This is a genomic window from Pseudomonas sp. PA-5-4B, from assembly GCF_021606215.1.
Taxonomy (GTDB): domain Bacteria; phylum Pseudomonadota; class Gammaproteobacteria; order Pseudomonadales; family Pseudomonadaceae; genus Aquipseudomonas; species Aquipseudomonas edaphica.
Window position 1 is genome coordinate 1 of the sequence record NZ_WKDB01000019.1, and the last position, 57,671, is coordinate 57,671.

Consider the following 57,671-nt stretch of genomic DNA (forward strand, 5'->3'; position numbering starts at 1 on the left):
ATACTGCCCAACAAACACAACAGAACCCTGTGGGAGCCGGGCTTGCCCGCGATAGCGGTTTGTCAGCCACCTGATGAGTTGGCTGGCAAACCGCTAGCGCGTGCAAGCCCGGCTCCCACATTTGAGTTCTGTTGAGCGATATAAAGTGTTCGGCTTCAGCTTGCGGCCGTTGCCCAAGTCAACTGACCGTCTTCGTCCACATCAACCAGACATTCAAGTTGCAGCGTCGCTGCATCGTCGGCGTCGGAGGCGGTCTTGAAGGTCTGGCCATCCAGGATCTTGTGAAACTTCGGGGCGCCCATGCCATCGAGTGCCTTGACAGCGACGGCGGCGCTGTAGCCACCCTCTTCTTCACGCACTAATGCAGAAACGGCTTCGTGATGGGCAAATTGTTTACGTGCCATGTTGCAGGTCCTGGCCAATGGAAAGTCGGCCATTCTAACCGCTAACCGGCCAGTTGCAGGTACTCACCGTAAGCATGGGCGGCGGATGCGTCGGTGAAGGTCTGGAAGTCCATGCTGCGCACTACCATGTCGTTCAACAGCTCAGTAAAAATCATCAAGGCAGGGGAACTGAAGTAGGCACTCATCGCCTGCTCGCTGCTCCAGAAGCCCGAGACCAGCCATACATCGGGATCGACCTGGGAATGCTGCAACGAGAATTGCAGGCAACCCTGAGCCTGACGGCCCGGTTCGATCAAACTGCTCAAGCGTGCACCGAGTTCGGTGCTGCACCCGGTACGGGCACGGATAAAGGCCATATGGCTCGCGGGAATGGGGGTGGACATGTTCGACTCTCCCGTTGAGAAGTGATGCTCGGCAAGCACTGTGAGGGCGTGTTGCCACAGGATCAAAGATAGCGGCGCGAAGATGGGCGCAGTTAGTCGATTCCTGCAGGCTTATTGCACAATCCTGCGAGAAGCGTAGATAAGACGTCTGGCCCCAGGGATTTATTCCAACCGCACACTCAGTGTTTCAGGCACATGACAGGCCCTGCACTTGCCTGATTCACGCCTTATCGCAGGATCAGGCAAGGATTGTGCAGAATCGAAGTAACACCTTTTGAAAAGCCGCCGCTAAGCTGAGCCCATCAAAGCAGTCAGTAGAGGACGCTCCATGTCGTCGCCCGAAACCAAGCCAATGCCCCTCGATGCCGAGATGGAAAAACAACGCGCCGAGCTGGCCAGCATTGTTCACCGTCATACCTGGGAAGATGGCTCCTACGGCACGGCAATTACCTCGCTGTATCTGAACCGCCACAACACCCCGCGCGATTTCATGCCGGTGCTGGTCGAACCCGCCCTGTGCATTCTGGCCAGCGGCAGCAAGGAAGTGCGCCTGGCCGACGAGATCTTTGCCTACGACCCGCTCAATTATCTGGTGTTTTCGGTGGCGATGCCCGTCGCCGGGCGGATCATCGACGCCACACCGCAAGACCCCAACCTGTCGGTGCGCATCAATATCGACCCGGCCCAGCTCACCGCATTGATCGCCGAGGCGGGACCAATGGGCGTGCCCTCCAGGCCGACATCGCGTGGCATGTACGTTGACCGCATCGACAACCAACTGCTCGACGCCGTGTTGCGCCTGGCGCGCCTGCTGGACACACCGAAAGACATCGCCATGCTCGCGCCACTCATCAACCGCGAGATTCTCTATCGGTTGTTACGTGGCCCGCAGGGTTATCGACTGTATGAAATCGCCGTGGCCAACAGTCAGAGCCATCGCGTGAGCCAGGCCATCAAATGGTTGAACGGTAACTTCGAACAACCGCTGCGCATTGATGACCTGGCCAGGGAAGTGAACCTCAGTGTTTCGACCTTGCACCATCGCTTCAAGGCGATTACGGCGATGAGTCCGCTGCAATACCAGAAGCAGTTACGGTTGCAGGAAGCGCGGCGATTGATGATTGCCGAAGGGCTGGAGGCGTCGGCAGCGGGGTATCGGGTAGGGTATGAGAGCCCGTCGCAGTTCAGCCGGGAATACAGCCGGTTGTTCGGGGCACCGCCGCTGCGGGATTTGGCCCGGCTGCGCCAAAGTATCTGACCCAACCGGGATCAAAATGTGGGAGCGGGCTTGTGTGGGAGCGGGCTTGCCTGCGATAGCATCACCGCGGTCTGACTGAAAGAACAGGGTGCCTGCATCGCAGGCAAGCCAGCTCCCACATTAGTCCAGGGTTCGCGGCAGTTGTAAGGTCACCCGCAACCCGCCTTCGCGCAAATTCTGCAAACTCACTTCCCCACCATGGCTGTGGGCAATGTTGCGCGCGATGCCCAGGCCCAAGCCATACCCCTGCTGCTGGCCGGCCAGGCGAAAGTGCGGTTCGAAGACCTGTTCCAAACGCTGCTCCGGCACGCCCGGGCCTTCGTCATCCACATGCAGGATGAACTCCACGCCATCGTCCTCGATATGCAAATGCGCGTTCTGCCCGTACTTCAAGGCATTGTCGATCAGGTTGCCGATGCAGCGCTTGAGCGCCAGCGGTTTGCCCGGATAAGGGGTCAGCGCCCGTCCGTGCTGGGTGATACGGCCGTTACCGTTCGGCGCCAGGTACGGTTCCACCAGGCAATCAAGCACGTGGTTAAGGTCGACCGGCTCGATGTTCTCGTGGATGTCGGTGTCTTTGACGCATTGCAGTGCCCCCTTGACCAGCAACTCCAACTCATCCAGGTCGCGACCGAATTTGGCTTGCAGGTTTTCGTCTTCCAGCAACTCCACGCGCAAGCGCAGACGCGTGATCGGCGTGCGCAAATCGTGGGAAATCGCGCTGAACAGTTGGCTGCGCTCGGTGAGGTAACGGCTGATGCGCTCGCGCATGGCGTTAAACGCACGGCCCACTTCCACCACTTCGCTGCCACCGCCTTCGGCCACCGGTTCCACATCGGCGCCCAGGGACATGTCCCGCGCTGCACGGGCCAGGCGCTTGAGCGGCCGGCTTTGCCAGTGCACCAGCAGGCCGATAAACAGCAACAGGAAACCGCTGGTCAGCACGATAAACCACACTTGCTGCGACGGCAGGCCTTGTTCTTCCAAACTGGTGTAGGGCTCGGGCAGCAGCGAGGCGATGTACAGCCATTCGCCGGGTGCCAGCTGGATTTGCGTGACCAGCACCGGCGGGTTCACCGGCTCCAGGGTCAGCGCGTAATGCGCCCAGGAACGCGGCAGTTCATCGAGTTTGAGGCCCGCATTGAAAATACGCAGGTCCTCGGCGCTGACGAACTCCACCGAGATATGCACGTCGCTGCCCAGGGTCTGGCGCAGCACCTCGTCCACGGCTTGCAGCACCGCCTGCTTGCGCGGGGTCTGCGGCAGAATCTGCATGTCCAATGGGCGGTCGTTGAGGGTCACCACAAACCGCGTGCCGCCCATGCTGCGCAGTTGGTCGAGCACCAACGGGCGGTAGGCAACCGGCAGCGAGCGGAAGTAACTCACGCTGGCCGTCATCGAATGCGCCAGGCTGCGCGCGCTGGTCACCAGGCCTTCGAGCTGGGTGGCGCGCAGTTGCGAAACCCAGATCACGCTGGACAGCGCCTGGGCAAACAGCACCACAAGCAAGGTCAGCAGCAACATGCGCCCAAGCAGCGAACGCGGCACCGGAAAACGCCGGCGGCGCTCGGTCAGCGGCTCAGTGGGCATTGCCGGCAACCACGCTGGCTGCCAGTTGATAACCGCTGCCACGCACGGTGCGGATCAGCCTTGGAGGTTTTTCGGTATCGCGCAGGCGTTGGCGCAGGCGGCTGACGGCCATGTCGACGATACGGTCCAACGGCATCAGGTCGCGGCCACGGGTGGCGTTGCCAATGGTGTCGCGGTCGAGAATCTGTTGGGGGTGATCAAGAAACAACTTGAGCAAGGCAAAGTCGGCGCCGGAGAGGATTACCTCTTCGCCGTCCACGTGAAACAGGCGATGGCTGATCATGTCCAGGCGCCACTCATCGAACACCAGAACGTCGCCGCCACCCGTGCGCTCCTGGCCAAACTGGGCGCGACGCAACAAGGCTTTGATCCGCGCTTGCAGCTCGCGCGGGCTGAAGGGTTTGCCGATGTAGTCGTCGGCGCCCAGCTCCAGGCCGATCACACGGTCGGCTTCGTCGGAACTGGCGGTCAGCATGATGATCGGCACCTGCGCCTGGCGCGGGTGCTGGCGAATCCAGCGGCAAAGGCTGAAACCGTCTTCGTCCGGCAACATCACATCGAGGATGACCAGGTCGCACGGCGCCTCGTTCATCGCCTGGCGGAACCCCGCGCCATCCGGTACGCCACGTACCTGGAAGCCGGCGCGACTGAGGTAGGTCTGCAGCAATTCGCGGATTTCCTGATCGTCGTCGACGAGGAGAATCGATTTACTGATTACGCTCACGGGGTCCTCCTTGTTGTTATGGCCAAGCTTAAATCATTTGTTGCGTTTGAGGCCCTATCGCAGGCAAGCCAGCTCCCACAGTTGACTGCATTCCAAGGTTGGAACCCGGTCAACTGTGGGAGCTGGCTTGCCTGCGATGAGGCCATCAGCCCCTACGCAAAAGCCTGTTCAAGCGCAACACCGGCCCCGGTCAACCCGGAATACGGCGCCGTCACCAACCACACCGGAATGCCTTTGAAGTAGTCGCTCATGCAGCCCTTGTCGCTGAAACTCTTGGCAAAACCGCTGTTGATAAAGAAGTCGGCAAACCTCGGAATCACCCCACCCACGATGTACACACCACCACGCCCACCGGTGGTCAGCACGTTGTTACCGGCCACACGGCCCAGCCAGATGCTGAACTGGTTCAACACTTCCATGGCCACCGGGTCGCCGGCCAGGCCCGCTGCCGTGATGGCTTCGGGCGTGTCCAGCACCGGCGTGTGCCCGTCGACCGCACAAATGGCGCGGTACACACGGGGCAGGCCGCCGCCGCTCAGCGCGGTCTCGGCGCTCACATGCCCGATCTCGCTGTGAATGTGCTGCCACAACTGGGTTTCGCGCGGGCTGCTCAGCGGCAGGTCGACATGGCCGCCCTCCCCCGGCAGCGCCGCATAACGGCCTTCGCCCAAGTCCAGCAAGGTGCCCACACCCAGGCCAGTGCCCGGGCCGATCACCACGGCTGGGCGCAAGGGTTCCGGCGTGCCTTGGCACACCACGCGAAACTCATCGGGTTTGAGCCGCGTCATGCCCAGGGCCATGGCCGTGAAGTCATTGACCAGCAGCAGCTCATCGACCTGCAGGGTTTTGCAAAACGCAGTTTTGCTCAGCCGCCAGTGATTGTTGGTGAATTTAAATTCATCGCCACTCACCGGCCCCGCGACTGACAGGCACACCGCGCCGATGTCCCCGATTTCCAGGCCTTCCTCCTTGAGGTAAACCTTGATGGCTTCCTCAGGGCTGTGGTGGTCCGCCGTGGCATGCACGCGGATCGAATGCAGTTCCTGATCCCGCCACAACGCAAAACGGGCGTTGGTACCACCAATGTCACCGACCAGCGCAAGCTTCACTTAAGCGTCTCCAAGGCAGAGGTAAAGGCGCTGGCGCCCTGCTCTGCGGAGCTTGCGGCCAAGCGCATAAATGCAAACAGCTCGCGACCGGCCCCCACGTTGTTGCCCAACAGGCCCGTGGCAGGCGTGCGCGCTGCAAATTCTTCGGCGTTCACCTTAAGCTCCAGGGTGCCCTTTACGCCATCGACGCGAATGATATCGCCATCCTTGACCCGCGCCAGCGGCCCGCCGCTCTGGGCTTCGGGGTTGACGTGAATCGCGGCGGGGATCTTACCCGACGCGCCAGACATACGCCCGTCTGTTACCAACGCAACTTTGAAGCCACGGTCCTGCAACACACCGAGGAACGGTGTCATCTTGTGCAGTTCCGGCATACCGTTGGAGCGCGGCCCCTGGAAGCGCATCACCGCGACAAAGTCTTTTTCCAGCTGGCCGGCCTTGAATGCATCGGCCAGATCCTGCTGATCCTGGAACACCACGGCCGGTGCTTCGACTATCTGATGCTCCGGCGCCACGGCCGAAACCTTCATCACACCACGCCCGAGGTTGCCTTCCATCACGCGCAAGCCGCCTTCCGGCGAGAACGCACGGGCTACGGGGCGCAGGATGGTTTCGTCGAGGCTTTCGATCGGGCCGTCGCGCCAGATCAGCTCGCCGTCGACCAGGAACGGTTCCTGGGTGTAACGGCTCAAGCCCTTGCCCGCCACGGTGTTCACATCCTCATGGAGCAAGCCGGCTTCGAGCAGTTCGCGGATCAGGAACGACATGCCGCCCGCTGCCTGGAAGTGGTTGATGTCGGCCTTGCCGTTTGGATAAACGTGGGACAGGGTCGGCACCACTTCGGAGAGGTCGGCCATGTCCTGCCAGGTGAGGATGATGCCCGCCGACATGGCGATAGCCGGCATGTGCAGGGTGTGGTTGGTGGAACCACCGGTCGCATTGAGGGCGACGATGGAGTTGACGATGGATTTTTCGTCGACGATCTCGCCAATCGGCGTGAAGTCGCCGCTGGCCTTGGTCAGGCGCGTGACCTGGTGCGCGGCTTCGCGGGTCAGCGCGTCACGCAGCGGCGTGTACGGGTTGACGAACGAAGCGCCCGGCAGGTGCAGGCCCATCACTTCCATCAGCAACTGGTTGGTGTTGGCGGTGCCGTAAAAGGTGCAGGTGCCGGGGCTGTGGTAGGACTTCATCTCCGATTCCAGCAGCTCTTCGCGGGTGGCCTTGCCTTCGGCGTAACGCTGGCGCACGTCGGCTTTCTGCTTGTTGGAGATGCCCGACGGCATAGGGCCGCCCGGTACGAAGATCATCGGCAGATGGCCATAGCGCAGGGCGCCCATCATCAGGCCAGGGACGATCTTGTCGCAGATGCCCAGCATCAGCGCGGCATCGAACATGTTGTGGGACAGCGCTACCGCCGTCGACATGGCGATGACTTCGCGGCTGAGCAAGCTTAGCTCCATGCCAGGCTCGCCTTGGGTCACGCCGTCGCACATGGCGGGCGTGCCACCGGCGAACTGGCCGACCGAGCCGACTTCGCGCAGGGCTTTCTTGATCTGTTCCGGGAAATGTTCGTACGGCTGGTGCGCCGAGAGCATGTCGTTATATGACGAAACAATTGCCACGTTGGCGGCATTCATCATGCGCAGACTATTTTTATCTTCAGTGCCGCAACCCGCCACGCCGTGGGCAAAGTTGGCGCATTGCAGCTTGCCGCGCATCGGGCCGTCGCTGGCCGCGCCACGAATGAGCGCAAGGTAAGCCTCGCGGGTTGCACGACTGCGGGCGATAAGCCGTTCGGTGACCTCAAGAACGCGGGGATGCATGTATAGAACTCCAGGCTAACGGATGTGGCGACCTGAGAGTCTATGCTGATCAAACGCCCGCAGCTCATGGGATGGCAGGGTGTCGTTTGAATCATCGGACCAGTTGATTCAGGTCACTCGTTGTAGATTGAACAAAATATTGCCACTAAAAAGGCTTGTTTTCTATTTTTATGCGAATAATCTTGTAATTCTTACAACAAATCGACGACAGGCACTTTCCAATGACTCTTCGTATCGCAATCAATGGTTTTGGCCGTATCGGCCGTAATGTCCTGCGCGCACTGTATACCCAAGGCTACCGCCAGGATTTGCAGATCGTCGCCATCAATGATCTGGGCGACAGCTCGATCAATGCCCACCTGCTCAAATACGACACCGTGCATGGCACTTTCGACGCAGAGGTCGCCCACGATCAGGAAAGCCTGACCGTCAATGGTGACCGGATTGCCGTCAGTGCCATTCGCAACCCGGCCGACCTGCCGTGGGCTGCGCACAAGATCGACGTGGTATTCGAATGCACCGGTCTGTTCACCGACCGCGACAAGGCTGCCGCCCATATTACCGCCGGTGCGCGCAAGGTAATCATCTCGGCCCCGGCCAAAGGCGCTGACGCCACCGTGGTTTACGGGGTAAACCATGACATTTTGCGTCAATCGCACCAGATCATCTCCAACGCGTCGTGCACCACCAACTGCCTGGCACCTGTGGCTCAGGTGCTGCATCGCGAGCTGGGCATCGAAAGCGGCCTGATGACCACCATTCACGCTTACACCAATGACCAGAACCTCACCGACGTGTACCACACCGACCCGTACCGCGCGCGTTCGGCCACCCAGAACATGATCCCGAGCAAGACCGGCGCCGCTGAAGCGGTCGGCCTGGTACTGCCGGAACTGGCAGGCAAGCTGACCGGCATGGCCGTGCGTGTGCCGGTGATCAACGTGTCGCTGGTGGACCTCACAGTGACGCTGAAAAAAGAAGCCAGCGCCGAGCAAGTCAACGCACTGCTGAAAGAAGCCAGCCAGCATTCGAAGATCCTCGGCTACAACACCCTGCCACTGGTTTCGAGCGACTTTAACCATAACCCGCTGTCGTCGATTTTCGATGCCAATCACACCAAGGTCAGTGGCAAGTTGCTCAAAGTGCTGGCGTGGTATGACAACGAATGGGGCTTCTCCAACCGTATGCTGGATAACTGCCTGGCACTGTGCAACGCCGAGTAAACCGACCCGGTTGTTCCATTGTGTGGACTGGCTTGTGTGGGAGCTGGCTTGCCTGCGATAGCATCACCGCGGTCTGTCTGAAAGACCAGGGCGCCTGCATCGCAGGCAAGCCAGCTCCCACACAAACCAGCTCCCACAGGAGTCGACGCAGCATCTCAAAGTGCCACTTGCCATTTGAGTTGATGATAAGCATTATCATTAACTGCAAACCGGTCTGGTATCACTGTGAGCCAATCTCGCTTCAACCAAGTCTTTCTCACCCAACGGGTGATTCTGCTACGCACTCTGCAGCGGATGGTGAATAACCACAGCACCGCCGAAGACCTGTTGCAGGAAACCTACCTGCGCGTCACGCGGGCGCTCAGCGAGCGGCCGATCGATCACCTTGAACCCTTCGTCTATCAAACCGCGCGCAACCTGGCGCTGGACCATCTGCGCTCGCGCCGCATCCAGGCCCGCACACTGCAAGAAGATGTGCCGCTGGACGTACTGCAGAGCGTCGCCGCGCCGATCAGCACGCCCGAGGACGCCACCCAGGCCGAGCAATTGCTCGAACACCTGAGCGTCAGCCTCGGCCAGTTGAGCGCGCGCCAGCAGCAGATTTTCATCCTCAGCCGCCTGCACGGTTGCAGCTACCAGGAGATTGCCGATCAGTTGCAAGTGTCCTTGAGCACGGTGCAAAAGGAACTGAAATTGATCATGGCTATCTGTGTAGGAGTGGCCGAACGGCTGGATCAGCCTTAAGCTTCACCCGACAGAGGTGTCGACCCAGGCTGTAGGAACGATGAGTAGAACGTGGCGAAGACCCGAGGAACACCGTGACTGACCCGAATAAGCTGCGCCCCCATGAGCTGGCTCATGAGGTGCTGCAAGACACGGCCATGGACCAAGCCCTCGATTGGCTGATTGCCTTGCAATGCCCGCAACCCGGGCAGCAAGCCGAGTTTGATGCCTGGCTTGCCAGCGACCCGGCGCACCTGCTCGCCTTCAGCAAGGCCCAGGCCGCCTGGGGCGGCGCGCCGGTTCACAGCGCCGCCGTGGCCCTGGCAGTGCCGCGCAAACCCAGCGCGTGGCGGCGTATCAAGCCGCATTGGAAACCCCTGGCCACCGCCGCTGTGCTGCTGATCGGTCTGTTCAGCTTCAGCAACCTGCCCGTGCGCCTGCAGGCCGACCACCTCACCGTCGTCGGTGAACGCCAGCGCCTGCAATTGGATGACGGCTCCAAAGTGTTGCTCAACACCAACTCGGCGTTTTCCAGCAGCATCAAGGACCACCAGCGCGTCGCCCGACTGTTCCAGGGCGAAGCTTTCTTTGAGGTGGCGCCCAGCCGTGGCCTGCCGCTGGAGATTGACGCCGGCCCCGTGCGCGCCAGCGTGCGCGACACCGACTTCGCCGTGCGCTACCTCAATGGCGAGGCCCAGGTGCAGGTGCAGCGCGGCGATGTGGATTTGAGCAACACCTTTGACGATGCCCGCGTGCGTCTGAGCGCCGGAGAGAGTATCCGCATCGGCCCCAAAGGCTTCGGCCAACCGGCCAAACTGGATGCCAGTAAAGACCTGGCGTGGGTCCAGGGCCGCCTGGTATTCGAAAACTGCCCGATGAGCGAAGTGCTCGCCGAGTTGCGCCGTTATTACCCCGGCTGGATCGTCAACACCAACAACCAGCTCGCAAGCGTGGCCGTTACCGGCAATTACCGCCTCGACCAACCGCTGGATGTGGTGCGCTCCCTGGCGCACATCACCTCGGCCAAGCTCTCGGAGTACCCGGCGCTGGTCATCTTGAACTAAATGAGAATTATTTTTACTCGATAGTAACCGGTGGTTCGTCTCGTTATAGCCAATGCAACTGATTCCTATTTGATCAGCTCGCAACTATAAGATTCGTATCCCCGGAGCGCTCTCGATGTCCTCTCGTTTCAACCGCCGGTCCTCTTCGCCCGTCCTGTCCTTGCTCACCGCCGCCATCCTGCTGGCCGGCGCGCCGGTGATGGCCGCCACTGCCGCCGAACCGGCCGCGCGCAGCCACGGCAATTACAGTTTCAGTATCGAACAGCAGCCCTTGGTGTCGGCGTTGAATGCCTTTACCAGCGTGACCGGCTGGCAAGTCGGCCTGCCGGCAGAGCTTGGCCAGGGTGTGTCGTCCCCCGGCGTGCGCGGCGCACTCTCGCCGGAAAAAGCCCTGGACCGGCTGTTGCTGGGCACCAACCTGAGCTACCGCAAACTGGGCAATAACAACATCGTGCTGGAAAAGCGCCCAGCGGGCAGCACGCTCAATCTGCATCAGGTGACCATCAGCGCCACCCGCAGTGAGCAAGACGTCAACAGCGTGCCAAGCACCGTTACTGTGCATGCGCGTGAGGAGCTGGACCGCCAGAACGTGAACACCATCCGTGAACTGGTGCGTTACGAGCCCAACGTGTCGGTCGGCGGCGCAGGCACCCGCGCCAGCAACGCCGGCTACAACATTCGCGGCATCGACGGCGACCGCATCCTCACTCAAGTGGACGGCGTGGAAGTGCCGGACAACTTCTTCAACGGCCCGTACGCCAAGACCCGTCGTAACTACGTCGACCCGGAAATCGTCAAGCGCGTCGAGATCCTGCGCGGCCCAGCCTCGGCCCTGTACGGCAGCAGCGCCATCGGCGGCGCGGTGAGCTACTTCACCCTCGACCCGGACGACATCATCAAGCCCGGCCAGGACGTCGGCGCCCGCCTCAAAACCGGCTACAGCTCCGCCGACGACAGCTGGCTGACCTCCGGCACCGTCGCCGGCCGCGTGCAGGACTTCGACGGTTTGCTGCACCTGAGCCAGCGCAATGGCCATGAAATGGAGTCCTACGACGGCAACAACGCCACCGGCCTGGCCCGTACCGGCGCTAACCCGGAAGATGCGCGCACCACCAATATCCTGGCGAAAATGGGTTGGAATTATGGCGATGACAATCGGCTGGGATTGACCTATGAGAAGTTCAAGGATGATCGCGATGTCAATCTGAAGAACGCCGTGGGCGGCCCCTTCGTCGGCGGGCGTGGCTTCAATTTCTACCGTGGGCGTTCGGGTAACGACACCATCACCCGTGAACGCTTCGGCATCGAAAACCGCTTTGCCCTCGACTCGCCGATAGCCGATCAGATCAAGACCAGCCTCAACTACCAGATCGCCAAGACTGACCAGAGCACCGCTGAAATCTACCAGCCATCGCGCCGCGTCATGCGCACCCGCGACACCCTGTACGAAGAGAAACAGTGGGTCTTCGACGCACAGCTGGACAAGGCGTTCAGCCTCGGTGAAACCGATCACCAAGTGACTTACGGCACCACCCTCAAGCAGCAGAAAGTCAGCGGCTCGCGCGAAGGCTCGGCCTACTGCCTCGCCGTCGGCTCAGGTTGCACGGCGATCGGCGCGCCCAGCCCGTCTGCCGGCGACAGCGTGAAAAAGTCCAGCGACTTCCCGGACCCGACCATCAACACTTACTCGCTGTTCGCCCAGGACCAGATCAGCTGGGACAAATGGACCTTCCTGCCCGCCGTACGTTACGACTACACCCGGCTCAAGCCCAAGCTGACCCAGGAATTCCTCAACACCGTAAACCCGACCGGCGCCTACCCGGTCAGCGACAAAGAAAAAACCTGGCACCGCGTCACGCCAAAATTCGGCCTGACCTACGCGCTGACCGATCAGTACACCTGGTTCGGCCAGTACGCCGAGGGCTTCCGCACCCCGTCGGCCAAGGCGCTGTATGGCCGCTTTGAAAACCTCAACCTGGGCTACACCGTCGAGCCAAACCCGAACCTCAAGCCGGAAACCAGCAAGGGTATCGAGACCGGAATTCGCGGCCAGTTCGATGAGGGCTCCTTCGACATCGCGGTGTTCTACAACAAGTACCGCGACTTTATCGACGAAGACGCCTCGGTCGCCGGCGGCGACATCCAAACGTTCGAAGCCAACAACATCAAGCACGCCACCATCAAGGGGGTTGAGGCCAAAGGCCGCCTGAACCTCGATGCGTTCGGAGCGCCACAAGGCCTCTACACCCAAGGTTCGGTGGGCTACACCTACGGCCGCAACGACGACAACGGCGAGCCGCTCAACAGCGTCAACCCGCTTAAAGGCGTATTCGGCCTGGGCTACGAGCAAGAGCAATACGGCGCGCTGGTCAGCTGGACGCTGGTGAAAAAACAGAACCGTGTCGACAGCACCACCTTCCACGCGCCGGATGGCAGCACCAGCGCTCCGTTCAAGACCCCAGGCTTTGGCATCGTCGACCTCACCGGTTTCTACAAAGTCACCAACGACGTGACCATCAACGGCGGCCTCTACAACCTCACCGACAAGAAGTACTGGAACTGGGATGACGTGCGCAGCTACGACGGCGTCGGCGAAGCCGGCGTGACCGCACCGGCCAACCTCGACCGCCTGACCCAGCCGGGTCGCAACTTCGCGATCAACCTGATCTGGGACATCTGACAGCCGCCCTCACCTCGCCGCCCTTTATCAGCAGCGAGGTGAGGTTTTTTTACTGTGCCGCGTCTTCTTGTTCGTCTAGTTGATAACAGCTCTCTTTAGAGCACCCAGGCGCGCCCCTTCTCAAGGATTTTTTCGATGACCGCTTCTCCTACCGCAGAACGCCCAAACCTGCGCTCCCAGCGCCTGAACCAGATCACCCACGCGCCACACACCAAGCTCGACGCGCTGGTCAAAGCCCACGCGCCGTTTGAAACCCCAGCCAACTTCGCCCGTTTTGTGGTGGCGCAGTACCTGTTCCAGTCAGAACTGGTGGCGCTGTACAACGACCCCGAGCTGATCAAGATCGTCCCGGACCTGGCTGAGCGCTGCCGCGCCGACGCCGCCAAACTCGACCTGGCCGACCTGGAAACCGACGTGCCAGCACCGGTTGCCGGCGCCGTGAAAAACCCGAGCAAAGCCGAAGCCCTGGGCTGGTTGTTCGTGTCCGAAGGCTCCAAGCTGGGCGCTGCATTCTTGATCAAGCGCGCCGTGGGCCTGGGCCTGAGCGAAACCTTCGGTGCCCGTCACTTGGGCGAGCCGGCCGGTGGCCGCGCTGAAGGCTGGAAGCGCTTCACCCGCACCCTCGACGGCCTGGCGTTCAGCGCCGAAGAAGAAGCGGCGGCAGAAAAAGGTGCCATCGACGCGTTTGTGCGCTTCACCGTGCTGCTGGAACAGGCGTACGCTAGCGCCCCTGAACTGGCGTAACAGGCCACGATGGGCGCTGGCTTGTGTGGGAGCTGGCTTGTTGTGGGAGCTGGCTTGCCTGCGATGCGCTCACCTCGGCCTACCTGTCAGACCGAGTCGATGCTATCGCAGGCAAGCCAGCTCCCACACAAGCCAGCTCCCACATTTGAGCGGATTTCAGTTCGAATAATGTGTAACCCCTCAACAGATAAACTTCAGCATGACCGGCAAAACCCAATCCACCTCAAAAATCGCCCAGCTGCTCTTCGGCCTGCTGGCCTACGTCAGCCTGGGCATTGGGTTGGTGGCGATTGTCATACCGGGTTTGCCCACCACCGAATTCATCCTGCTGGCCGCCTGGGCGGCGACTAAAAGCTCGCCGCGCCTGAGCGCCTGGCTGGAAAACCACCGGCTGTTCGGACCGATTCTGTTCAACTGGCGCAATGGCAAGATCATCGCGCGCCGCGCCAAAGTCAGCGCCACCGTGAGCATGCTGCTGTGCGCCGTGTTGATGTTGGTGATGCTCGATCACGGCTGGCCGATCTACCTGGCGATTGCCGGCATGAGCCTGGGCAACCTGTGGATCTGGTCACGCCCGGAACGGCTTGCAGCCCCCGTATAACGCGGCGCGTAGTGCTTTTCCTACCGCTCATCGCCTTTCCCTCATGAAACATCCCGTTACGCCGATGTTCCGGACATAGCGCCGAATGGACTTGGCTCGCCCTGCTTGCCTTTCAACGAGTCCAATCGCGAGTGAACCTATGTTCGACACCCTCTCCATCCGCTTGAAAATCGTGCTGTTGTCCGGCCTTTGTCTGCTGGGGGTGATAGCGCTGATCATCAGTATCAACCTGTACGAGACCGGTCAGAATGACCATTTGATCAGCGATTCAAGCTCGCGAATGCTCACCCAAAGCGTTCAACACCTGCTGCAAGCCAAGGCCGCCGAACAAGCAGTGCAGTTACAGAAAACCTTTGGCGAAAACCTCGTGGTGGTCACCGCGCTGGCCGATCACGTCAAAGACCTGCGTGCCCTCGCCAACAAACGAGCGCTGGAGCCCGGCGCATTGCGAGAAGAGCTCAACCAGAGTGTCAAAACCGCCTTTGAGCGCAACAGCAAGGTACTGGGCATCTGGCTGTCATTCGAACCCAATGGCCTGGATGGCAAAGACAGCGACTTCGTCAACGACAAAACCCGCGTCTCCAATGAAAAAGGCCGTTTCTCCAGCTACTGGAGCCGCGCTGGCGGCGAAGGCCTGAACACCGTGATGGTCGAGGATGACCTGACCAAAACGACCCTCAACCTCAGCGGCACGCCCTACAACATCTGGTACACCTGCCCACGAGACACGCGTACGGTGTGCCTGCTCGACCCGTATTCCGATGAAGTGGCCGGCAAGCAGGTGCTGATGACCACTATTTCGCTGCCGCTGATCGTAGACGGCAAAGTCATTGGTGTGGTCGGTATCGACCTGGCGCTCAATACGCTGCAGGCGATGACGGACGCGGCGCAAAAAGAACTGTTCGACGGCGCGGCGCACCTGGAGATTCTGTCCAGCACCGGTTTGATTGCGGCCTACAGCGGCCAGCCGGACAAAGTCGGCAAAAACCTGATCGACACCATCGGCGCGGAAGGCAAGGAAATCGTGCAACTGCTGGCCAACGATACACGCACGATCCGTGAGCAAGATGACACGATCCGCGCCGTGTACCCGGTCAAGCCGATTGCCGACGCCAAGGCCTGGGGCGTTGTGATCAAACTGCCCAAGAACGTGATGCTGGCCGACACCTTGAAACTGCAAGACGTGCTCGACAAAGCCCAAGCCTCGGGCACGCTCAAAGCCTTGCTGGTCGGCGCCGCCGCGGCCCTGCTCGGCCTGCTGCTGATCTGGCTGACCGCCACCGGCGTGACCCGCCCGATCAACACCGTTGCGGCGATGCTCAAGAACATCGCCAGCGGCGAAGGCGACCTCACGCAGCGCCTGGCCTACGCCAAGAAGGACGAACTGGGCGAGTTGGCAAACTGGTTCAACCGCTTCCTCGACAAGCTGCAACCGACCATTGCACAGATCAAGCAGAGCATCACTGAAGCGCGTGGCACGGCGGACCAGTCCTCAGCCATTGCCCGCCAGACCAGCGAAGGCATGCAAGTGCAGTTCCGCGAAATCGATCAGGTGGCCACTGCCTCCAATGAAATGAGCGCCACCGCCCATGATGTGGCCAACAGCGCCTCCAACGCTGCCAGCGCCGCCCGTGGCGCGGACCAATCGGCGCGCGACGGCATGTCGATCATCGAGCAGAGCACCCGCGACATCACTACCCTGGCCGAAGAGGTCAGCAAGGCCGTGACCGAAGTGGAAGCGTTGGCGGTCAACAGCGAGCAGATTGGTTCGGTGCTCGAAGTGATCCGCAGCATTGCCGAGCAAACCAACCTGCTGGCCCTGAACGCCGCCATCGAAGCGGCACGCGCCGGAGAAAGCGGGCGCGGGTTTGCGGTGGTGGCCGACGAGGTGCGCAACCTGGCCAAGCGCACCCAGGACTCGGTAGAAGAAATTCGCCTGGTGATCGAGCGCATCCAGAGCGGCACCCGTGGCGTGGTGGCGACCATGCATTCCAGCCAGCACCAGGCCCAGAGCAATGCCGGGCAGATCCATCAAGCGGTGCAGGCGCTGGGCAAGATCAGTGACGCGGTAACAGTGATCAGCGACATGAACCTGCAGATCGCCAGCGCCGCCGAACAACAGAGCGCCGTGGCCGAAGAGGTCAACCGCAACGTTTCGGCGATCCGCACCGTGACCGAAACCCTCACCGGCCAGGCCACCGAGTCAGCGGCCATCAGCAGCCAACTGAATGCGCTGGCAACCCAGCAGATGAAGTTGATGGATCAGTTCAAGGTATAAACCCGATCTTCAAAACAATGAAGATCCCCTGTGGGAGCTGGCTTGCCTGCGATGGCGGTGGGTCAGTCAGTACATCCATGACTGACAGGCCATTATCGCAGGCAAGCCAGCTCCCACAATTAGACGCCAGTCCAGGCCTGAACAAACGCCGCTAAATCTTCTTTAGCCGCTGTACGCGGCGGGTTCTGCGGCGTGCCCAAATAGAGGAAGCCAATCACTTCCTCATCCGCCGTCAGCCCCAAGCCTTTGGCCACATGGGCCGAGTACGACAACTCACCGGTGCGCCACACCGCCCCGATCCCCTGCGCATAAGCCGCCAGCAAAATACCGTGTGCCGCACACGCAGCCGCCAGCAGTTGCTCGGATTTAGGCACCTTAAAGTGCTCTTGCAGACGCGCAATCACCACCACCACCAACGGCGCACGCAGCGGGCCGTTCTGGGCCTTGTCGATAGCGGCTTGCGGTGCGTCGGCGTCCTGCAGGCGTGCGGCTTCGGCCAGCAGCGTGCCCATCTGCTCACGGGCGGCACCTTCTACGGTGAGAAAGCGCCATGGGCGCAGTTGACCATGGTCGGGCGCGCGCATGGCGGCGGCGAACAGCACATCGCGCTGCTCCTGGGTCGGCGCCGGCTCCAGCAAACGCGGCACGGAAACACGGTTGAGCAAAGCGTCGAGAGCCTGCATTGGCCACCTCCAGAAAAAATGTGCGGTCATTCTAGCGGGAATGAATCAAATACCACCAAACGATAATTGCTCTTATTCAATCCGCCCTGCCCTGTTAGACTTTGCGACCCTCTTTTTCGCCTTAGTCGCAGGAAACCCGATGGTCCGTTCGCCTCTTCGTCTGTGCGCAGCATTGATGGCCTTGAGCCTGACCGCCTGCGACGACGCCCCCAGGTTTACCAAGGCAGAGCCGGGTGAATCACGAGCGGGCGGCGCGACGACGGTGAACAAGCGCGACCAGAACGCGTTTTCCCTGCCTTCGGCCAACCTGGCGCCCACCCGTCGCCTGGATTTCAGCGTCGGCAACAGCTTCTTTCGCAGCCCCTGGGTGATTGCGCCGTCCACCACCACCGCGCGTGACGGTCTAGGCCCGTTGTTCAACACCAATGCTTGCCAGAACTGCCATATCAAGGACGGCCGTGGCCATCCGCCGCTGCCCGACGCACCGAATGCGGTGTCGATGCTGGTGCGCCTGTCGATCCCGCCTGCGCCCGCCGATGCCCGGCTCATCGAGCAGATCGGCGTGGTGCCCGAGCCGGTCTACGGTGGGCAACTGCAGGACATGGCCGTGCCAGGCGTGGCGCCTGAAGGCAAAGTGCGGGTCGACTACACGCCCGTCAACGTGACCTTCAAGGACGGCAGCGTGGTCGAGTTGCGCAAGCCAAATCTGCAAATCACCCAGCTGGGCTACGGCCCGATGCACGCCGAAACACTTTTCTCGGCGCGGATTGCGCCACCGATGATCGGACTGGGCCTGCTCGAAGCCATCAGCGATGCCGACATCTTGCGCAACACCGACGCAAAAACCGCCGACAAGGAAGCCCTCATTGGTCGCGCCAATTGGGTCTGGGATGACGCGCAGCACCAAACCGTACTCGGGCGCTTTGGCTGGAAAGCCGGGCAACCCAACCTCAATCAACAAAATGTTCACGCGTTTTCTGGTGATATGGGCCTCACCACGTCCCTGAGACCCTTTGATGACTGCACCGCCGCCCAAGTCGCCTGCAAACAGGCGCCCAATGGCAATGGCCCCGAGGGCGAGCCGGAAGTCAGCGATAACATCCTGCGCCTGGTGCTGTTCTACACCCGCAACCTCGCCGTACCGGCGCGCCGTGGCGTCAACACGCCGCAGGTGCTCGCCGGCAAAAACCTGTTCTACCAGGCCGGTTGCCAGGGTTGCCATAAGCCGACGTTCACCACGGCGGCCACGGCCGTCGAGCCTGAATTGGCCAACCAGGTGATTCGCCCTTACAGCGACCTGTTGTTACACGACATGGGCGAAGGCCTGGCCGACCACCGCAGCGAGTTCAAGGCCGGCGGCCGCGACTGGCGCACGCCGCCGTTGTGGGGCATTGGCCTGACGCAGGCCGTAAGTGGTCATACCCAGTTTTTGCATGACGGCCGCGCCCGTAACCTGCTCGAAGCCGTGCTTTGGCATGGCGGCGAAGCGCAAGCGGCGCAGCAACATGTGTTGTCCTTTAATGCCGAGCAGCGTGCTGCGTTGCTGGCGTTCCTGAACTCTTTATAAGCATTGCCACAATTACAGTAGGGAGCTCGACATGTTCCGTCCCAAGTTGCTATTCACCAGCCTTGCCGCCCTCGCCCTCGGCGCCTGCTCGCCCCAGGACCCGCAGGCGGTGACCTCGGCGGCCATCGCCAAGCAAGTGATCCTGCCCACCTACAGCCGCTGGGTTGAAGCCGACCGCCAACTGGCCGTCAGCGCCCTCGCCTACTGCCAGGGCAAGGAAAGCCTGGAGACCGCCCGCGCCGACTTCCTGCATGCGCAAAAAGCCTGGGCTGAGCTGCAGCCGCTGCTGATCGGCCCGCTGGCCGAGGGCAACCGTTCGTGGCAAGTGCAGTTCTGGCCGGACAAGAAAAACCTTGTGGGCCGACAAGTCGAACAACTGGTCAGCGCCCAGCCGCAGATCGACGGCGCCGCCCTGGCCAAGTCCAGCGTGGTGGTGCAAGGCCTGTCGGCCTACGAATACATCCTCTACGACGCCAAGACCGACGTCGCCGACGAAGCCCAGAAAGCCCGTTACTGCCCACTGCTGGTGGCCATTGGTGAGCGTCAGAAAACCCTGGCCGAAGAGATCCTGGCAAGCTGGAACAGCACCGATGGCATGCTCGCGCAGATGACCAAGTTCCCGAACCAGCGCTACGCCGATTCCCACGAAGCCATCGCTGACCTGCTGCGCGTGCAAGTCACCGCACTGGATACCTTGAAGAAAAAACTCGGCACGCCGATGGGCCGCCAGACCAAGGGCATCCCGCAACCCTTCCAGGCCGATGCCTGGCGCAGCCAGTCGTCCCTGCAAAGCCTGCAAGCCAGCCTGGCGGCGGCGCAGACCGTGTGGGTCGGCGTCGACAACAAGGGCCTGCGCGGCCTGCTGCCGTCCGAGCAGAAGCCATTGGCCGACAAGATCGACGCCGCTTATGCAGCCTCGCTCAAGCTGTTCGCCAGCAACCAGCGCACGCTCAACGAATTGCTGGCCGACGATGCCGGGCGCCAACAGCTCAATGACATCTATGACAGCCTCAACGTGGTCCACCGCCTGCACGAAGGTGATTTGGCCAAGGCGCTGGGCATTCAACTGGGCTTTAACGCCAACGACGGTGACTGATGATGCTCAGGCGACAGGCTTTGGCGGTTGGCAGTGTGCTGCTCAGTGCACTCACTTTGGGTGGCTGGACGCTGTTCAAACAAAAGAAGCAGGCACCGCTGCTGCTGTCGGCACGCGATGATGCGGACGGCAAGCACTATGCCGTGGGTTTTCGCCTGGACGGCACGCAAGTGTTTGCCACCCAGGTCGGCCAGCGCTGCCATGACATCATCAACCACCCGATACTGCCGATTGCGCTGTTCGTCGCCCGTCGCCCGGGCACCGAGAGTTACCTGATCGACCTGCGTACTGGCACGCTGCTGCAAACCATCACCTCCAATGCCAATCGCCATTTCTATGGCCACGCGGTGATCCACAACAGCGGCGACTGGCTGTACGCCACCGAGAACGACACCTCCGACCCCGGCCGTGGCCTGCTCGGTGTGTACAGGTTCGAGGGCGAGCGGCTGGTGCACAGTGGCGAAATCTCCACCCATGGCATCGGCCCGCATCAAGTGTCATGGATGCCCGACGGCGAAACCCTGGTGGTGGCCAACGGCGGCATTCGCACCGAAGCCGAAAGTCGTGTGGAGATGAACCTCAACGCCATGGAACCGAGCCTGGTGCTGATGCACCGCGACGGCAGCCTGATCAGCAAGGAAACCCTGGACCAACAGATGAACAGCGTGCGGCATATGGGGATTGCCAGCGATGGCACAATCCTCACCGGGCAGCAGTTCATGGGGCCGTCCCAGGAGCGCTCCGAGTTGCTCGCGATCAAGCGCCCAGGGCAGCCGTTCGTGGCGTTCCCGGTGGCCGATGAGCAACTGCAAGCCATGGGGCATTACACCGCCAGCGTCGCCGTGCACAGCGAACTGCGTCTGGTCGCACTCACAGCGCCGCGGGGTAACAGGTTTTTTATCTGGGACATGGACAGCGGTGCGCTGCGCCTGGACGGGCCGTTGCCCGACTGTGCCGGTGTAGGTGCGGTGACGGATGGCTTTGTCGTCACCTCAGGCCAGGGCCGTTGTCGCTTCTACGATTGCCGCCAGCCGCAGTTGGTGGCCAAGCCGCTGGAGCTGCCCTCGGGGCTTTGGGACAACCACTTGCACCTGATAATTTGAGAAAAAAAAAGGGCCTCGCATCGCAAGGCCCTTTTGTCGGGGGTGTGGAATCTTTCAACTCTGCGGCCTCATCCCTTGGGACATCCCGAACATGAACAACAGCAAGTCATGATCCGGCTTGGCCGCCACACTCGTCTTGGCAACACGTGGCAGCAGGCATTGCCCGCTACCCTGCGCCGCACTGAGCACCTGTGTGCGAGGTTGTTCCCACACAGCCAGCGCCAGGGCTGCAATGCCCAACGCGCCGACCAGGAACACACCTCGTGCTATTTCTAGCTTCATCTAGTTAAGCCCTTGATAGCGCTGCCAAACGCCGTCTCGTAAAAGTAGCTGAGTTTTTCCCAGTCGGTACTGTTCCACGACGAATGGCGACGCAGTTGCAGCATGTCATGGGAAGCGGCCCGATAAGCAGTCAACCGCTGGCGGCACTTTTCAAAATCCAGCAGCGCCACTTCCACGTTGGCCGAGTCGCCTTCGCCGGTCACTCGTACAAAAATGTGCTTGATGTACAGGCAACCATGTTGCCAGCGGCCCTTGTGCATGCGCGCCAGGGTGCCCGCCAATTCCTTGAGCATGCGCTCATGGAGCAACTCGCCGTACTGCTCACGGCCGCCGGCGGCGTACCAGTTTTCGATCTCGTCGAAACCGTCCAGGGACGCCGTGACCAACAAGGCTTTCCATTGGTGCTCGGGGTCACGGCGTGCGCCGCAAAACACCAGTTCCGGTACGCGGACATCCAGCGAACGCAGGCCTTTGAGGGCGTCACGTTCGCGCAACACGGTCGGGCGTCCGAACGGGTGAAGCCAACTGCGGTAGATATGACCGGTCTGACGCTTGCTGTAGAGCAAGCGGCCATTTGGGCTGACCACCCGCTGCACACCGCTTTCACCACCGCGTCGGCGGTTGGGTTCCTCGACCCACTCGCCCTGCTGACGCCAGAAAAAATCAAATCGTTCTTCGGGAGCTACGTGACTGCCTGATACGCACTCAACTGCCATCCTGTTACCTCTTACGCAATACATAGACTCGCCACATGGCGTAGAGCGGCATGAAGTCCAGGGATTCCTGGACCCGGAAACCGGCCTGCTCAAATTCTGCCTCGACAGTAGCAGCCGGTAACACAAACCGGTTTTGGTAACCTTCCTGCTCACCTTTCTTGCGACGCTTGGCTTCGGCGCGCTTGCGTTTCCACGCCTTGAAATTGCCATCCACCCACAACGAAATAATCACGCTGTCGCGGGTAACCCGCTGAAATTCTTTCAGTATTGCCAGCCTGTGCGCCGGATCACCAATGTGGTGCATCAAGCGCATGCAAAAAATACTGTCGACCGAGTTATCGGGCAAATCGATATCAAAGGCAGACGTTTGCAAAGGCCGTACCCGCTTCACCACCTCCGCCGGCTGGGCGACGGTGGCAACTTTCAACATCGACTCCGAATTGTCAGCGCCGATAATCACACGGTTGGGCTTCTCCGCCAACAATGGCCAGAACCGCCCGGCACCGCAAGGCAGGTCCAGCACCAGGCCCGGCTCACCCGCCAGGGCCAACGCACCGCGCGCCAATTGCTCGTCGCGTTTGTGGGACAGCCGGCGAGCCAGATTGTCCTGATGCTTGAGCAAATAATTCTGCGCGTGCTGATCGTCGTACTTTTCGGAAAAATCGAGCTTGATTGGGGTAGACATCAACGGATCTCCAGTAGCTGATGCTTACAACCTTAAGCAGCAAACTGTGATCAACAGGTCAACCCGTTGTGAAAAACTTGTCCTGTCCAACCCCATACATTTCAAGACTTTACAGATACAAGCAGTGGCATGGGGCCATCTTCGCCGAAAAGCGGGGTATCTGCCGCAGGATAGCGGCAGGGAAAGTACTCAGGGTTTGACCTGGCTCAACTCGACATGGAAACGGCAGCCATTGGGCTCCATAGTACTCAGGCTGACGCTCCAGCCCTGGCTCTCGCAGATGCGTTGCACCAGCGACAAGCCCAGGCCGAGGCCTTCTCCGCGCTTCTCGCTGCCGCGCACAAAGGGCTCGAACATCGCTTCACGCTTGTCCTCGGGAATGCCCACCCCAGAGTCTTCGACGATAAAGCCGCTCGGTTCCAGCGTGAGGCGGATAAAGCCCTGCTCGGTGTAGTGCAACGCGTTGCGCAGCAAGTTGCCCATCACGGCGTGCAAGAAGGTGGTGTTGTAGCGGGTATCCAGGGGATTGCCCGGGTTATAGATCAACTCAAGGCCCTTTTGCTCGATAGGCCCTCGCCAGATGCCGAGTAAGTCCTCCGCCACCTGCGTGACGTTGACCTGCGGCGACATGGCGGCATCATCGTGTTTGGCACGCGCCAGCATGAGGAAGGTTTGCACCAGCTCGCGCATTTCTTCGCACGCACGGGCGATTCGCAGCACTTGGTTGCGGCCACGCGGGTCAATAGCCGGGTTTTCCAACAGCAACTCGCAGGAACTGGCCAGTACCATCAACGGCGTGCGCAGTTCGTGGCTGACATCGCTGGTGAACAGCTGCTCACGGGACAAGGCCGCGCGCAGGCGGCCCAGGGTGGCGTCGAAAGCCACGGCCAACTCGCCGACTTCATCGGCGGCGTAGTCCGGCGCCAGCGGCGGCGCCAAGCCAAGCAATTGGTCACGATGGCGCACCTGGCGGGCCAGACGCACCACCGGCGCCATCACCTTGCGGGCCAGCACCCAACCAAGGAAAACCGCCAGTGCGAGGCTGAGCACAAAGCCCACCAGCACCACGGCAAACAGCACGCGCTCGCGCTCTTCGAAATCGCTTTGGTCTTGCAGCAACACATACCGTCGGCCATCCACCACTTCAACCATGGCGTGGTACGACAGCGATTCGCGGAATACTTCGTGAAAGCCCGGCTCCAGGTGCCGAAGGTCTTTGGGCAGCTCGAAATCCCCAGGGCCGCCGCTGAAGTAAAACAGCTGGTCGGGCTCGGGCCGGTGGCTCCAGTCCTCGACACTGTCCATCAGCAACAGGCGCTGCAGGTCGCCGCCCAGGCCGGCCGAAATCAGTTTTTCTTCCACCAGGTGCACGGTCGCAATGATGCCCATGGCGAAGGCCCCCGCCACCAACGCACTCATCAAGGCAAAGGCGATGATGATCCGCTGGGCAAGGCTTTGCTTAAACTCCATCACGGCCCTCGGCCAGGCGATAACCCACACCGTGTACCGTTTGCAGCAACGGCTTGGCGAACGGCTTATCGATCACCTGACGCAATTGGTGAACGTGGCTGCGCAGACTGTCGCTGTCCGGGCAATCATCGCCCCACAGGGCTTCTTCGAGGATTTCGCGGCGCAGTACGTGCGGGCTTTTTTGCATCAACACGGCGAGCAGTTTCAGGCCCACCGGGTTGAGCTTGAGCAGGCGCCCTTCGCGGGTGACTTCCAGGGTATCAAGGTCGTAGCTCAAGTCACCGACTTGCAGGGCACGGCGCCCGCCGCCCTGGGCACGGCGCAAAACGGCTTCGATGCGCGCGGCCAGCTCGGACAAGGCAAAGGGTTTGAGCAGGTAGTCATCGGCGCCGGACTTGAAGCCCTGCAGCCGGTCATCCAATTGGTCGCGGGCGGTGAGCATGATCACCGGCGTGTCGCGGCGGGCGTCTTCACGCAGACGTTTGCACAGCGTGTAGCCATCGATACCGGGCAACATGATGTCGAGCACGATCAGGTCGTAATGCTCGGTGGCGGCCAGGTGCAGGCCCGACAAACCGTCCTGCGCGCAGTCCACGGTGTAGCCTTTTAGCCCCAGGTAATCGGCCAGGTTGGCCAGAATATCGCGGTTGTCTTCAACCAATAGAATTCGCATGGGCGGTGTCTCCGTACGCGGTAACGGCCTTGTTGGCTCGCGCAGCTTAAGGCCAAGTGTGGCTCAGGGATAGACCTTGAGGTCACGTCGATAAAGGTTTTCAACCAATTACATATTCCAACAAGTTTTTCACTATAGCTTCACAAACTGATTACAGTGTCAGGTCGAACATCGCGCCCATCGATATAAGGAATATGGACATGGGGTTTTTCAAAACAGCGCCTATGCGCTTTCTGCTGCTCGTCACCGCCACCTGGCTGGTGATTTTCCTGCTGACCCGCAGCGTGCTGCTGATCACCCATCTGGATGAAGTCGGTGGCAATTTGCTGCCGGTGTTTGGCGTGGGTTTGCTCTATGACCTGAGCTTCCTGGTGTATGCCGCCTTGCCGCTGGGCCTGTACCTGCTGCTGTGCCCGCCCGCGTTGTGGCGCCGCCGCGGCCATCGCTGGTTCCTGCAAGCGGTGCTCACCGCAAGCGTGTTCGCCATGCTGTTCACTGCGGTCGCTGAATGGTTGTTCTGGGATGAATTCGGTGTGCGCTTCAATTTTATTGCCGTCGACTACCTGGTGTATTCCAAGGAGGTATTGAACAACCTGCTGGAGTCCTACCCGATCGGCAAGCTGCTCAGTTTGTTGGCGATGCTGGCGATAGTCGTGAGCCTTGCCCTGCGCAAGCCGTTCAATGCGGCGATGAACGCCCCGCTCCCAGCCATGCGCGGCCGCTTGCTGAATGCCCTGTGCCTGTTGGTAGCTGCCGGTCTGAGTGTGCAATTGATCAGCCAGAACAGTCCGCGTGCCCAAGGCGGCAATGCCTACATGAACGAATTGGCGAGCAACGGCCCCTACCAATTTTTTGCCGCCTTTCGCAATAACGAACTCGATTACACGCAGTTCTACAAAAGCCTGCCAACCGAAGTTGTCGCCAAACAGTTGCGCGCAGAACTCAGTGAACCCAATGCGCACTTTATCGGCACAGACCCGCTGGATATCCGCCGCACTATCGACAACCCAGGCACATTGCGTAAACCCAACATCGTGCTGGTGACCATCGAAAGCTTCAGCGCCAAATACATGGGCAGCAATGGCGATGAGAACAACCTGACGCCCAACCTCGATGCGCTGCGTAAACAAAGCCTGTACTTCAATAACTTCTATGCCACCGGCACCCGCACTGACCGTGGGCTGGAAGCGATCACCTTGGCGATTCCACCCACGCCCGGCCGCTCGATCGTCAAGCGCATTGGCCGTGAAAGCGGTTTCGCAAGCCTTGGCCAACAACTCGGTGCCGTCGGTTACGACAGCGTGTTCGTCTACGGCGGGCGCGGTTACTTCGACAATATGAACGCGTTTTTCAGCGGCAACGGTTATCGGGTCGTCGACCAGAGCAGTGTGCCGGAAGCGGAAATTTCGTTTAAGAACGCGTGGGGCATGGCTGATGAAGACCTCTACCGGCAAACCCTGAAACTCGCGGATGCCGACTACGCCAAGCAGCAGCCTTTCCTGCTGCAACTGATGACCACGTCCAACCACCGTCCCTACACCTACCCGGACGGGCGCATTGATATCAAGTCCGGTAAAGGCCGTGACGGCGCCGTCAAATACACCGACCACGCTATTGGCGAGTTCCTCGACGCGGCACGCCAGAAACCCTGGTTCGATAACACGATTTTCGTGTTCGTCGCCGACCACACCGCCGGCAGTGCAGGCAAGGAAGACTTGCCGATCACCAACTACCAGATCCCGCTGTTCATCTATGCCCCCAAACTGATCGAAGCCCGGGAAAGCGCACAACTGGCCAGCCAGATCGACCTTGCGCCGACCTTGCTGGGCCTGATCAACCTGAGCTACGAGTCGACCTTTTTCGGCCGCAACCTGTTGCAGGACAACCCGTTGCCACCGCGCGTGGTGGTCGGCAACTACCAGTATCTGGGGCTGTTTGACGGCAAGGACCTGGCCATTCTAAGCCCACGCCAGGGCCTGCGTCGCCACGATCAAGCCCTGGGTGAAAGCCAGGAGCTGCGTGTAGGCAGTGATGATCCGTTGATCCAACGCGCAATCACCTACTACCAAGCGGCCAGCTATGGCTACACCCAACAATTGCTGAGCTGGAAGGGGCCGAAGGAAGTGCCCCCCACAATCAGCGTACGCTGACAGCTGCGCTCTGGCCCTTGCCTACCACAGGGCAAGGGCGTGACACTTGCGCCATCCTCCGGCGATGGCGCCTTTGCATGTCCGACTCCCTGTTGCTGATTGAAGATGACCGCCCATTGGCCGCGCTGACGGCCGAGTTCCTGCGCGCGGAGGGTTTTACCGTCGCCGTGGAGCACCGTGGTGATCGCGCCGCACAGCGCATTCTTGATGAAAAACCGGCACTGTTGATCCTCGATGTCATGTTGCCGGGCATCGACGGTTTTACCCTGTGCCGCCAGATTCGCGACAGCTACCCCGGGCTGATCCTGATGATGACCGCGCTGGATGAAAACGCCGAGCAATTAACCGGATTCGACGTGGGCGCCGACGACTACGTGGTCAAACCCGTCGACCCGCTGCTGTTGCTGGCCAGGGTGCGCTCGTTGCTGCGTCGTCACCGCCAGGCGCCCAATGCGTCTTATCAGTGGGGTGCGTTTCGGTTGGACCTTAATAGCCATTTCGCCTGGCTCGACGGTACGCCATTGCAATTCTCGGTGGCCGAGTTCGAACTGCTGGCGATTTTCGCCCGCCATAGCGGCGTGTTACTGACCCGCGAGAAACTCCTGCAAAGCTTACGCGGCCTGGAATACGACGGGCTTAACCGCTCCATTGATATGCGTGTGTCGCGCCTGCGCAAAAAGCTGATGACCCTGGCCTGCCCGGTGACCATCCAGACCATCACGGCCCAAGGCTACCTGTTTGTCGAAATCCCCCAGGCGGCCCAGCATGTTTAAACTGCGCCCCTGGATGGTGGCCGTGGCGGGCGCGGGCTGGACGAGCTTGACCCTTTATCTGTTGTGGCTGTGCACCAACGCCTCGGTGTTTGTCGGCGAGGACAGTTTTTTGCGTTTGATGGCCGGCCCAGGCTATTTGGTGGCCGAGCAGCTCAAAGGCTTGCCTGCCGAGAAACGTGAAGCGCGCATGGACATCCTGCGCGCGCACTTCCAGTACCCGGTAGAGCTGATCCCCTATGACGACGTCGAATTGCCGCCCGAAGCCATGGTCATGCTCGAACACCAGCAGCCAGCACTGAACAGCGACGAAGACATCAGCTACTTCCCGCTGGACGACGAAACCGTGATCCGATTCGGCCCTATGTGGGGCAGTGCCGAGGTCAAGGACCTGCTGAAATTTCCGATTTTCTGGATGACCGCCTGCGTCGCCGGCTTGCCGGTTTTGCTGTTGCTCGGCCTCGGTTTGCGTGCGTACCGACGGCATAACAAAGACCTGGCCACACTCAACACGTGCCTGGGCACGCTGGCACGCACGCCAAACGTGATGCTGCCCGCCCTGGGCAAGGAATGGACGCCGTTGCTGCTGACTTTGCAACAGCATGCGCGGGACATCAGCGCCATGAGCGAACGCCATCGCGAAGTCTCTCAAGCCGTCTCCCACGAACTGCGCACACCGCTGGCGCGCATGCGTTTCGCCCTTACGTTGCTGAGCAAGAGCGAAGACCCGCCGACCCGCGCACGCCTTCAGGAGCGCTTGCAAACCGATGTCGAAGAACTCGAAGCCCTGGTTCGCGCCAGCTTGGCCTTTGCGCGAATGGCCGGCGCGCCGACCGATTTGCAGCACGAACCCATCAACCTGCGTGATTGGCTGCACCAGGAGTTCGCCTTACTGGATGGGCACCACCGTCAATTAAGCCTGGAAACCGAGCCTGCACAGCTTGAACTGATCGGCGACCGTGCCCTGCTGCACTTGATCGTGCGCAACCTCTTGAGCAACGCCATCACCTATGCACGTGATCGAGTGTGCGTGAGCGCCACCTATCAGGGTGAGCAGCACTTGGTGCTGCATGTCGACGATGATGGCCCCGGTATATTGGCGGAGAACCGTGAAAAGATTTTCGAGCCTTTTGTGCGGCTTGCCATGGGCGGCGACGAACCCAGTGGCTTCGGCCTCGGCCTGGCGCTGGCCAAGCGCGCAACCCAGTGGCATCACGGTGAGTTGTCGGTAACCCGCAGCCCGCTGGGCGGCGCACGCATGAGCCTGATACTGCCGTTGCGCCCTCTTTAAAGCGCTGTTACAGCCTGTGACAGCCAAGCCATCCCATCGCCCGTAACCTCGCCAACTGAATCCCGGTTGGAGAGCCCTGTCATGCATCCCCGTAAGAAGCATTTGCCCACCTTGATGCTGTCGCTGTGCATCGTTGCCGGCGTGTTCGTGCCCGGTAATGCGTCGGCCTCGCGCCTGGCGGTTACGGACAAGCCATCACCACGGATGGAAGACAAACACGCTGGCGATCACACCGCCAATACGGCACGTCGGCCAACGGCGCAGGATGCGCTCCTCACCCCGCCACCTCGGAGGTGGCCCCGAGCCGCCGGCGTTGAGAAACTCACGCACCTGCCTGTCCCTGGCCCACTCAACCAAGCTGCTGCACCGCAACCCGTGGCACTTATGCCGGCTGCCCAAGTAACCCTGGCAAGGGGCATGACCTTCAGGAAGCTGTTGCGACGTCGTACATTGGGTTGAGATCAACACAGGCAGCCATGTGGGAGCCGGGCTTGCCCGCGATGCAGGCGACTCGGTATGTCTGGTGCACCGAGGTGATGCCATCGCAGGCAAGCCAGCTCCCACATGGGAGCTCCTGCATTTTGAATACTGTACAAAAAAGCCCCGCCTGCATCACTGCAGGCGGGGCTTTTTAATAGCTGGGTAAGGCTGGCTTACATCATGCCGCCCATGCCACCCATGCCGCCCATGTCTGGCATACCGCCGCCAGCTGCGCCTTCAGCCTTTGGCTTGTCAGCGATTGCAGCTTCGGTAGTCAGGATCAGGCTACCGATGGAGGCTGCTGCTTGCAGCGCGGAACGAGTCACCTTGGTAGGGTCCAGGATGCCCATTTCGATCATGTCGCCGTATTCGCCAGTCGCAGCGTTGTAACCGTAGTTACCTTTGCCGTTCTTGACTTCGTTGACCACAACGCTTGGCTCGTCGCCGGAGTTGGCAGCGATCTGACGCAGCGGCGCTTCAACGGCGCGACGCAGAACAGCGATACCGACGTTCTGGTCAGCGTTGTCGCCGGTCAGATCAGCCAGTGCTTCCAGAGCGCGGATCAGCGCAACGCCACCGCCAGGTACCACGCCTTCTTCAACGGCTGCACGGGTTGCGTGCAGGGCGTCTTCAACGCGGGCTTTCTTCTCTTTCATTTCAACTTCGGAACCGGCGCCAACCTTGATCACTGCAACGCCGCCGGACAGCTTGGCCAGACGCTCTTGCAGTTTTTCACGGTCGTAGTCGGACGAAGTCTCGGCAACCTGGGCACGGATCTGAGTGATGCGAGCCTGGATGTCCTGCTCAACGCCAGCACCGTCAACGATGATGGTGTTTTCTTTGGAGATGGTCACGCGCTTGGCGCTACCCAGGTTTTCCAGGGTGGCGCTTTCCAGGCTCAGGCCGATCTCTTCGGAGATAACGGTACCGCCGGTCAGAACGGCGATGTCCTGCAGCATGGCCTTGCGACGGTCGCCGAAGCCTGGCGCCTTGACGGCGGCGACTTTAACGATGCCACGCATGTTGTTCACAACCAGAGTCGCCAGGGCTTCGCCTTCAACGTCTTCGGAAACGATCAGCAGTGGGCGGCCGGCTTTGGCAACGGCTTCCAGCACTGGCAGCATTTCGCGGATGTTCGAGATCTTTTTGTCGACCAGCAGGATCAGCGGGCTGTCCAGCTCGGCAACCATGGTCTCAGGCTTGTTGACGAAGTACGGGGACAGGTAGCCACGGTCGAACTGCATGCCTTCTACAACCGACAGTTCGTTTTCCAGGCCAGTGCCTTCTTCAACGGTGATCACGCCTTCTTTACCGACTTTTTCCATGGCTTCGGCAATGATGTCGCCGATGGAGTTGTCGGAGTTGGCGGAGATGGTGCCTACCTGAGCGATAGCCTTGGTGTCGGCGCATGGCTTGGACAGCTTTTTCAGCTCAGCAACGATGGCGATGGTCGCCTTGTCGATGCCGCGCTTGAGGTCCATCGGGTTCATGCCGGCAGCGACGGCCTTGTAGCCTTCGTTGACGATGGCCTGAGCCAGTACGGTAGCGGTGGTGGTGCCGTCGCCTGCGTCATCGTTGGCACGGGAGGCAACGTCTTTGACCAGCTGCGCGCCCATGTTTTCGAAACGGTCTTCCAGTTCGATTTCTTTGGCTACCGAAACGCCGTCCTTGGTGATGGTCGGAGCGCCGAAGCTCTTCTCGATAACCACGTTACGGCCTTTAGGACCCAGGGTCGCTTTTACCGCGTCAGCCAGGATGTTGATACCGGTGAGCATTTTCTTGCGGGCGGAATCGCCGAATTTAACTTCTTTAGCAGCCATGATCGATATTCCTTAAATACTTTGTAGTAACGGGAAAATGAGCGGGGAATCAGTCTTCCAGAACGGCGAGAATCTCGTTCTCAGCCATGACCAGCAGGTCTTCGCCGTCGACTTTCACAGTGTTGCTGCCGGAGTAAGGGCCGAAAACAACCTTGTCACCCACTTTTACGGCCAGCTCACGTACTTGACCGTTTTCCAGCGTCTTGCCCGGGCCTGCAGCGAGAATCACACCGTGGTTGGCTTTTTCAGCAGCCGAACCTGGCAGAACGATACCGCCAGCGGTTTTCTTTTCTTCTTCGCTGCGACGGATTACGACGCGGTCGTGCAGAGGACGAAGCTTGCTCATTGTCGATCTCTCCTAATTGTGTTTTTCATCGGCCGGTATCGATACCGGCAAGTTGTATTCCGGCGGTGCCGGTCGCGCCTCGCCAAGCAAGACGCGGAAGTCTGTCTGGTGTCGCCACCAGAAACCTTGCGGTGACCGTTACATAAGGGCGCATAAGCTTATTACAAGAGGCCGCGACGGAAATTTTTTACGAATGCCGGGCGGCAAAAGCAACACGGCACCCAAAGGCGCCGTGCAGGTCATGCGGTTATTTGCTGTCGCGGTGTTCGAACTCGCCTTCGATCACATCCCCTTCACGCCCCAACGGCTGGCGTGGCGCCGGGCCGCCACGGGGTTGCAGGTCATCGGCGAAGGCGCGCTGGCGGATCGCCGCTTCTTCAGCTCGCTGGCGCATCTTGCCGGCCAGCAGCTTGCGGGTGAACGGCAGCAGCATGACCATGCCGACCACGTCGCTGATAAAGCCTGGCAGGATCAACAGGCCACCGGCCAAGGCCATCATCAGGCCTTCAAGCATGGTCTGAGCAGGCAGTTCGCCGCGGTTCAGGCTTTCACGCGCACGCAGCGCCGTGGCCAGGCCGGCGACGCGCAGCACCAGGACGCCGAGCATCGAGCCGAGAATAATCAGCAACAGTGCCGGGAAAAACCCGATGGCACTGCTGACTTGAACAAATACGAACAGCTCCAACACCGGGAACAGCAGAAAGAGCAATAAAAAAGGGCGCATCAAATGGTTCCTCAACGCAAGAATGCCTTGCCAGTCCACCTTAAATGACGTCGCCGTTTCGTGAATTCAAGCGCTGACGGCTTCTTTTTTCGGCCAGACCTCAGCGTGAGCCAATGAAACCAGGGCTTCGCGCACTTGTGTCGGCGTGTTGCAAGGCTCGGCAAACGGCAGCCAATACAAGGACTGGCCGATGCGCAGGTGCATGCCCTCGCCGTCGATACCGGCCAATTGCGCAGGTTCGGTGGTCGGCAGGCCGGTCAGCTCCACATAGTGGGCGATGGCCTTGGTGTGATCGCTGTTCATGTGCTCGATCATGCTGCGCTCGGCTTTGCCCGCAAACGGGTTGGCCAGGGTGAGCTGGTCGACCCAGTGAATCGCGCCAAAGCCGCCGATGTAACGGTGACGCACCGGCTTGAGCACCCAGAAGTCAAAATCGTGGGCCTTGTGGTAGTTGGCCGAATCCGGGAAGTAGCGGTAATAGCGCTCGGCGGCGGCTTCAATCGCAGCCTCATCCTCAAGCTTTTCGGCTTCGGCCAGGTAGGTCAGGCGCCCTACCGCTTGCACGTCATCGGCTTCGCGCTCACCCACCAGCAGCGAGCACTTGGGGTCTTTCTGCAGGTTGTGGGTGTGCTGGGCGATGCGGCTGATCAGGATGATCGGCTGGCCCTGCGCGTCGAGGCAGTACGGCACCACTGAGCCGAAGGGAAAACCCGGCATGGCTTTGGACAATGTGGAGAGCGCTCCACGGTATTCCTTGAGCAACAGCTCTCGGGCGTTCTTGGCAACCTGCGTGCTCACGGTATGACTCCTCGGGTGTTCAGCCGCCCACAGCCTATGGCGTCTATGGGAATGAATCTCAACACAAGGTAATCAATATCGGCGCGGGTTGCCAGAGTGTCCGTTGCTGGTTTTACCGGGTTGCTTTACCAGGCGACGCCGAAGCCTGCGGTGTAACGGGTCTTGTCCAAGCTGCTTTGCGATTCGCCATTAATGATGTCGCGCTCGGCCTTGAGGTTGAGCGACGCCCACTCGGTGACTTTGTAGCGCAGGCCCATTTCCGCATCCAGGGAGTAATCGGACGGCCCGGCCAGCGGCTTGCCCACTTCACCGTTAGTGAAGAATTCCACGGTCTTGCCCACCAGGTAGCGGTTGTAGCTCCACTTCATGGCCAGGGAATAGAAGTTGCTCTTGCGATCGTCCGAATACTGGTAATCGGTGCGGTTGACCAGCGAGCCGAGGGAGAACGCGCCCAGCTCATCGTCCCAGAACTGGTAGCCAGGGCCAGTACCCACGGTGCGCTGGCGGGACAGGTCTTCAACCTTGTCACGCTTGTAGGTCAGGCGGCCCTGCCAGTACCAATGCTCGGTGATGAAGCGGTCCAGGTCATATTCGAGCGACCAGTTATCAGTGGTGGTCACGTCATCCTGGAACTCGCGGTTGTATTCGCCCTGGGCGGTATGCCGCCACTGGCCGTGACGCGCGGTGGTCTTGAAGTCGATGTCGTAGTCGTTGGTGTCCTTGTCGGCGCGTTTGTAGTCCAGCGCCAGGTCGACATTGCCCTTCCACACCAGGTCTTCGATCACAGGCTTTGGCTTGATGATCTGCTGGATGCTGGCCAAGTCCACGGTTTTCGGCGCTTCGCCATTGGTCAGGGTGACCTTGCCATCCTCCGCCGCTTTCAGGGATTTGGCCTTTTCACCGGTGTAAGCGTCCTGCTTGACCAGCAGTTCCTGGTCGCTTTCCAGGGTCTTGACCTGCTTCCAATCCACCGGGATGGCCCCTGCGTAGTTGGTCTGAATCAGCAATTTGCCACCGTCGAAGACTTTGATCTTGCCGGTCAGGCGGTCACCGTTCTTCAACCAGATGGTGTCGGCGAGCAGGGGCGTGGAGGCGCTGAGAACAGCAAGGCAGAGCAGGGTTCTGGACAACATAAGCGAATTCGAGGCTCGAAAATGGCGAAAAAGGGGCGTTATCGTGTTAGATAGCTTGGACTGACTCAAGGATTTATATTGAGTTCAATTCTCAACGGCATGATTACAGACGTTTCTTACAAAAACACCTCTTTATAAAGACGCGGCGATGCCCACACCTCACTCACCCGAAGACGCCCCCCAAAGCCCCGCAGACATGCGCCGAACGGCCCTGTACCTGACCCTGGCGCAAGTGCCCGAAGGTTGCGTGGTGAGTTACGGCGAGTTGGCGCACCTGGCCGGCCTGGGCCGTGCTGCCCGCTGGGTCGGGCGCACGCTCAGCCAACTGCCGGAGGACACCCGTCTGCCCTGGCATCGGGTATTGGGTGCCGGTGGTCGGATAAGTCTGCCGGTGGGCAGCGCTTCAGGCGACGAACAACGTGCGCGTTTGCGCAGTGAAGGCGTCAGTATCCTGAACAATCGCGTTGATATTCAGCGTCATGGCTGGCGCCCGGTAGAGCACAGCGGTTAGAGTGCGCGCTTTGTTTCCGCAAATCTGAGGCAGACTCCAGCCCATGCCCCGTAAAACCTGGCGCGCCGCGCTCGCCGCCTATGCCAGCCCTTCGACGTTAGTCCTGTTGTTGCTCGGCTTCGCCGCCGGCTTGCCTTACATGTTGGTGTTTTCGACGCTATCTGTGTGGTTGCGCGAGGCCGGTGTGGCCCGCGAGACCATCGGCTATGCGAGCCTGATCGGCCTGGCCTATGCGTTTAAATGGGTCTGGTCGCCGCTGCTCGACCAATGGCGCCTGCCGCTGCTCGGCAAACTGGGACGACGTCGCTCCTGGCTGGTACTTGCCCAGACGCTGGTGATCCTCGGGTTGATCGGCATGGGTTTCTGCGACCCGCAAAAGCACTTGTCCTGGCTGATCGCCATTGCCGTTATCGTAGCCTTTGCCTCCGCCACCCAAGACATTGCGGTAGACGCCTATCGCCTGGAAATAGCCGACGACAGCCGCCAGGCCGCGCTGGCTGCCAGCTATATGTCCGGCTATCGCATCGCCGCACTGCTGGCCACCGCCGGCGCGCTGTTCTTTGCCGAAGGTTTCGGTTCCACCGGCTTCAACTATAAACACTCGGCCTGGACCGGTACTTACGTGCTGTTCGGCGTGCTGATGATCCCGGCACTGCTGACCACCTTCTTCATGCGTGAACCCGATGTGCCACTGCGCACCCAATTGCAGGCCGGGCGCTACAGCTTTGCGCATCAGCTTGTCTCGGTCTTTGTGCTGATCGTGCTGTTGGTGTCGGTCCCGGCGATGTTCACCCAGTTGTACAACACCGATTTCGCCAGCGTGCTGTTCCACGGCGTGAGCCTGTGGGAGCTGCTGATGGAAGATCGCGCGTTCCTGCGCGCCATCCTGTACATCATCCTCACCACCCTGTGCCTCTCGGCCATGGGCCGCCGGGGTTTGGCGCCGGTGCTGACGCCGGTCAACGACTTTATCCTGCGGTATCGCTGGCAGGCGCTGCTGCTGCTCGGGCTGATTGCGACCTATCGCATGTCCGACACGGTAATGGGCGTGATGGCCAACGTGTTCTACATCGACCAGGGCTTTACCAAGGACCAGATCGCCGGGGTCAGCAAGATCTTCGGCCTGATCATGACCCTACTCGGCGCCGGTATGGGCGGCCTGTTGATTGTGCGCTTCGGCATCTTGCCGATCCTGTTTATCGGCGGCATTGCCTCGGCGGCCACCAACCTGCTGTTCGTGATGCTTGCCGACATGGGCCCGGACCTGCAGATGCTGATCTTCACCATCTCCCTGGATAACTTCAGTTCGGGGCTGGCCACTTCGGCGTTTGTCGCCTACCTGTCGAGCCTGACCAACCTCAAGTTCTCCGCCACCCAATACGCGCTGCTCAGCTCGATCATGCTGTTGCTGCCGCGCCTGATTGGTGGCTACTCGGGCGTGATGGTAGAGAAGTTCGGTTATCACAACTTCTTCATCATCACTTGCCTGCTGGGTGTGCCGACGCTGTTCCTGATTGCGCTGCACTGGTTTCAGGAAAGCCGACGGGCGCGGTTGAATCCTCCCGCAGAAGACTGACCCACCTCAGCCAATGTGGGAGCTGGCTTGTTGTGGCGAGCAAGCTTGCTTGCGCTGGGGTGCGAAGCGCCCCCAAAATGCCGGTGACTGCTGCGCAGTCAAACGGGAGCAAGCTCCCTCGCCACAGCAAGCGCCCTCTCCATAGCAAGCCAGCTCCCACACACGCTCTACTCCACCAGAAACACCGCCACGACCTCACGCCTGTACTCCAGCGACAACCGCCCGTACAATCCCAAGTCATTTCAAGTCCAAGCAACCGACAACGGCCTACCATGCGTACCAGTCAATATTTGCTCGCCACACAGAAAGAAACGCCTTCCGACGCGGTTGTGATCAGCCATCAGCTGATGCTGCGCGCCGGCATGATCCGCAAACTGGCCTCCGGCCTGTACACCTGGCTGCCCATGGGCTTGAAGGTGATGCGCAAGGTCGAAGCCATCGTTCGCGAAGAAATGAACGCCGCCGGCTCTCTGGAAGTGTTGATGCCGAGCACGCAACCGGCTGAGCTGTGGCAGGAATCCGGGCGCTGGGAAGAGTACGGCCCTGAGTTGCTGCGCTTCAAGGATCGTCATGGCCGCGATTTCTGCGCCGGCCCGACCCATGAAGAAGTGATCACTGACCTGATGCGCAACGAGTTGAGCAGCTACAAGCAGCTGCCGTTGAACCTGTATCAGATCCAGACCAAGTTCCGTGACGAAATTCGCCCACGCTTCGGTTTGATGCGCGGCCGCGAATTCATCATGAAGGATGCCTACTCGTTCCACGCCGACCAGGCGTCCCTGCAGGCCACCTACGACCGCATGCACACCGCCTACTGCAACGTGTTCACGCGCCTGGGCCTGAAGTTCCGTCCGGTTGAAGCGGACAACGGCTCCATCGGCGGCGCCGGCTCCCACGAGTTCCACGTGCTGGCCGAGTCCGGCGAAGACGATATCGTGTTCAGCAACGGTTCCGACTACGCGGCGAACATCGAGAAAGCCGAAGCCGTGCCACGGGAAACGTCCCGCGCCGCACCGGCTGAAGAACTGCGCCTGGTGGACACGCCAGAGACCAAGACCATCGCGGCCCTGGTGGAAAAATTCAATCTGCCGATTGAAAAGACCATCAAGACCCTGATCGTGCGCGCCGAAGAAGAAGGCAAGCTGATCGCCCTGGTGATCCGTGGCGACCACGAACTCAACGAAATCAAGGCTGCCCAGCAACCTGGCGTGGCCAGCCCGCTGGTCATGGCCACCGATGCCGAACTGCGCGACGCCATTGGCGCAGGTGCTGGTTCGCTGGGCCCGCTGAACCTGCCGTTGCCGATCATCATCGACCGTTCGGTCGAGCTGATGAGCGACTTCGGTATCGGCGCCAACATCGATGACAAGCACTACTTCGGCGTGAACTGGGAGCGTGACTTGCCGGTTCCGACCGTGGCCGACCTGCGTAACGTGGTGGCCGGTGACCCAAGCCCGGATGGCAAGGGCACCCTGGAAATCAAGCGCGGCATCGAAGTCGGGCACATCTTCCAGCTGGGCAACAAGTACAGCAAGGCGATGAAGTGCGAAGTGCTGGGCGAGAACGGCAAGCCGATCACCCTGGACATGGGCTGCTACGGCATTGGCGTATCACGCGTGGTTGCCGCTGCCATCGAGCAGAACAACGACGAGAAAGGCATCATCTGGAGCGACGCCCTGGCACCGTTCCAGATCGCCCTGGTACCGCTGCGCTACGACAACGAGCAAGTACGCGAAGCCACCGACAAACTGTATGCCGAACTGACGGCTGCCGGTTTTGAAGTGCTGCTCGATGACCGGGACAAGAAAACCAGCCCGGGCATCAAGTTCGCCGACATGGAACTGATTGGCATCCCGCACCGTATCGTGGTCAGTGACCGCGGCCTGGCGGATGGCAATCTGGAATACAAGAGCCGGACCGAAGCCGAAGCCCAACCGTTGCCGGTGGCTGACGTGCTGTCTTTCCTTCAGGCGCGTATTCGTCGCTGAAAACCAGATCAAGAGAAGTCATGTTCAAGCGAAACACCAGAGCCCTGGGGGGCGCCGCCTTGTGCGGCGCCCTGCTGGTCAGCGGCTGCGCCAATCAAATGTCGCAACGCAGCGAGCACGAGGAGCGGGTCGAGCGAAAGTTGCTCGATCACAGCCTGCAAATCGATGTAGGCGAACCCAAAGTGCTGGAACTGCCGCAACGCCGGGTTCGCATTCACGAGCAGAAGACCTTTGAGGTCACCGAGTTCGAAGTCACCCGCCGTTACGATCGCTACACCCCCTACCAGCCCTGGCGCAAACTCTATGAGATGCCTTTGGGTGCTGTTGCACTGGTAGCGGGCGCGGGCGCCAACGTGGTGAATGTCTTCGCCCTCGGCAACCTGCCCACCAGCATGACGCGCGACTGGCTGAGCTACGGCGTGGACGGCATCAACCCGTTCATGAACGTGCAATCCCACGGCCGTGCGCAACAGAACCTGGCGGGTATCGATGAAGTGCAGCGCGACAAGCGCACGGAGTATTCGAGCCTTCCCTGGAGCGAGCGCCCGGTGCAAGTTACCGCCGGCAAGCAGACCCATGAGCTGACCACCGACCGCGATGGCGTACTGCGCCTGAACCTGTTGGACAGCCCATTTGCCGAGCAGGACCTGAACCGCGTCAGCACCTTGAAGATCAGCGTGGAAGATGGCCAGGACGATGTGCATTCCGACTCGACCCTGGCGATCAGCAACACCCTGCGCGGCAAGTTGCTCGAAGCCCATGGCCTGATCTACGACGACTTGGAAGATGACGAAGTGAACCAATGGGTGCACCGGGTCAAGCGCCTGTCGGAGCTGGGCCTGGAGGAAGAAGCCAGCGAGCTGGAACAAAGCCTGATCGAATTGACGCGCAATGATCCGGAGTTGCAGCAGGAGTTTCTGCAGGCGCTGACCAAGGATGCGGGAAGACTCGTCGCAGATCCTGGGGCACGCTGAGACTTCAGGCTGGATAAAAATCAAAATGTGGGAGCTGGCTTGCCTGCGATAGCGGTGTATTAGTCACAACATCAGTGACTGACACTGCGCTATCGCAGGCAAGCCAGCTCCCACATTTTTTTGATCCGGTTTCTACCAGGGAAATTGAAGCTGCTCGTTACCGCTGCTCAGGTCCAGCAACCGCACCCCAATCCCCAACAACCGCACCGGCTTCCCGCCCCGGTTAAACGCCTGGGTCAACAGCTGTTGATAACTCTCCAGATCCCGCCCTGCCCCGGCCTGCTCCAGCGTCGTCTGGGTAAAGTCATGAAACTTCACCTTAACGAACGGCTTGCCCGCGCGGTAGCTACTGTCTATACGCGCCATGCGCCCTGCCAGGGTTTCCATCAGCTCAGGCAGTTTCGCCAGGCAACTTGAGAGATCCGGCAGGTCCACGTCGTAGGTATTTTCCACGCTGATCGATTGTCGGCGGCTGTCGTTCTGCACCACACGGTCATCAATCCCACGAGCCAGGCCCCAGAGCCGCTCGCCAAAACTGCCGAATTCACGCACCAGCGCCAGCTTGTTCCACTCGCGCAGTTGCAGGCAGTCTTCGATGCCCAGGCGCGCCAGCTTGTCGGCGGTGACCTTGCCGACACCGTGCAGCTTTTTCACTGGCAACTGCGACACAAAGTCTTCGACCTGATCCGGGGTGATCACAAACAGGCCGTTGGGTTTTTTCCAGTCGCTGGCGATCTTGGCCAGAAACTTGTTCGGCGCCACGCCCGCAGACACGGTGATGTGCAACTGGTTGGAGACTCGGCGGCGGATGTCCTGGGCGATGCGCGTGGCACTGCCGCCAAAATGCGGGCAGTCGGAGACATCCAGGTAAGCTTCGTCCAGCGACAACGGCTCGATCAGGTCGGTGTAGTCGCGAAAGATCGTCTGGATTTCCTTCGACGCTTCTTTATAAGCATCCATGCGCGGTTTGACGATGGTCAGGTCCGGGCACAGCTTCAAGGCGTGACGCGATGACATGGCCGAGCGCACGCCGTATGCCCGCGCCTCATAGTTGCAGGTTGCAATCACCCCGCGCCTGTCTGCCGAGCCGCCGACCGCCAGGGGCTTTTGCGCCAGGCTCGGGTCGTCGCGCATCTCGATGGCGGCGTAGAAGCAATCACAGTCGACGTGGATGATTTTGCGCTGCGTCATATAAACAGAGGGTGTAATCCAACGGGCGGCCAGTATCGCACTCACTCCTGTATATAGCACCAGTAGTTTGAATCTGCCGTTTGAGCGGTAGTAAATTTCCCAGATGAATTTATTTTCTCAATCGAAATCTACCCACCAATAGAGCCCAAACCCTTGGCCAGACTGGCCCCGAGGCCGTTTGAAGCCCACCTTGGAGAGCTAACCGATTGAACCACAAGCGCTTTTCTTCAATTCACAGGTTGACACACCTGCGTTCCTCTGTAGAATGCCGACACACAGACGCGGGATGGAGCAGTCTGGTAGCTCGTCGGGCTCATAACCCGAAGGTCGTCGGTTCAAATCCGGCTCCCGCAACCAAACATCAAAAAAGGCTACTCGAAAGAGTGGCCTTTTTTGTGCGTGCCTGTTTTAGCCCTGTATGAAAATTGTAAGACAGAAAAAACGTTGCCCACCCTGCACTTACCGCACAAGGTGGCTGTGGAGTGACTAATTTCCACTTATTTGACCCATCAGACTATTAACGGTTGACACCTCGCCGTTGGGCTGTAGAATGCCGCCCACAGACGCGGGATGGAGCAGTCTGGTAGCTCGTCGGGCTCATAACCCGAAGGTCGTCGGTTCAAATCCGGCTCCCGCAACCAAACATCAAAAAAGGCTACTCGAAAGAGTGGCCTTTTTTGTATCCGGTGAAAAAGTTCTTCTGAAACAATGGTATGGCATCTTTCATGAAACCGTATTCGGTTTGCAGAGTCCATGTCATTGCAAGCTATGCTCAGTGCTCAAGCTCGACCCTCTACGACCAATGGCCGCTGTCGCCGCCCCCGACGATAAGCGTTAATATTTGTAATTATTTTGTCCATAGGGATTGGTAACTTGGCTGGATACCTCCATCCTGTCGCGCACAATCCACGAGGTGATTGATGCGCGCCAACTCGTCTGAACCACAAGACACCGTCACAGCGGAACAACCGATCACTCCCACCCGTTTGCGATGGCTGGATCTGTTGAGCAAATACCGTCAACCCATTGGGCTGGCCGTCACCCTGTTGCTGTTCGCTATCGCCCTGATCGCCTGCCGACACTTGCTGCTGGAACTGGACCTTTACGCGCTCCACGACTCGATCCTGGAAGTGCCCAAGCCTGCCTTGCTCGGCGCATTTGCCGCCGCGGTCGCAGGTTTCATCATTCTATTGGGCTACGAATTCTCCGGCGCACGTTATGCCGGCGTGAAGCTGCCGGCCAAGACCCTGGCCATGGGTGGCTTCACCGCCTTTGCCATCGGCAATGCCATTGGGTTGTCGATGCTTTCGGGCGGTTCAGTACGCTACCGTTTATATGCACGCCATGGCATCGGTGCCTCGGAAGTGGCGCACATGACCGTGTTTGCCAGCCTGGCCTTGGGCACCGCCCTGCCGCCGTTGGCCGCACTGGCCACCTTGAGCAACTTGCCCGCGGCCTCGACCTACCTGCATTTGTCCCAAGGTTTGCTCGGTGGCATCGCCGGCGCGGTATTGCTGCTGTCAGTCGCACTGTGCATCGGTATTTATCGCCGGCGCCTGCCGGAACAACCTTACCCGGACAACCTGCTGGTCAAGGCCGGGCGTCGCACGCTGCGCCTGCCGGGCCGCCGCCTGACCTTCCTGCAACTGATCATCACCGCGCTGGATGTGGCCGCTGCCGCCACCGTCCTTTATATGTTGCTGCCGGAAGCGCCGCCGTTCGGCCCGTTCCTGCTGGTGTATTTGCTGGCCCTGGCTGCCGGTGTACTCAGCCATGTGCCGGGTGGCGTGGGCGTGTTCGAGGCAATTCTGCTGGCCGCGTTTGCCGACAAACTCGGCGCCGCGCCATTGGCCGCCGCCCTGCTGTTGTACCGGATGATCTACGTGGTTCTGCCGCTGCTGATCGCCTGTATCTTCCTGTTGGTCAACGAAGCCCAGCGCCTGTTCCAGACCCAGCAAAGCCTGCGGGTTGCTTCGGGCCTGGCGGCGCCGGTGCTGGCCGTACTGGTTTTTTTGTCCGGCGTGGTCCTGCTGTTTTCCGGCGCCACGCCGGAAATCGACTCACGCCTGGAAAACATCGGCTTCCTGATTCCCCACCGCCTGATTGATGCCTCGCACTTCGGTGCCAGCCTGATCGGCGTGTTGTGCCTGCTGCTCGCCCAAGGCCTGCGTCGACGTTTGTCGGCGGCCTGGATGCTGACCATGGTGCTGCTGCTGACCGGCGCCCTGCTCTCGCTGCTCAAAGGCTTCGACTGGGAAGAAGCCAGCCTGATGATCATGACGGCTGTGCTGCTGGCGATCTTCCGTCGCTCGTTTTACCGCGCCAGCCGCCTGACTGAGCTGCCGTTCTCGCCGCTGTACCTGGTGGCCAGTGTCTGTGTGCTGGGCGCCTCGATCTGGCTGCTGCTGTTTGCCTATCAAGACGTGCCGTACAGCCATCAGCTATGGTGGCAGTTCACCCTGGACGCCAACGCCCCACGGGGCCTGCGTTCATTGCTGGGTGCGGCGGTGTTGCTGGTGATCGTGTCGTTGACCTGGCTGTTGCGCACTGCGCGCCCGGTCATTCACTTGCCGACACCGGATGAGCTGGAGCGCGCCACCAAGATCCTGATGGCCTCCTCGCAACCCGACGGCGGCCTGGCGCTGACCGGCGACAAGGCGTTGCTGTTCCACCCCAACGATGAAGCCTTCCTGATGTACGCCCGTCGCGGGCGCAGCCTGGTGGCCCTGTACGACCCGATCGGCCCGACTCAGCCCCGCGCGGAGATGATCTGGCAGTTCCGCGACCTGTGCGATATCCATCACGCGCGCCCAGTGTTCTATCAAGTACGCGCCGAGAACCTGCCGTACTACATGGACATTGGCCTCACCGCGATCAAGCTGGGCGAAGAAGCCCGCGTCGACCTCAAACGCTTTGACCTGGAAGCCAAGGGCAAAGAGATGAAAGACCTGCGCTACACCTGGAACCGTGGCACCCGGGACGGCCTGTCCCTGGAGATCTGCGACCCGGGCCAGGCGCCGATGGATGAGCTCAAAGTCATTTCCGATGCGTGGCTGACCGGCAAGAACGTGCGGGAAAAGGGCTTCTCCCTCGGACGTTTCAGTGACGACTACCTCAAGCACTTTCGCATCGCGATCATTCGCTTCGAAGGGCGCCCGGTAGCCTTCGCCAACCTGCTCGAGACCTACAACCATGACCTGGCCAGTCTCGACCTGATGCGTGCGCACCCGGACGCGCCGAAGCTGACCATGGAATTCATGATGGTTGGCCTGATTCAACATTATAAGAACCATGACTACGCCCGCTTCAGCCTCGGCATGGTGCCGTTGTCGGGCCTGCAACCGCGCCGTGGTGCGCCGCTGACCCAACGCCTGGGCTCGATGGTGTTCCGCCGCGGCGAGCAACTGTATAACTTCCAAGGTTTGCGCCGCTTCAAAGACAAGTTCCAGCCTGACTGGGAACCCCGTTATATGGCCGTGCCCGCAGGACTTGATCCGCTGGTGGCACTGGCCGATACCGCCGCCCTGATTGCGGGCGGCTTGACTGGATTGGTGAAACGCTGATGATTCGACGCTCCTGGCGGTATGTATTGGCCTTAGTAGTGCTGCTCGCGCTGATCGCGGCGGGTGGCTTTTGGTACTGGAACCGCCCTGCCCCGCAACCGATCCTGGAACAACTGCCCCAGGCCGACGGTTCGGTGATGACCCGTGTGACGCCTAACGGCTCGGCCAAGGCCCGCGTGGCCGTGGCTGTAATGGCCGATGAGACCTTGAGCGACAGCCAACTGATTGCCCTGAGCCAGGGCGGCTCGGCGCAAATCGTTCAAGTGATCCTGCCAAAAGATGACTGCAAGTTGCAGGAACAAGCCCTGCAAAGCGCCCTGGCCCAGCTTAAAGGCCCGGCGACGCTGGTCAGCGGCATCGGCCCTGGCGCCGCGCTCGCCTGGCGCTGGCTGGCCACACAGAACGACGACAAGGCCAACGCCATCTCCGTCGGCTTCGCCCTGGTTCAGAAAGGTTGCAAGGACCCACTGCCGAAGACCTCTGCCCATGGCAATTGGCTGGTGGCGTGGAACGATAACCCTGACGATGAAAGCGCCAGTTTCGTACGCGATACACCGCGCGCGACTACCAGCATCAGCGACTACGACATTCACTACCCACAAGTACTGAACAACGAACTGCGCAAGCAATTGGTCGGTTCGGACAACGGCGGCTTGGCGATTCCGGTGGTCGAAGTACCGGCTGGCCAAGCCAAGGACACCGTTACCTTGTTCCTCTCCGGTGATGGCGGCTGGCGTGACCTGGACCGCGATGTGGCCGGTGAAATGGCCAAGATCGGCTACCCGGTGGTCGGCATCGACACCCTGCGCTACTACTGGCAGCACAAGACCCCGGAACAAAGCGCCAAAGACCTCACCGAGCTGATGCAGCACTACCGCCAGAAGTGGGGCACCAAGCGCTTCGTACTGACCGGCTATTCGTTCGGCGCCGACGTACTGCCAGCGATCTACAACCGCATGCCGGAAAGCGAACAGCAGCGTGTCGACGCCATTATCCTGCTCGCATTCGCACGCACTGGCAGCTTTGAAATCGAAGTGGAAGGCTGGCTGGGCAATGCCGGCAAAGAGGCCGCCACTGGCCCGGAAATGGCCAAGCTGCCAGCCGATAAAGTGGTGTGCATCTACGGTGCTGAAGAAGTCAACGAGAGTGGTTGCACCGACACCACTGCCGTAGGCGAGGCTGTGAAGCTGCCGGGCGGGCATCACTTTGATGAGAACTACCCGGCGCTGGCTCAGCGTTTGGTGGATATCATTGTGAAGCATCAGGCCAAAGACAAAACTGAGTAATCCAAGGCTGCCCACAAAGCTGAACGTGGGCACCTCTGTGGGAGCTGGCTTGCCTGCGATAGCATCACCTCGGTCTGTCTGATAGACCGAGGCGTCCGCATCGCAGGCAAGCCAGCTCCCACACAAGCCCGCTCCCGCAGTTGTTTTGTGGTGTGGCTCAGACTCAGCGCGGTTCGATATGCGCAATCATCAGTTGCACAGTTTCATTGCCACGAAACTCGTTCACATCCAGCTTGTAGGCCAATTCCACCCAACGCACCGTCGGGTTCGGCCACACCTCACGGTCCACACCAAATGCAATGCCGTCGAGCTTCACTGACCCGCATTCGCTCTTGAGCACCACTTTAAGGTGCCGCTCGCCAACCACACGCTGTTCAACCAACTGAAACACACCGTGAAACAACGGCTCGGGAAAGTGCTGGCCCCATGGCCCGGCATGGCGCAGTGCGCGCGCCAACTCGAGGTGAAACTCTTCCACCGCTAACGTGCCGTCCGTCAGCAGGCGACCGGTGAGGTCTTCTTCACGCAGCTGCCGGCGCACTTCGGCATCAAAGGCTTCGGCAAACAGCGGGAAGTTTTCCTCGGGCAAGGTCAGGCCGGCGGCCATGGCATGGCCGCCGTATTTGGCGATCAGGTTAGGATGCTGGCTGGCGACCACCGCGAGGGCATCACGGATGTGAAAACCCTGCACAGAGCGCCCCGAGCCCTTGAGCAGGCCGTCACCGGCATCGGCGAAGGCGATGGTCGGGCGGAAATACCGCTCTTTCATACGCGAGGCCAGAATACCGATCACACCTTGGTGCCATTCAGGGTCGAACAGGCACAAGCCGTAAGGCATCGACTCCACCGGCAAGTCCTTGAGCTGGGCCAGGGCCTCGCGCTGCATGCCTTGTTCGATGGATTTGCGGTCCTGGTTCATGCCGTCCAACTGCGCGGCCATTTCCCGCGCCGCCGCCACGTCGCTGGTGAGCAGGCATTCGATGCCCAGGCTCATATCATCCAGGCGCCCGGCTGCATTGAGGCGTGGCCCGAGGATAAAACCGAGGTCGGTGGAGGTGATACGCGCCGCATCGCGCTTGGCCACTTCGAGAATCGCCTTGATCCCCGGCCGCGCACGCCCGGCACGAATACGCTCCAGGCCCTGATGCACCAGAATGCGGTTGTTGGCATCCAGCGGCACCACGTCAGCGACGCTGCCCAAGGCGACCAGATCAAGCAGTTCGCCAATATTTGGCTGGGGTTTGTTGTCGTACCAGCCCAGGCTGCGCAACCGCGCGCGCAGGGCCATCAGCACGTAAAAGATCACACCCACGCCGGCCAACGCCTTGCTGGGGAACTCGCAGCCGGGCTGGTTCGGGTTGACAATGGCATCCGCCGCCGGCAATTCATCACCCGGCAAGTGGTGGTCAGTGACCAATACCTGCAACCCGGCGGCCTTCGCCGCCGCCACGCCTTCAACGCTGGAGATGCCGTTATCCACGGTGATCAGCAGCTGCGGCTCGCGCTGCAGCGCCACAGCGACGATTTCCGGGGTAAGCCCGTAGCCGTATTCGAAGCGGTTGGGCACCAGGTAATCGACATGCGCCGCGCCGAGCAAACGCAGGCCCAGCGTGCCCACGGTACTGGCCGTGGCGCCATCGGCGTCGAAGTCACCGACGATGAGGATACGCTGGCGCTGCTCCAGAGCCGTCACCAGCAGGTCTACCGCCGCGTCGATGCCCTTGAGTTGCTGGTAGGGAATCAACCGCGCCAGGCTCTTGTCCAGCTCAGCCTCCGACTGCACCCCGCGTGCGGCGTAGAGACGGGTCAACAGCGGTGGCAATTCACCGAGAAACGGCAGGACAGCGGGCAACGGGCGAGGATCGATACGCATGGGGTAACGGAAGCTTCTCTTCAGATACAACGGTTAAACGACAATTGAGCAATCAACACAGATCAACGCTGGAACCTGTTTGTGTAGCCAGCTCCCACAGAAGCCAGCTTTTCACAGTTTTACTTTTTAGCCGCGTTCGCCGACCAGCCACTCCAGCTGCACTTCATGCTGGCCACGGTCGTCAGTCACGAAAATAGTGCCTTCGCTGATCATCACGTCCCACTTGATCACGCGCGGCATGTCCTTGGCCAGGGTCTCGAGGACTTCCTGCGGCACGGCGGCGATGTGGACGTTCTTGAGGTTCTTGGCCACCGGCACCACTTTGCCTTCCCATACGCGCAGGCTGCCATAGGCCAGCAGGCTGGTGCACTCGGTACGGCGTGAGCACCAGGTCAAGCGGTCGGCGTCGGGCTGGCCGACTTCAATCCAGTGCAGAACCCGATCATCCAGGCTTTTTTCCCACAGGGCTGGCTCGTCTACATCTGACAGGCCACGCCCGAACGCCAACTGCTCGTTGTACCAAAGGGCGTAGGCCAGCAGCCGCACGGTCATACGTTCTTCGGTTTCCGAAGGGTGGCGGGCGATGGTCTGCTTGACGCTCTCGTACACCGAGCGATCGAGGTCGGTGAGGTTCAGTTCAAATTTGTAGGTCGTGGACGGCTGGGCCATGAACGGGCTTCTAAAGACAGGGAAAGGTCGCCAGTCTAACCGATGGGGCAGCCATTGAACGAATACTGCGCTGCATCATGCTTATCCCTGGGCCGCTCGCCTATGTTAAAAGGCATGACACCACCGCCCCTGCTTGCTAAGGATCCTCATGTCGTTTAATGCCAAACCGCTCTCCGGCCTGAAAGTCATCGAACTGGGCACCCTGATCGCCGGACCGTTTGCCTCACGTATCTGCGCCGAATTCGGTGCCGAGGTGATCAAGGTCGAATCCCCCGATGGCGGCGACCCGCTGCGCAAGTGGCGCAAGCTGTACGAAGGCACGTCGCTGTGGTGGTTTGTGCAGGCGCGCAATAAAAAGTCGCTGACCCTGAACCTCAAGCACCCGGATGGCCTGGCGATTCTTAAACAGCTGCTGGCGGACGCCGACATCCTGATCGAAAACTTCCGCCCCGGTGTGCTGGAAAAACTCGGTTTGAGCTGGGAAACCCTGCACGCGCTGAACCCCAAGCTGGTGATGGTGCGCCTCTCCGGTTTCGGCCAGACCGGCCCGATGAAAGACCAGCCGGGCTTTGGCGCGGTGGGCGAGTCCATGGGCGGTCTGCGCTACATCACAGGCTTTGAAGATCGCCCGCCGGTGCGCACCGGGATTTCCATCGGCGACTCCATCGCGGCTCTGTGGGCGGTGATCGGCGCGCTGATGGCGTTGCGTCACCGTGAGGTCAACGGCGGGCTCGGCCAAGTGGTGGATGTAGCGCTGTACGAAGCCATCTTCGCGATGATGGAAAGCATGATCCCGGAGTTCGACGTGTTCGGGTTTATCCGCGAGCGCACCGGCAACATCATGCCCGGCATCACGCCTTCCTCGATTCATACCAGTGCTGACGGCAAGCATGTGCAGATCGGCGCCAATGGCGATGCCATCTTCAAGCGCTTCATGAGCGCCATCGGCCGCGACGATTTGGCCAATGACCCGGCCCTGGCCAGCAATGACGGGCGCGACAGCCGCCGTGACGAGCTTTACGGGGTGATTGATCGGTGGGTCAACTCGCTGCCGCTGGAGCAAGTGGTCGAGCAACTGAACAAGGCCGAAGTACCCGCCAGCCGTATCTACAGCGCCGAAGACATGCTCGGCGACCCGCAGTTTCTGGCCCGGGAAATGTTCCTCAAGGCGCAGCTGCCAGGTGGCAAGGACTTCAAGATGCCAGGCATCGTGCCCAAGCTCTCCGAGACGCCGGGCAGTTGCGAATGGGTTGGGCCGCAGTTAGGGGAGCACAACAGCACGGTGCTCAATGAGCTGGGTTACGACGCCGCCGCCATCACCCGTTTGCGTGAGGATGGCGCGATCTGATGGTTCGCCCGTACGTCCGCTTGCTCCTTGTAAGCACGCTGTTCGGCGGCTGGTCGCTCTCGGCTCAGGCCGAGGACACACTGACCTGGCTGCTGCGCGACCTGCCGCCAATGACCATCTTCGAAGGCCCGCAAAAAAACCAGGGCGCACTCGACCAACTGTTGCCGATGCTCAGGGAGCACCTGCCGGAGTATCGTCATCAAGTGATGCACGTCAACCGCGCGCGCGGCATTCAAATGTTGCGTGCTCAATCCCTGACCTGTGACCCATCGCTGCTGTGGACGCCGGAGCGCGCCCAGTACGTGGTATTTTCCGCCCAGGCATTCGTGACGGTCAGCAATGGGGTGACGATCCAGCGCAGCCACCAAGCGGCCATGGCGCCCTATATCGTCGAGGGTCAGTTTGACCTGCAAGCCTTTCTCAAATCCCATACGGCGCGCATTGGCGCCACGGCCGAACGCAGTTACGGCCCCGCCGTCGATGAACAGCTAAAGCACGCCGACCCGCACACCCTGGCCCTGCATTACGGCAATGACGCCCTTGGCAGCCTGTTGCAGATGCAGCGCCTGGGGCGGCTGGAGGCGGTGCTGGGTTACCCGCCGGAAATCCGCTATCACGCCCAGCAACAGGGAATTGCGGCCCACGACCTGCTGTTCTTTCCCATCAAGGGCTCAGCGCCTTACCAACGCACGCATATCGCTTGCTCCAACACGCCGCAAGGTCGCCAGGCCATGCAGCGAATCGATCAGGCATTGGGCGAGATTCCACTGGAGCAGGTGCAACAGTCCTACGCCTCGTGGTTAGACCCAGTGATGCGTGAACAGTATTTGTCGCACAACCCGAGTTTCTTCCTCGACTCTCCCGAGCCCTGAGCACCGAGACCTGACCCTCAGCGAGGCAAATCCCAGGCAAAAAGAAACCCCGAAGAGTGGGGAGACACTTCGGGGTTAAACGTGGCCTACAAAGACCAGTACAACAAGCCACAAACACCGGAGCACAATGTTTGCTCTTGCCGTTAAAAAATCTGACCGGGCATGGCGTAGGAAGTTTCGCCAATTAAACAATTCTTCATGCGATCACGCTGCCGCGAGTCTGTGCGGCGTTGCGCAAAGCGGCGATAACCGAGGGTTCCAGGCGCCCTTCGGCGATTTTAAGGTCGCGCAGCAGGCAATCGACCACATCCACCAGCACGCGCTTATCGGTCAATTGCGCGCGATCGACTTCCCGCTCGACGACAATAGCGCCAGCCGGGTTCTTCACGGTCACCAGGCACTCGCCCTGCACACCCGAGGTGGTCAACGTAACCTGATAAGGGCTCAGTGCTTCTTCGAGCAATAGGCTGATACTTTCCATCTCGATCACCACTCAATCATTCGAATAAAGTTCGAAAAACAAAAATGTCACCAAGGTGCTGACATTCAAGTGACCCGTGCCCGCAGCAGAAAGTTCGACCTTTTGTATCGTCGTCTGCCCGAGTCAACCGAGCATGCACGGCAAAGATGACAGAGAGAAAACAACCTCCAACAGGCTAGAATCCCTGGATTATCCTGGGAGCCTGCCTTGAAAGCCGCGTCTGAAGCGCCACTGCGCATCGTCCTCGCCGACGACCACCCGATTTTTCTGATTGGTTTGCGCGCCGTGTTGGAGCGTGACGAACGGGTACGCATCGTCGCCGAGGCCAATTCGCCCCAAGCCCTGATTGAACAGCTGAACACCTGTGCCTGTGATGTGCTGGTGACCGACTTCATGATGCCCGCCGAGCCTCAGGCCGACGGGCTGCGCCTGATAGAACAGCTGCGTCGGCACCATCCCGAACTGCCGATTGTGGTGGTGACCATGCTCAATAACGCCGGCTTGTTTCATTCCATTCTGAAACTGGGGGTCATGGGCCTGCTGAGCAAGGCCAGCTTGGCCGATGAGCTGCCGCAAGCAATTCACCACGTGCGGCAAGGGCGTCCTTATGTGGCCCACGCCATTCGCCAGGCACTGAGCCTTGCCGGCGAAGTCGGCGCTGACCACCTGCAGTCGCAGCAACAGCTGTCACCTCGGGAACTGGAGGTGATCCGCCTGTTGGCTGCCGGGTTGGCGGTGGGCGAGATCGCCGCGCAACTGCATCGCAGCAAGCAGACGGTCAGCGCGCACAAGGTCAGCGCCATGCGCAAGCTGGGCCTGGGCAACGATGCCGCGCTGTTTATCTATGTGCAGGAACACGGACTGGCATAGCCTGAAACGCGATCCATTGCTTGAGCGCCTCGACCTCCATTGGCCGCGCGATAAAACAGCCTTGCAACCAGGCCGCGCCCAATTCTCCGACGGCATGGTAATCGGCGGCGCTTTCCACCCCGGTCACCACCACGCCAATGCCCAAGTGCGCAGCCATGCTCATGGCACCCGCCACCACGGCAGCCTTGCGATCATCCTCGGCCATGCCACTGGCAAACACCGGAGGGATCTTCAGCTCAGTGAAGGGCAACGCCAGCAGGCTCTGCAGGCTGGTGCCACCGACGCCGAAATCACCAATGGACAACTTGCACCCCATCATCCGCAAGCGCAGCAGCCCGGTGAGGTGGGCACTGTCGGTTTTTAACCGTGAGGTCTCCACCAACTCCAGGGTCAGCCCATGGGCCGGCACGCCGTGCAGTTGCAGCAGGCCTTGCAGTACTTGGGGAAAGTGCGGTCGCTCCAGCATGCGCCCGGGAATATTCACCGCTACAGGCAGCAGTTGCCCGGTCTGGTCCATGACCTGGCCAGCCAGGCCCAGTGCCTGCTCCAGTACGTGCCAAGTGAAGGCCTCTTCCATGCCGGCAAACTCCAGCACCGGCAAAAAGTCGTCAGGCAACAGCAGCTCATTTTCATTAGATTGCCAACGGGCCAGGGCCTCGACCCGTTGCAGCACGCCGGCCTGGCTGACGATAGGCTGATACCAAACCCGGCCACAGCGCGCGATGCTGGCCTGGCTGACGTCCGCCGAGGGTGGCAACGGCTCGCGCTCGCTCAGGTCGAGCAGATGACGCACCCGCGCCCATGAGGTCACCGGCGGCCCCGCACGCAAGCGCGCCTGGCAGTCCATCAACACTTGCCCGACCAGCTTGGCCGACGCGGGTTTGGGCAAGCACGCCAGCACATTCAGCCCCTGTTGCCGCGCCATATTGGCCACGCCTTCGAGCACGTCCGGTTCGGCATTGCTGAGCAGGATCAGCACCTGGGCCAGGCTGCGCTCGGCCAGTTCGCGGATCAACTCCAGGCCATCGCCCTGCTCCAGGTACAGATCGCAAATGGCAATGTCCACCGGGCCGGCACTGTCCAGTGACTGGCGCGCGGCGTCGACCGTTTCGGCGGTGAGTACGTTGAACACGCCGTTGGCATTGAGCATCTGGTGCAGCGCCATCAGTTGAAACGGGTTGTCTTCAAGGATCAGCACTTTGAGGGAACGCATGGGCAACTCTGTCGGCAGCGGGCAAAGACCGGCACAGTAACCAAAAGCTGCCGGGCGCCCCATAGGACGTGTCCTAAACGTGAGCGTCCAGGTAGGGTTGCAGGTCGCGACGGAACACCATCAACGCCTGGGACAACCTTGACCACGGCGCCTCAAGTTCGCTGCCGCGCGCCTCACGTGCACAGCTCTCCAGGGCCATGCACGCCTTGGCCAGCGGCAGCGCATCGACCAGCGAGCAAATACCCTTGAGCCGATGCAACGACGCATTCAAGCGCGCCATGTCTTGCTCGACCAAGGCCATCTCCATCACTTCATGCTCACGGTCCAGGCTCCTGGCCAACTCTTGCAGCATGCTGTGCAGCACCGGCCCTTCAGCCTGGGTCATGGTGCGCAGGGTCTGGATATCAAAAGAGCGTGGCGCCGCCCGTTCTGCCAGCACCTGAGCCCAGCGCTGCAACGTGATCGGCTTGACCAACAGCTCATCCATGCCGACTTCGTTGCCACGCTGTTGTTCATCCTGCATGGCATTCGCGGTGCAACCGATCACTGCGCAACGCGGTAACTGCTCAGTGGCTTCAATCCGTCGGATCGCCTGGCTCAGCTCATAGCCGGACATGCCCGGCATCTGGCAATCGGTGACCAGCACGTCAAAGCGTTGCTGCGACCATGCCTGCAACGCGCCCTGCGCTGAATCGACGGCGACCACTTGATGGCCGAGGAACTCCAACTGCTGCACCAGTACCAGACGGTTGGCCGCCAGATCATCGACCACCAGCACCGACAGGCTGCGACCGGCAGGCGGCAATGAAGCACCGACGGGTGCCGGTACGTCGTCAGTGCTGATCCGCGCCAGGTGCAGGTCGATGCACACCACCGTACCTGCGCCCACGACACTGTTGAGGTGAATGCTACCGCCCATCAACTCCACCAACTGCTGGCAGATACTCAAACCCAGGCCGGTGCCGCCATGCTCGGCCGCGGTCGAAGCGCTCATCTGCACAAACGGCTTGAACATCCTCGCTTGCTGATCGGCCCCAATCCCCGGACCGCTGTCTTCCACGCACAGGTGCAGGTATTCGGCGCCGGCCTCATCGTGCCGGCAATCGACACTGATACGCACCCCGCCGTGCTGAGTAAACTTGAGCGCATTGCCCAAAAGGTTGTGCATCACTTGGCGCAAGCGCAGCGGGTCAAACCAGTAATAACCCTGGGCTGCCGGGTCAAACGCCAGGGTCAGGTGCAGGCCCTTTTTTTGCGCCGTGGCCTCGAACAAGCGCTGGATACCTTCGAAAAAGCCCTTCAGCTCAGTCGATTGCGGTGCCAGTTGCATATGGCCCGACTCAATCTTGGCAAGGTCCAGGCTGTCGCCCATCAACGCAATCAGCTCACGTGCCGAGCGATGGGCTACCTGCAAGGCGTCGGACACAGGCTGGCCGGCTGCCAGGCAGCGTTCCTGCTCCAGTTCGAGCAAGCCGATGATGGCGTTCATCGGTGTACGAATCTCGTGGCTCAGGGTTGAGAGAAACGCACTTTTGGCGTAGTTCGCTTCGTCGGCGGCCTGACGCGCGTCCATTAATTGATGCTCCAGGACTTTGCGCTCGTTGATGTCGATCCAGCCACCCAGCAACCCCTGCAAACGGTTCTCGGCGTCAAAGAACGGCACAGTCCATTGGTACACGTGAACGCTGCCGCCGTTGAGTTCCAGCTCCCGGTCGACAAACAGCGGTTGTTGCGTGGCCAGTTGCACCATATGGCCTGCATGCAGGCGCGCGGCGGTGAGTTCGGGCATCACCGCGCTTTCCATCAAGGTCAGGCCCTGGATCTTTTCAAGGCGAGTTGCCAATTGCTGTTCATAACTTTTGTTGCAGGTCACCAGGCGCCCGGCCAGGTCGCGCACGAATAGCGGGTTGGGCATGCCGTCGAGCAAGGCGCGCTTGAAGGCCAATTGGTCATTGAGCCGACGTTCAGCCTCCAGCCGCTGGTGGATCTGGCGCTTGAGCCGGCTGTTCCACACCAGCGACACCAGCACAAACAGGATCGCCATGGCCACCGTCCAGTAAGCCCAGGCAGGGACACGCTGCCAGGCCGGCACCGGAATCGCCACCGCGCCGATCCAGCGCAGGCGCAAGGCGCTCAGCTCGGCGACCGGCAAGGCTTCCAGCGCCTTGTTCAGAATGCTCAACAGTTCAGGCTGGTCCTTGCGCACCGACAGGCTGTTGGCCGACCACTTGCCATCGACGCTGCGGCCAATGCGCAGGCCATCCTGTGGGTAACTCTGCACTTCCACTTCTGTCTGCAGCGTGGCAGCCGCTTCGCCGCGTCTTACCCAGTCACGGGCCTGGGTGTAATCAGTGACCAAGCGCAGGTTGATCTGCGGGTACGCCTGGCGAATGTAGGGCTCAAGTACATGCCGTGCCGGCAGCACCAGCACCTTGCCGGCCAACTGATCCAGGCCGGTCAGCGGCGCCGCATCAGCAGGCTCGACAAACACCCAGCCAGAGCCACCGAAACTGTGGCTGAAGTTGAGCAGCGCCTGGCGCTCCTGATTCTCGGCCAAGGTGGTGTTCATGTCCGCCCTGCCCGTTTCCAGCCAGCTCAGGGTTTGCGCAGTGGAATGCGCCTCCTCGAAGACAAACTGTAAACCGGTCATGCGCGAAATCCGGTTGAGCAGGTCAACGTTCAAGCCCACCCAGCGGTCGTCCTTGTCTCTGAACACGTAAGGCGACATTTGCTGGGCCGCCACCACCACATGCGGGTGCTGCAACACCCACGCCCGCTCCGAGGCCGACAGCGCAATGCGCTCAACACCAAAACCGACACCCAGTCCGGTGGTCCAGCGCGCGAGAATTTCGCGCTGCACCGACTCATCGATGCTCGCCAGCGCGCTGTCCATCATGGCACCGAGCAACGGGTCGGCCTGGCGAGTGGCAAACGCGAAGCCGATCGGGGGCAAGCGACTTTCTTCTTTGATCTGCAACCTCAGGTAAGGCCGCAGCGACTTGTAGGCGCGCACGATGACTTCGTTGCCGATAAACGCATCGGCGTCGCCCTGATTGAGCGCCTCCAGCCCACTGTAGAGGTTGGGCGCAAGCATGATGTGGCTGCCGGGGTAGGCGGCATGCACGTTCTTGACGTTGGCATAGCCATCGAGCAACACCAGCTTCTTGCCCGTCAGATCGTCGCCCTGGCTATCGTCGCGACACAGTACTACTACCGACCGGTCGGGCATGTAGTCGCGGGTAAACTGCAAACCGGGTACATCACGCTCATAGCCATTGGCGCTGGTGAGAATGTCAATGGCACCGTTGCGCAACGCCTCGACCGCCTGGGCGCGTTCGGCAAAACCGAGCACCTGCATCGACACACCCAGGCGCGCACCGACCAGGCTCAGGTAATCGGCACTGATGCCCTGGTAGCGATTGCGGTCGCGGGTGATATCAATCGGCTGATAGTCATCAATGGAAATCCCCACCTTCAAGGTCCGATGGGCTGCCAGCCACTGCTGCTGCGCCGGCGCCAGCGGCAACGGCAACGGCTCCAGCGGGATAAACGCCGGCACCAGTTTGAAAGGCAGGCTGACGGCGGCCAGGCCCATTGGCACTTGGCCAAGCAAGAGCACACACGCCAAACGCACCGTCCATTGGATTACTGCATGCACCGATTGGGTTTCCTTGAGTCTTCGGGTTAAGCGCCTGCGCAAGTATGGCCCGCCAGAATGAAAAAGCCCGTCACGAAGACGGGCTTGATCTGCCGCGCAGCCACTGATGAATCAGAGTGGCTTGCCGCGATTGCCATGCTGGCTGACAAACGCCTGCACAGCTTTCAGATCATTGGCCAGCACGGTGCAGCGCTCTTCGCGCTCGAACAGGTCAGCCAGGTGCTGCGGTAACTCCAGCGCCTTGCCAACGCCGGCCTTCTCCACCGCTTCCGGGAATTTTACCGGGTGGGCGGTGCCCAGAATCACCATCGGGATGTCCAGGCTGCGACGGCATTCGCGTGCGGCCTTCACACCGATAGCGGTGTGCGGGTCGAGCAGCTCGCCGGTCTGCGCATAGACTTCGGCGATGGTTTCGCAGGTTTGCGCATCGTCCACGGCCAGGGAGTCGAACAGCTTGCGGGTTTCGGTCCAGCGCTCTTCGTCAACGCTGAAACCGCCACCGCTCTTGAAGGTGTCCATCAAGCCGGCAATGGCTGCGCCGTTGCGACCATGCATGTCGAACAGCAGGCGTTCGAAGTTCGACGAGACCATGATGTCCATCGATGGCGACAGCGTGGCGTGCAGGGTTTCCTTGACGTACTGGTTGCCGCTCATGAAGCGGTGCAGGATGTCGTTGCGGTTGGTGGCGACGATCAACTGGTTGATCGGCAGGCCCATGTTGCGCGCCAGGTAACCGGCGAAGATGTCGCCAAAGTTGCCGGTAGGCACCGAGAACGACACCGAACGCGCCGGGCCGCCCAACTGCAGGGAGGCGTGGAAGTAGTAGACGATCTGGGCCATGATCCGCGCCCAGTTGATCGAGTTCACCGCCACCAAACGCGTACCTTTGAGGAAGCTCTGGTCAGCGAAGCTGTTCTTGACCATTTCCTGGCAGTCATCGAAGTTGCCTTCGATGGCGATGTTGTGGATGTTCTCACCGAAGATGGTGGTCATCTGGCGACGCTGCACCTCCGACACGCGCTTGTGCGGGTGCAGGATGAAGATGTCGACGTTCTCGCAGTGCTTGCAACCTTCGATGGCCGCCGAGCCGGTATCACCGGAGGTGGCACCGATGATCACCACACGCTCGCCGCGTTTTTCCAGCACGTAGTCGAGCAGGCGACCGAGCAGTTGCAGGGCGAAGTCCTTGAACGCCAGGGTCGGGCCG

Annotated in this window: 48 protein-coding genes and 2 tRNA genes (1 of these 50 running past the window's edge); 26 read left to right on the top strand and 24 right to left on the bottom strand. The window is 60.6% G+C overall.

Annotation, left to right across the window (positions count from 1 at the left end; genetic code table 11):
• Window positions 1–155: 155 nt before the first annotated feature.
• Together GIW28_RS11585 and GIW28_RS11590 are read right to left on the bottom strand one after the other, a co-directional pair.
• Window positions 156–404, bottom strand: a complete 249-nt coding sequence (locus GIW28_RS11585; RefSeq protein WP_099549375.1) for a hypothetical protein — start codon at window positions 402–404, stop codon at window positions 156–158.
• Between the two features lie 41 nt (window positions 405–445).
• Window positions 446–787 carry an antibiotic biosynthesis monooxygenase family protein gene (locus GIW28_RS11590; protein ID WP_065930419.1) on the bottom strand — a complete coding sequence of 114 codons (342 nt, stop codon included), beginning with the start codon at window positions 785–787 and terminating at the stop codon, window positions 446–448.
• A gap of 328 nt (window positions 788–1,115) precedes the next feature.
• Between GIW28_RS11590 and GIW28_RS11595 the strand changes: the two genes are divergently transcribed.
• Window positions 1,116–2,045 carry an AraC family transcriptional regulator gene (locus GIW28_RS11595; RefSeq protein WP_017139772.1) on the top strand — a complete coding sequence of 310 codons (930 nt, stop codon included), beginning with the start codon at window positions 1,116–1,118 and terminating at the stop codon, window positions 2,043–2,045.
• Between the two features lie 120 nt (window positions 2,046–2,165).
• Here the strand turns inward: GIW28_RS11595 and GIW28_RS11600 are convergent, their stop codons facing one another.
• The 4 genes from GIW28_RS11600 to edd all read right to left on the bottom strand — a co-directional run bounded on the left by GIW28_RS11600 (window position 2,166) and on the right by edd (window position 7,291).
• Window positions 2,166–3,593: an ATP-binding protein gene (locus GIW28_RS11600; protein ID WP_198431518.1), complete on the bottom strand. Its 1,428-nt coding sequence runs from the start codon at window positions 3,591–3,593 to the stop codon at window positions 2,166–2,168.
• A 31-nt stretch (window positions 3,594–3,624) separates the two neighbouring features.
• Window positions 3,625–4,359 carry a response regulator gene (locus GIW28_RS11605; RefSeq protein WP_017139770.1) on the bottom strand — a complete coding sequence of 245 codons (735 nt, stop codon included), beginning with the start codon at window positions 4,357–4,359 and terminating at the stop codon, window positions 3,625–3,627.
• A gap of 152 nt (window positions 4,360–4,511) precedes the next feature.
• Complete coding sequence (locus tag GIW28_RS11610) at window positions 4,512–5,468, bottom strand: glucokinase (RefSeq protein ID WP_099485537.1); 957 nt, start codon at window positions 5,466–5,468, stop codon at window positions 4,512–4,514.
• On the bottom strand, window positions 5,465–7,291 hold the full coding sequence (gene edd, locus GIW28_RS11615; RefSeq protein ID WP_017139768.1) for a phosphogluconate dehydratase: 1,827 nt from the start codon (window positions 7,289–7,291) through the stop codon (window positions 5,465–5,467). The genes GIW28_RS11610 and edd overlap by 4 nt, the downstream gene beginning before the upstream one ends.
• Window positions 7,292–7,512: 221 nt before the next feature.
• Between edd and gap the strand changes: the two genes are divergently transcribed.
• From gap to GIW28_RS11650, 7 genes are all read left to right on the top strand, one after another.
• A complete protein-coding gene (gene gap, locus GIW28_RS11620; protein WP_176992099.1) occupies window positions 7,513–8,514 on the top strand; it encodes a type I glyceraldehyde-3-phosphate dehydrogenase in 1,002 nt (333 codons plus the stop codon).
• A 225-nt stretch (window positions 8,515–8,739) separates the two neighbouring features.
• A complete protein-coding gene (locus tag GIW28_RS11625) occupies window positions 8,740–9,258 on the top strand; it encodes an RNA polymerase sigma factor (protein ID WP_056858662.1) in 519 nt (172 codons plus the stop codon).
• Window positions 9,259–9,332: 74 nt separating this feature from the next.
• Complete coding sequence (locus GIW28_RS11630; RefSeq protein WP_099549370.1) at window positions 9,333–10,301, top strand: FecR family protein; 969 nt, start codon at window positions 9,333–9,335, stop codon at window positions 10,299–10,301.
• A 115-nt stretch (window positions 10,302–10,416) separates the two neighbouring features.
• Window positions 10,417–12,981, top strand: coding sequence for a TonB-dependent receptor (locus GIW28_RS11635; RefSeq protein ID WP_099549369.1), 2,565 nt, complete (start codon window positions 10,417–10,419; stop codon window positions 12,979–12,981).
• A 135-nt stretch (window positions 12,982–13,116) separates the two neighbouring features.
• Window positions 13,117–13,725: a biliverdin-producing heme oxygenase gene (locus GIW28_RS11640; protein ID WP_236446503.1), complete on the top strand. Its 609-nt coding sequence runs from the start codon at window positions 13,117–13,119 to the stop codon at window positions 13,723–13,725.
• Between the two features lie 199 nt (window positions 13,726–13,924).
• Complete coding sequence (locus GIW28_RS11645) at window positions 13,925–14,326, top strand: YbaN family protein (RefSeq protein ID WP_017139762.1); 402 nt, start codon at window positions 13,925–13,927, stop codon at window positions 14,324–14,326.
• A 139-nt stretch (window positions 14,327–14,465) separates the two neighbouring features.
• Complete coding sequence (locus GIW28_RS11650) at window positions 14,466–16,604, top strand: methyl-accepting chemotaxis protein (protein ID WP_236446501.1); 2,139 nt, start codon at window positions 14,466–14,468, stop codon at window positions 16,602–16,604.
• 119 nt (window positions 16,605–16,723) lie between these two features.
• Here GIW28_RS11650 and GIW28_RS11655 read toward each other — a convergent pair whose 3' ends face one another.
• Complete coding sequence (locus tag GIW28_RS11655) at window positions 16,724–17,287, bottom strand: NAD(P)H nitroreductase (protein WP_017139760.1); 564 nt, start codon at window positions 17,285–17,287, stop codon at window positions 16,724–16,726.
• Between the two features lie 139 nt (window positions 17,288–17,426).
• Here GIW28_RS11655 and GIW28_RS11660 point away from each other — a divergent pair, with 139 nt between their 5' ends.
• Genes GIW28_RS11660 through GIW28_RS11670 form a run of 3 tightly spaced genes read left to right on the top strand, consistent with a single transcriptional unit; the run spans window position 17,427 to window position 21,053 of the window.
• Complete coding sequence (locus GIW28_RS11660; RefSeq protein WP_099549366.1) at window positions 17,427–18,854, top strand: di-heme oxidoreductase family protein; 1,428 nt, start codon at window positions 17,427–17,429, stop codon at window positions 18,852–18,854.
• Between the two features lie 31 nt (window positions 18,855–18,885).
• Window positions 18,886–19,950, top strand: a complete 1,065-nt coding sequence (locus GIW28_RS11665; protein WP_017139758.1) for an imelysin family protein — start codon at window positions 18,886–18,888, stop codon at window positions 19,948–19,950.
• Between the two features lie 2 nt (window positions 19,951–19,952).
• A complete protein-coding gene (locus GIW28_RS11670) occupies window positions 19,953–21,053 on the top strand; it encodes a DUF1513 domain-containing protein (protein ID WP_099549365.1) in 1,101 nt (366 codons plus the stop codon).
• Window positions 21,054–21,107: 54 nt separating this feature from the next.
• On the opposite strand, the gene GIW28_RS11675 is transcribed toward GIW28_RS11670, so the two are convergent.
• From GIW28_RS11675 to colR, 5 genes are all read right to left on the bottom strand, one after another.
• Window positions 21,108–21,335 carry a hypothetical protein gene (locus GIW28_RS11675; protein WP_017139756.1) on the bottom strand — a complete coding sequence of 76 codons (228 nt, stop codon included), beginning with the start codon at window positions 21,333–21,335 and terminating at the stop codon, window positions 21,108–21,110.
• Window positions 21,332–22,051, bottom strand: a complete 720-nt coding sequence (locus GIW28_RS11680) for a lipopolysaccharide kinase InaA family protein (RefSeq protein ID WP_017139755.1) — start codon at window positions 22,049–22,051, stop codon at window positions 21,332–21,334. Before GIW28_RS11680 ends, GIW28_RS11675 begins: the two co-directional genes overlap by 4 nt.
• A gap of 4 nt (window positions 22,052–22,055) precedes the next feature.
• Window positions 22,056–22,736 (bottom strand): class I SAM-dependent methyltransferase, encoded by a 681-nt coding sequence (locus GIW28_RS11685; protein ID WP_017139754.1) that lies wholly within the window; start codon window positions 22,734–22,736, stop codon window positions 22,056–22,058.
• A gap of 189 nt (window positions 22,737–22,925) precedes the next feature.
• Window positions 22,926–24,206 (bottom strand): sensor histidine kinase, encoded by a 1,281-nt coding sequence (locus GIW28_RS11690; protein ID WP_017139753.1) that lies wholly within the window; start codon window positions 24,204–24,206, stop codon window positions 22,926–22,928.
• A complete protein-coding gene (gene colR, locus GIW28_RS11695) occupies window positions 24,196–24,879 on the bottom strand; it encodes a two-component system response regulator ColR (protein WP_003175870.1) in 684 nt (227 codons plus the stop codon). Before colR ends, GIW28_RS11690 begins: the two co-directional genes overlap by 11 nt.
• Window positions 24,880–25,079: 200 nt before the next feature.
• On the opposite strand from colR, the gene GIW28_RS11700 reads away from it, so the two are divergent.
• The 4 genes from GIW28_RS11700 (at window position 25,080) to GIW28_RS11715 (ending at window position 29,549) form a co-directional block, all read left to right on the top strand.
• Window positions 25,080–27,029 (top strand): LTA synthase family protein, encoded by a 1,950-nt coding sequence (locus GIW28_RS11700; protein WP_236446499.1) that lies wholly within the window; start codon window positions 25,080–25,082, stop codon window positions 27,027–27,029.
• A 77-nt stretch (window positions 27,030–27,106) separates the two neighbouring features.
• Window positions 27,107–27,802 carry a response regulator transcription factor gene (locus tag GIW28_RS11705; RefSeq protein WP_017139751.1) on the top strand — a complete coding sequence of 232 codons (696 nt, stop codon included), beginning with the start codon at window positions 27,107–27,109 and terminating at the stop codon, window positions 27,800–27,802.
• Window positions 27,795–29,090: a sensor histidine kinase gene (locus tag GIW28_RS11710; RefSeq protein WP_017139750.1), complete on the top strand. Its 1,296-nt coding sequence runs from the start codon at window positions 27,795–27,797 to the stop codon at window positions 29,088–29,090. Before GIW28_RS11705 ends, GIW28_RS11710 begins: the two co-directional genes overlap by 8 nt.
• An 81-nt stretch (window positions 29,091–29,171) precedes the next feature.
• The gene (locus GIW28_RS11715) at window positions 29,172–29,549 is read left to right on the top strand and encodes a hypothetical protein (RefSeq protein WP_138454142.1); all 378 of its coding nucleotides are present in this window, start codon (window positions 29,172–29,174) and stop codon (window positions 29,547–29,549) included.
• 194 nt (window positions 29,550–29,743) lie between these two features.
• Here the strand turns inward: GIW28_RS11715 and groL are convergent, their stop codons facing one another.
• The 5 genes from groL to GIW28_RS11740 form a co-directional block, all read right to left on the bottom strand.
• Entirely contained in the window at window positions 29,744–31,390 is a 1,647-nt protein-coding gene (gene groL, locus GIW28_RS11720) for a chaperonin GroEL (RefSeq protein WP_017139749.1), read from the bottom strand.
• Window positions 31,391–31,439: 49 nt separating this feature from the next.
• On the bottom strand, window positions 31,440–31,736 hold the full coding sequence (locus GIW28_RS11725) for a co-chaperone GroES (protein ID WP_017139748.1): 297 nt from the start codon (window positions 31,734–31,736) through the stop codon (window positions 31,440–31,442).
• Window positions 31,737–31,983: 247 nt separating this feature from the next.
• Window positions 31,984–32,460: an FxsA family protein gene (locus tag GIW28_RS11730; protein ID WP_236446496.1), complete on the bottom strand. Its 477-nt coding sequence runs from the start codon at window positions 32,458–32,460 to the stop codon at window positions 31,984–31,986.
• A gap of 66 nt (window positions 32,461–32,526) precedes the next feature.
• Window positions 32,527–33,258, bottom strand: a complete 732-nt coding sequence (locus GIW28_RS11735) for a HugZ family pyridoxamine 5'-phosphate oxidase (RefSeq protein WP_017139747.1) — start codon at window positions 33,256–33,258, stop codon at window positions 32,527–32,529.
• 125 nt (window positions 33,259–33,383) lie between these two features.
• Window positions 33,384–34,391, bottom strand: a complete 1,008-nt coding sequence (locus tag GIW28_RS11740; protein WP_017139746.1) for a DUF481 domain-containing protein — start codon at window positions 34,389–34,391, stop codon at window positions 33,384–33,386.
• Window positions 34,392–34,539: 148 nt separating this feature from the next.
• Here GIW28_RS11740 and GIW28_RS11745 point away from each other — a divergent pair, with 148 nt between their 5' ends.
• From GIW28_RS11745 to GIW28_RS11760, 4 genes are all read left to right on the top strand, one after another.
• Entirely contained in the window at window positions 34,540–34,902 is a 363-nt protein-coding gene (locus GIW28_RS11745) for an MGMT family protein (RefSeq protein WP_099549362.1), read from the top strand.
• A 43-nt stretch (window positions 34,903–34,945) separates the two neighbouring features.
• Window positions 34,946–36,478 (top strand): AmpG family muropeptide MFS transporter, encoded by a 1,533-nt coding sequence (locus tag GIW28_RS11750; RefSeq protein ID WP_017139744.1) that lies wholly within the window; start codon window positions 34,946–34,948, stop codon window positions 36,476–36,478.
• 272 nt (window positions 36,479–36,750) lie between these two features.
• The gene (locus tag GIW28_RS11755; protein WP_017139743.1) at window positions 36,751–38,466 is read left to right on the top strand and encodes a proline--tRNA ligase; all 1,716 of its coding nucleotides are present in this window, start codon (window positions 36,751–36,753) and stop codon (window positions 38,464–38,466) included.
• 20 nt (window positions 38,467–38,486) lie between these two features.
• Window positions 38,487–39,440 carry a hypothetical protein gene (locus GIW28_RS11760; protein ID WP_236446494.1) on the top strand — a complete coding sequence of 318 codons (954 nt, stop codon included), beginning with the start codon at window positions 38,487–38,489 and terminating at the stop codon, window positions 39,438–39,440.
• A gap of 132 nt (window positions 39,441–39,572) precedes the next feature.
• Here the strand turns inward: GIW28_RS11760 and dinB are convergent, their stop codons facing one another.
• Window positions 39,573–40,631: a DNA polymerase IV gene (dinB, locus tag GIW28_RS11765; protein WP_017139741.1), complete on the bottom strand. Its 1,059-nt coding sequence runs from the start codon at window positions 40,629–40,631 to the stop codon at window positions 39,573–39,575.
• 280 nt (window positions 40,632–40,911) lie between these two features.
• On the opposite strand from dinB, the gene GIW28_RS11770 reads away from it, so the two are divergent.
• From GIW28_RS11770 to GIW28_RS11785, 4 genes are all read left to right on the top strand, one after another.
• Window positions 40,912–40,988 (top strand) — tRNA-Met (locus tag GIW28_RS11770).
• A gap of 207 nt (window positions 40,989–41,195) precedes the next feature.
• Window positions 41,196–41,272 (top strand) — tRNA-Met (locus GIW28_RS11775).
• Window positions 41,273–41,551: 279 nt separating this feature from the next.
• Window positions 41,552–44,194, top strand: a complete 2,643-nt coding sequence (gene mprF / locus GIW28_RS11780; RefSeq protein WP_017139740.1) for a bifunctional lysylphosphatidylglycerol flippase/synthetase MprF — start codon at window positions 41,552–41,554, stop codon at window positions 44,192–44,194.
• Entirely contained in the window at window positions 44,194–45,480 is a 1,287-nt protein-coding gene (locus GIW28_RS11785; protein WP_236445951.1) for a virulence factor family protein, read from the top strand. Before mprF ends, GIW28_RS11785 begins: the two co-directional genes overlap by 1 nt.
• 163 nt (window positions 45,481–45,643) lie before the next feature.
• Here GIW28_RS11785 and recJ read toward each other — a convergent pair whose 3' ends face one another.
• A complete protein-coding gene (gene recJ, locus GIW28_RS11790; RefSeq protein ID WP_138449273.1) occupies window positions 45,644–47,353 on the bottom strand; it encodes a single-stranded-DNA-specific exonuclease RecJ in 1,710 nt (569 codons plus the stop codon).
• Window positions 47,354–47,479: 126 nt separating this feature from the next.
• Window positions 47,480–48,022 carry a YaeQ family protein gene (locus tag GIW28_RS11795; RefSeq protein ID WP_236445952.1) on the bottom strand — a complete coding sequence of 181 codons (543 nt, stop codon included), beginning with the start codon at window positions 48,020–48,022 and terminating at the stop codon, window positions 47,480–47,482.
• 148 nt (window positions 48,023–48,170) lie between these two features.
• On the opposite strand from GIW28_RS11795, the gene GIW28_RS11800 reads away from it, so the two are divergent.
• Together GIW28_RS11800 and GIW28_RS11805 are read left to right on the top strand one after the other, a co-directional pair.
• Complete coding sequence (locus GIW28_RS11800) at window positions 48,171–49,370, top strand: CaiB/BaiF CoA transferase family protein (RefSeq protein ID WP_169985191.1); 1,200 nt, start codon at window positions 48,171–48,173, stop codon at window positions 49,368–49,370.
• A complete protein-coding gene (locus tag GIW28_RS11805) occupies window positions 49,370–50,242 on the top strand; it encodes a TIGR02285 family protein (protein ID WP_169985194.1) in 873 nt (290 codons plus the stop codon). Before GIW28_RS11800 ends, GIW28_RS11805 begins: the two co-directional genes overlap by 1 nt.
• Before the next feature lie 196 nt (window positions 50,243–50,438).
• Here the strand turns inward: GIW28_RS11805 and GIW28_RS11810 are convergent, their stop codons facing one another.
• A complete protein-coding gene (locus GIW28_RS11810) occupies window positions 50,439–50,723 on the bottom strand; it encodes a DUF3509 domain-containing protein (protein WP_026013896.1) in 285 nt (94 codons plus the stop codon).
• Window positions 50,724–50,930: 207 nt separating this feature from the next.
• Here GIW28_RS11810 and GIW28_RS11815 point away from each other — a divergent pair, with 207 nt between their 5' ends.
• On the top strand, window positions 50,931–51,593 hold the full coding sequence (locus GIW28_RS11815; RefSeq protein ID WP_017139733.1) for a response regulator transcription factor: 663 nt from the start codon (window positions 50,931–50,933) through the stop codon (window positions 51,591–51,593).
• Here the strand turns inward: GIW28_RS11815 and GIW28_RS11820 are convergent.
• From GIW28_RS11820 to thrC, 3 genes are all read right to left on the bottom strand, one after another.
• Window positions 51,562–52,806, bottom strand: a complete 1,245-nt coding sequence (locus tag GIW28_RS11820; protein ID WP_236445953.1) for an EAL domain-containing response regulator — start codon at window positions 52,804–52,806, stop codon at window positions 51,562–51,564. The genes GIW28_RS11815 and GIW28_RS11820 overlap by 32 nt on opposite strands.
• A gap of 73 nt (window positions 52,807–52,879) precedes the next feature.
• The gene (locus GIW28_RS11825; RefSeq protein WP_236445954.1) at window positions 52,880–56,464 is read right to left on the bottom strand and encodes a transporter substrate-binding domain-containing protein; all 3,585 of its coding nucleotides are present in this window, start codon (window positions 56,462–56,464) and stop codon (window positions 52,880–52,882) included.
• A gap of 111 nt (window positions 56,465–56,575) precedes the next feature.
• Window positions 56,576–57,671 carry the 3' portion of a threonine synthase gene (thrC, locus tag GIW28_RS11830; protein ID WP_186617287.1) on the bottom strand. 314 nt of this gene lie beyond the right edge of the window, so only the last 1,096 of its 1,410 coding nucleotides appear in the window; its start codon lies off the right edge, out of view — the gene reads right to left on this strand; it ends in the stop codon at window positions 56,576–56,578.

Bases quoted from the DNA above. Each gene is read 5' to 3' on its own strand.
- GIW28_RS11690 (WP_017139753.1), bottom strand. From the start codon at position 24,206: ATGGAGTTTAAGCAAAGCCTTGCCCAGCGGATCATCATCGCCTTTGCC.
- GIW28_RS11820 (WP_236445953.1), bottom strand. From the start codon at position 52,806: ATGCGTTCCCTCAAAGTGCTGATCCTTGAAGACAACCCGTTTCAACTG.
- GIW28_RS11740 (WP_017139746.1), bottom strand. From the start codon at position 34,391: ATGTTGTCCAGAACCCTGCTCTGCCTTGCTGTTCTCAGCGCCTCCACG.
- GIW28_RS11800 (WP_169985191.1), top strand. From the start codon at position 48,171: ATGTCGTTTAATGCCAAACCGCTCTCCGGCCTGAAAGTCATCGAACTG.
- GIW28_RS11795 (WP_236445952.1), bottom strand. From the start codon at position 48,022: ATGGCCCAGCCGTCCACGACCTACAAATTTGAACTGAACCTCACCGAC.
- GIW28_RS11655 (WP_017139760.1), bottom strand. From the start codon at position 17,287: ATGCAGGCTCTCGACGCTTTGCTCAACCGTGTTTCCGTGCCGCGTTTG.
- GIW28_RS11755 (WP_017139743.1), top strand. From the start codon at position 36,751: ATGCGTACCAGTCAATATTTGCTCGCCACACAGAAAGAAACGCCTTCC.
- edd (WP_017139768.1), bottom strand. From the start codon at position 7,291: ATGCATCCCCGCGTTCTTGAGGTCACCGAACGGCTTATCGCCCGCAGT.
- recJ (WP_138449273.1), bottom strand. From the start codon at position 47,353: ATGCGTATCGATCCTCGCCCGTTGCCCGCTGTCCTGCCGTTTCTCGGT.
- GIW28_RS11595 (WP_017139772.1), top strand. From the start codon at position 1,116: ATGTCGTCGCCCGAAACCAAGCCAATGCCCCTCGATGCCGAGATGGAA.
- groL (WP_017139749.1), bottom strand. From the start codon at position 31,390: ATGGCTGCTAAAGAAGTTAAATTCGGCGATTCCGCCCGCAAGAAAATG.
- colR (WP_003175870.1), bottom strand. From the start codon at position 24,879: ATGCGAATTCTATTGGTTGAAGACAACCGCGATATTCTGGCCAACCTG.
- GIW28_RS11810 (WP_026013896.1), bottom strand. From the start codon at position 50,723: ATGGAAAGTATCAGCCTATTGCTCGAAGAAGCACTGAGCCCTTATCAG.
- GIW28_RS11635 (WP_099549369.1), top strand. From the start codon at position 10,417: ATGTCCTCTCGTTTCAACCGCCGGTCCTCTTCGCCCGTCCTGTCCTTG.
- GIW28_RS11745 (WP_099549362.1), top strand. From the start codon at position 34,540: ATGCCCACACCTCACTCACCCGAAGACGCCCCCCAAAGCCCCGCAGAC.
- GIW28_RS11675 (WP_017139756.1), bottom strand. From the start codon at position 21,335: ATGAAGCTAGAAATAGCACGAGGTGTGTTCCTGGTCGGCGCGTTGGGC.
- GIW28_RS11700 (WP_236446499.1), top strand. From the start codon at position 25,080: ATGGGGTTTTTCAAAACAGCGCCTATGCGCTTTCTGCTGCTCGTCACC.
- GIW28_RS11680 (WP_017139755.1), bottom strand. From the start codon at position 22,051: ATGGCAGTTGAGTGCGTATCAGGCAGTCACGTAGCTCCCGAAGAACGA.
- GIW28_RS11685 (WP_017139754.1), bottom strand. From the start codon at position 22,736: ATGTCTACCCCAATCAAGCTCGATTTTTCCGAAAAGTACGACGATCAG.
- GIW28_RS11730 (WP_236446496.1), bottom strand. From the start codon at position 32,460: ATGCGCCCTTTTTTATTGCTCTTTCTGCTGTTCCCGGTGTTGGAGCTG.
- dinB (WP_017139741.1), bottom strand. From the start codon at position 40,631: ATGACGCAGCGCAAAATCATCCACGTCGACTGTGATTGCTTCTACGCC.
- GIW28_RS11710 (WP_017139750.1), top strand. From the start codon at position 27,795: ATGTTTAAACTGCGCCCCTGGATGGTGGCCGTGGCGGGCGCGGGCTGG.
- GIW28_RS11705 (WP_017139751.1), top strand. From the start codon at position 27,107: ATGTCCGACTCCCTGTTGCTGATTGAAGATGACCGCCCATTGGCCGCG.
- GIW28_RS11660 (WP_099549366.1), top strand. From the start codon at position 17,427: ATGGTCCGTTCGCCTCTTCGTCTGTGCGCAGCATTGATGGCCTTGAGC.
- GIW28_RS11645 (WP_017139762.1), top strand. From the start codon at position 13,925: ATGACCGGCAAAACCCAATCCACCTCAAAAATCGCCCAGCTGCTCTTC.
- GIW28_RS11590 (WP_065930419.1), bottom strand. From the start codon at position 787: ATGTCCACCCCCATTCCCGCGAGCCATATGGCCTTTATCCGTGCCCGT.
- GIW28_RS11650 (WP_236446501.1), top strand. From the start codon at position 14,466: ATGTTCGACACCCTCTCCATCCGCTTGAAAATCGTGCTGTTGTCCGGC.
- GIW28_RS11665 (WP_017139758.1), top strand. From the start codon at position 18,886: ATGTTCCGTCCCAAGTTGCTATTCACCAGCCTTGCCGCCCTCGCCCTC.
- GIW28_RS11760 (WP_236446494.1), top strand. From the start codon at position 38,487: ATGTTCAAGCGAAACACCAGAGCCCTGGGGGGCGCCGCCTTGTGCGGC.
- GIW28_RS11785 (WP_236445951.1), top strand. From the start codon at position 44,194: ATGATTCGACGCTCCTGGCGGTATGTATTGGCCTTAGTAGTGCTGCTC.
- mprF (WP_017139740.1), top strand. From the start codon at position 41,552: ATGCGCGCCAACTCGTCTGAACCACAAGACACCGTCACAGCGGAACAA.
- GIW28_RS11750 (WP_017139744.1), top strand. From the start codon at position 34,946: ATGCCCCGTAAAACCTGGCGCGCCGCGCTCGCCGCCTATGCCAGCCCT.
- GIW28_RS11725 (WP_017139748.1), bottom strand. From the start codon at position 31,736: ATGAGCAAGCTTCGTCCTCTGCACGACCGCGTCGTAATCCGTCGCAGC.
- gap (WP_176992099.1), top strand. From the start codon at position 7,513: ATGACTCTTCGTATCGCAATCAATGGTTTTGGCCGTATCGGCCGTAAT.
- GIW28_RS11585 (WP_099549375.1), bottom strand. From the start codon at position 404: ATGGCACGTAAACAATTTGCCCATCACGAAGCCGTTTCTGCATTAGTG.
- GIW28_RS11715 (WP_138454142.1), top strand. From the start codon at position 29,172: ATGCATCCCCGTAAGAAGCATTTGCCCACCTTGATGCTGTCGCTGTGC.
- GIW28_RS11640 (WP_236446503.1), top strand. From the start codon at position 13,117: ATGACCGCTTCTCCTACCGCAGAACGCCCAAACCTGCGCTCCCAGCGC.
- GIW28_RS11670 (WP_099549365.1), top strand. From the start codon at position 19,953: ATGCTCAGGCGACAGGCTTTGGCGGTTGGCAGTGTGCTGCTCAGTGCA.
- GIW28_RS11805 (WP_169985194.1), top strand. From the start codon at position 49,370: ATGGTTCGCCCGTACGTCCGCTTGCTCCTTGTAAGCACGCTGTTCGGC.